Here is a 56,915-nt window from a genome sequence, read left to right on the forward strand (position 1 = left end):
GATTCCGGAGCGAGCGAGGCCATATCGGACTTCTTCTCGATATCGCCGACGCTTGCCGTTGCGGCAGGAGCGGATGGTACGCTCGCAGCTGCGGCAGGAGCCTTGTAGGGTTCCGGCTTGGCGGATGCGGTTTCCACTGCCTTGGCCGCTTCCTTTGCGGGTACGGAGGCTGTCTTGATGGCGTCGGTCGAAGCACCCGGCATGGCAAGTGTCTGGCCGACACGGATGCTTTCGGTGGAAATGCCGTTCGCGGCCTTGAGGGCTGCAACCGAAACGCCGTTTTCGCGGGCGATCTTTGCCAGGCTGTCGCCCGGCTGAACCTTGTAACCACCGGCTGGCGGCATGGGCTTGCCACCGGGAGGTGTGAGCTTGCCGTTTTCAGCCGAAACCTTGTCGCGGGCAACACTCTGCGAGGGCAGCACGGCTACCTTCTGGTCTGGACCACGCAGCGGGTTCGGCTCGTCGCCGTTGCGGTTGAGCGCAATGTCACCGGCCGCAGCCTTGGCGGCATTGCGGACCTGACCGAATTTCGGAATAAGGATCGACTGGCCAGCCTGCGCGGAAGCCGCGGTCTTCAGACCGTTAACCCGCAGCAGTTCCTTTTCGGGAACGCCGTAGCGGTTGGAGATCGTCGCGATGCTTTCACCCGGACGCAGCGTTACCGAAGAGGCGCCATCCGTATGCCAGCCGTTCTTGTCGGAACGGACGGTTGCGGTGGTGAGATTGTCGGCGACTGGAGCGGCGGCCTGCTGTGCAGGTGCTGCGAGAGACGGAGCGGCTGGTCGTTGTGCGGACGGGAAAGGCTGGGCCATCGCCTCGTTGCGGGTCGAGGGGTCGCGGCTTGCCACCGCCGTCGGGGCTGACAGCTCGGAGCGCTGCACCGGAGAGGCCGAAGCCGAACGGGCCGTCGAAGGCTGAACGCCACCGCCGTAACCGCCGGAAGACGGATAGGAGTTGGCCGCCATGTTCTGATTGGCGTAGCCGCCCTGGGGTGCCGCAGAGGCATAACCACCGTTCATGTCGCCTTGCGGGACCGGGGCCTGCGCATAAGCACCGCTGCCCTGGCGGGCTGGAATTGACGCTGTCGTCATCCGATCCGGTCCACTGGAAAAGAGGCCGCTGAACCGCGTTGCATCCGAGCTACAGCCCGTTGCGACGCTTGCCAGCAATGCCGCTGCGAACATTTTTGCGACTGATTTTCCGATTTTAGACGAATGTCTCATACGCATAACTCGATCTACACTGACGCCAACCCGCCGCATCGAGGTCGATCCGGCACAAATTTCACTTCTTGCAAGGCCCATTTCCCGATCCCGGGAAAACCATGCGTCGATGTTTATGATTAAAGCGCGTTAGTGTTACCACGCCGTTAAAACGTTAAGCCGCTCGGCGCTTTTTTGACACTTCGATAACCATGACGAAAACGGCATGTGTCATGTCGGAACAATATTATTATGGAAAATCAGTTGGTTGTGATGATTTAGAATATTCTAAGACGAAAATTAATCGCCTTCGATATTTTCATTTTGTCACAAATGCCGCGCAATATGGCTGCCAAGCGGCAGATAGGGCGTCTCGAACAGCTCTTCCTTCTCGAAGCGGCTGCCGGTCTTGGAGAAGCGCGTCATCACGCAACGCCCGTCTTCCAGAATGATCGGCGCGATCATCATACCGCCGGAGACGATCTGCTCGGCGAAAAAGCGGGGCATGGTGGTAAAGGCGGCGGTGGCGACGATGCGGTCGAAGGTGCCCTCGCCCACCAGACCGTTGCTGCCATCCGCCTGGCGGATGACGACATTGCGGATGGAAAGATCGTCCAGACAGTTCTGCGCCTGCTGCACCAGCGTCTTGTAGCGCTCCAGCGAAAAGACGCGCTCCACCCGGCGCGCGATGATCGCCGTCATGAAACCGCTGCCGGTGCCGATTTCCAGCACGCGCTGGCCCGGCTTCAATTGCAGGCGGGCCAGGATTTTCACCGCCATGTCAGCGCCTTCCATGAAGGCGCCGCAGTCGATCGGGATTGTGCGGCTGGAATAGGCATCAGCGGCGAATTGCGGCGGCACGAATCTGGAGCGCGGCGTCTGTTCGACCGCCGTCAAAAGGTCGAGGTCGGAAATCCCCTCGCCCCGCAGGCGGAGAACGAGAGCGGCAAAACCTTCCTTTTCAACCATTGCGGATTTCAATCGGCGACTCCGAATCCAAGTGCTTGCGCAACCCGATCCTTGACTGTGTAATCCGTAAGGTCAAGCTTTAGCGGCGTGACCGAAATCTTGCCGTGCTTCAAAGCGTGGATATCCGTGCCCTCGCGGAAGGTGCCGAGGCGTTCGCCAAAACGCAGCCAGTAATAGGGAAGACCGCGGCCATCCTGGCGTTCCTCCACCGTCAGGCCGAAATCGAGCTTGCCCTGCCCAGTGACGGATACACCCTGCACATCATCAGGTGCGCAATTGGGGAAATTGAGATTGAGGAAGGTGCCATCAGGCAATTCCACATTCATCAGCTTGCGCAGCAGATCCGGCGCATGGGTCTCAGTCACCTCCCACGGCACGACACGGCCTTCGGAATGGCTGAAAGCCTGGCTGAGTGCGAAGGACCGCACCCCTTGCAGCGTGCCTTCAATGGCGCCGGCAATCGTGCCGGAATAGGTGACATCGTCAGCCATATTGGCGCCGGCATTGACACCTGAGAGTACGAGATCGGGCTTTTCCGGCAGAACTTCACGGATGCCCATGATGACGCAATCGGTCGGCGTACCGCGCAGCGCGAAATGCTTGTCGGAAACCTTGCGCAGCCTCAGCGGCTCGGAGAGAGTAAGGGAGTGAGCAAGCCCGCTCTGGTCGGTCTCGGGCGCCACGATCCAGACGTCATCGGACAGCGTGCGGGCGATACGTTCCAGCACCGCCAGCCCTTCGGCGTGGATACCGTCGTCATTGGTCAGCAAAATCCGCATGTTTCTCTCTCCGCTTTTCATATCTTCAGGGACGGAGCATCCTCTCCACCGGCAGTGAGGTGTGCAGTTCTCTCAACGTCATCCTCGGGCCTGTCCCGAGGATCTAATCACGTCTAAATCAATCGACAGGTTGCAGATCCTCGGGACAGGCCCGAGGATGACGTCGGCGTAATTGGAAGATTCTCTTTCCAATAGCACGACGCTGCGCTCCCTCAGGCCGCCTTCTCGATCCGTGTCAGACCGCCCATATAGGGCAGCAGCACGTCCGGAATTGTGACAGAGCCGTCGTCGTTCAGGTAATTTTCGAGAACGGCGATCAGGCAGCGGCCGACTGCGGTGCCGGAGCCGTTCAGCGTGTGCACGAACTTCGTCGCCTTGTCGTCCTTGCCGCGATAACGCGCATTCATGCGCCGCGCCTGGAAATCGCCGCAGACGGAGCAGGACGAAATTTCGCGGTAGGTGTTCTGACCCGGCAACCACACTTCCAGATCGTAGGTCTTGCGCGCACTGAAGCCCATATCGCCGGTGCACAGCGTCATGGTGCGGAAATGCAGGCCAAGACGCTTCAGCACTTCTTCAGCGCAGGCCGTCATGCGCTCATGCTCGGCAACAGCACTTTCCGCGTCGGTGATGGAGACGAGTTCGCATTTCCAGAACTGGTGCTGGCGCAGCATGCCACGTGTGTCGCGGCCGGCAGAGCCCGCTTCCGAACGGAAGGACGGCGTAAGTGCCGTGAAGCGCAGCGGCAGCTTTTCCTGCTCGAGAATCTCGCCGGAGACAAGGTTGGTCAGCGTCACTTCCGCCGTCGGGATCAACCAGCGGCCATCAGTGGTCTTGAACAGATCCTCGGAAAACTTCGGCAATTGCCCGGTGCCGAACATCGCCTCATCGCGCACCATCAGCGGCGAAGAGACTTCCGTATAGCCATGTTCCGAGGTGTGCAGGTCGATCATGAACTGGCCGAGCGCCCGTTCCAGACGCGCCAGCTGGCTGGTCAGCACGGTGAAGCGCGAGCCGGAAAGCTTGGCCGCCCGCTCGAAATCCATGTAGCCGAGCGCTTCGCCAATCTCGAAGTGCTCCTTTGCTTCATGGTTCCAGCCGGGCTTCTGGCCGACCACGCGGGTCACCACATTGTCGTGTTCGTCCTTACCGTCAGGAACATCGTCGAAAGGCATATTGGGCAGGCGCGACAGCGCGTCGTTAAGCTCGGCGGTGACCTGGCGGTCCTCCTCCTCGGCGCGCGGCATGTTTTCCTTGATGTCGGCAACTTCCGCTTTCAGCTTTTCCGCCAGCTCCATGTTCTTCTGCGCCATGGCGGCGCCGATGTCCTTGGAAGCGGCATTGCGACGCGACTGCATGTCCTGCAGGGACTGGATGACGGACCGGCGCTTTTCGTCGAGAGCGATCAGGCTGCTTGCGGCAGGCTCTGCGCCGCGCCGTGCAAGTGCTGCATCAAAGGCTTCGGGGTTTTCGCGTATCCATTTAATGTCGTGCATCGTCGTTCCAGACCATTGTTGGTCGCTCGCGTTTTATCAGCAAAACGCCGGGCGAAAGGCCCGGCGCGAGGAAATTTGATGAGCGGGAAGACCGTGGCGAAGCGTCAGGTCTCTTCCAGCTCCGTGCTTTTGGATTCCGCAGCACGTTTCCTCTCCACGAGTCGAGCCATGTAGATGGAAATCTCGTAGAGAATGATCGCGGGCAGCGCAAGACCGATCTGGGACATGGGGTCTGGCGGCGTCAGCACGGCCGCAACCACGAAGGCCATGACAATGGCGAACTTACGCTTTTCCCGCAGCCAGTCGCTGGTCAGAATCCCGACCCGCGCCAGAAGCGTGGTGACGACAGGCAGCTGGAATACCAGGCCGAAGGACAAAACCAGCGTCATGATGAGGCTGAGATATTCCGACACCTTCGGCATCAGGGAAATCGCCACCTCGCCATCTACCGGCAATTGCTGCATGGCGAGGAAGAACCACATGACCATGGGTGTGAAGAAGAAATAGACGAGCGCCGCGCCGATGAGGAAAAGGATCGGCGACGCGATCAGGAACGGCAGGAAGGCGGCGCGCTCGTTCTTGTAAAGGCCCGGCGCCACGAATTTATAGAGCTGCGAGGCAATCACCGGAAAGGAGATCACCATGGCACCGAACATGGCAACCTTGATCTGCGTGAAGAAGAATTCCTGCGGCGCCGTGTAGATCAGCGATGATTTCGCCACATCCAGCCCCGCCCAGATGACCGCCCACTTATAGGGAATGACGAGCAGGTTGAAGAGGTGCTTGGCAACGGCAAAACAGCCGATAAAGGCGATGAAGAACGCACCGAGCGCCCAGATCAGCCGCGTGCGCAACTCCATGAGGTGCTCGATAAGCGGCTGCGGCTTATCCTCGATGTCCCCGCTCATGCTTCATCCTTTTTCGGCTTCGCAGCCTTTGTTCTTGCCGGTTTGGCCGGCTTGGCATCCGCAACGGCAACCGCCTTCTCCGCTGCCGCTTTCCTGACGGCAACCTTTTTGGCCACAGCCTTCACGGTCGGCTTCAAGACAGCAGCTTCTTCAACAGGCGCTGCGGCAGGCTTGCTGCGGGTGGTGCGTTTCGGCTTGGCGGCAACCGCTTCGGCTTCAACGGTCGCAACCGATTTCGCACGCGCCCGCTTCGGCTTTTCTTCCGCAGCAGCAACCGCAGTAACCGGCGCAGATGCAGAAGGCGTGGGAACCACCGCAGGCGCCACATCCGGAAGCTTCATCTCGGGCTCCGGCACGCTGACAAGCGGTGCCACCGGCTCACTTGTTGTAGGTGCTGCTGTCGACGACATCGCATCGGGAGCGGCTGTCGCCTTCTGGAGATCGGACTTGATCTCGTTGCCGAGCTGGCGAAGCGGGTTCATCGCATCGCGCAGCGAGTTGGTCGGGTTGAGATTGCGCACATCGGAGATCGTCTGCCGCACATCGTCCATGTCCGCCTCTTTCAAGGCCTCGTCGAACTGCGTGCGGAAATCCCCCGCCATCTTGCGAAGGCCGGCCATCGTCTTACCGAAGGCGCGGATCATGGGCGGCAAGTCCTTAGGACCGACGACCACGATCAACACGACCGCGATCACCAGAAGCTCGCTCCAACCGATATCAAACATCAAAACGCTCCCGAGACCCTAGCGCCAGTCTCAAAACAAGCAGGTTCAAGCCGCTTACTTGATCTCGTCAGCCTTGTGGTCAACAGTCTTCGCGTTGACATCGGCTGGCGGCGGAGTCTGATCTTCGTCAGCCATGCCCTTCTTGAAGCTCTTGATGCCCTTGGCGACATCGCCCATCAGTTCCGGGATCTTTCCGCGTCCGAAGAGAACGAGAACGATCACCAGCACGATCAGCCAATGCCACACACTAAAAGAACCCATAACTGAAACTCCTGAATTTCGCTTTCAGACGATGTAAGACGTTTGAAAGGCTTTTTCAAACAACAAATCGTTGCTTCAACAGGCAGTGGGCATAAAGTTTTCGTGCCTTGTCATTCGCATGAAGACGATATCAATCGTCGCCATCGCCGCCACCAGGTGCAAGCAGGCCCAACTCTTCCAGATCGAGCTGCGTGATCGGGTCTTCGTCTTCGCGCAATTCGTCGCTCATCATCGGCAAAGGCACGCCGAAATTGGAAGGAATACGGCCCGACAGCAGGCCCGCACCCTTCAGTTCCTCAAGGCCCGGCAAGTCCCGCAACTCCTCAAGGCCGAAATGGTCGAGAAACTCCACCGTGGTGCCGATCGTCACCGGCCTGCCCGGCGTACGCCTGCGGCCCCTGAAACGCACCCAACCCGCTTCCATCAGCACATCGAGCGTACCGCGCGAGGTTTGCACGCCACGGATTTCCTCGATTTCGGCGCGTGTCACCGGTTGATGATACGCCACAATCGCCAGAACCTCCAGCGCCGCACGCGAAAGCTTCTTAGGTTCCTTTTCCTCAGAATGGACAACGAAGGAGAGATCGCCGGCCGTGCGGAACGCCCATTGCCCGCCCACCTGCACCAGATTGACACCCCGCTCGCCATAAGCGGCCTTCAGCCCGTGGAGTATGGCAACGACATCCACGCCGCGCGGCAGGCGCTCGGCAATGAAGGCAACTGAAACCGGCTCGGCCGAGGCAAAGACCAGCGCTTCGGCAATGCGCTCTGCTTCCTTCAGCTGACGCTCGGAAAATACCTCGGGTTCGGCCCCAACCACATCCGCCACCCCATCTGCCACGATGGCGGCTTCGCCGGTCTCGTCGTCATGCGTCATTATCAGTCCTTTCGGCATTCGGCGCGCGGTCATCTCGCTTACTCCTGCGCATATAGATGGGCTGGAACGCGCCCTCCTGCCGGATTTGCAGCGATCCCTCGCGCACCAGCTCCAGCGAGGCGGCAAAGGCGCTGGCGATTGCCGTCACGCGCATCGCAGGGTCAGGCACATATTGCAGCAGATATTGGTCGAGCACCGTCCACTCGCCGACATCCCCGAGCAGACTGTTCAGAAGTTCCCGGGCTTCCACCAGCGACCAGACCTGCCGCTTTTCAATTGTGACCTGGGTGATGGCCTGCCTTTGCCGCAGATTGGCATAGGCGCTTAGGAGATCATAGAGGTTCGCCTCGTAAGCCGAGCGGTTGATATGCGGAATATGCTCCGGCGCGCCACGGGCGAAGATATCGCGGCCAAGCTGGGCGCGGTTGACGAGGCGTTCAGCCGCCTCCCGCATCGCCTCCAGACGTTTCAGCCGGAAGGCCAGCGTCGCGGCCATTTCTTCGCCGGAGGGGCCGTCATCCTTCGCCTGCTGCGGAATGAGAAGCTTGGACTTAAGGAAGGCAAGCCAGGCCGCCATCACCAGATAGTCGGCCGCAAGCTCGATGCGCACGCGGCGGGCTGTTTCCACGAATTGCAGATATTGCTCGGCAAGCGCCAGCACCGAAATGCGCGACAGATCGACCTTCTGCGTGCGGGCAAGGTGTAGCAACAGATCGAGCGGGCCTTCGAAACCCGCGACATCGATCACCAGCCCGGCCTCGCCCGTCAGCCGCTCCGGCGTCACATCCTGCCAGAGCTTGTCCATAGGCGTTGAAGTGCGAGACTTGTCTGCTGCCATTGTTCCATCCGCCGGGCGTCCGGCCTGTCGTCCCGAGTACCGGGCCGCCGCCCGATTGTCAGGAAACGGCCCACATGGCGTTAAATTCGGCTCTCAGTTCGGCTTCGTCGGAGGCATCAGTGGCGGGAAAACCCGCTTCCACGGCCCGCACCCGCTCCAGCGAACGGCCGGAAAGAACGGGAACCTCCTTCACGACCTCAAGCATTTCACCCATCACGCCGTTGCAATGCAAGACTATATCGCAGCCACCCGCAACAATATTCGCGGCACGCTGGCCAAGCGTGCCCTTCAGCGCATTCATGGAACTGTCGTCGGACATCAACAGACCGTCAAAGCCGATTCGCCCACGAATGATCTCCTCGATCACCTTTGGCGAGGTCGTTGCCGGACGCTCACGATCGACGGCGTTGAACACCAGATGCGCGCTCATCGCCATCAATTCACGGTTCAGCGCGCGGAACGGCACAAAATCATGGGCGTCCAGCTCGTCCAGCGGCACATCGACAACAGGCAATTCATGGTGCGAATCCACCATGCCGCGACCGTGGCCCGGCATGTGTTTCATGACAGGCAACATGCCGCCCGCCTTGAGGCCGTCAGCCGCCGCCTGCCCCATCTCCGCCACCATGGTCGCGCTATAGCCGTAGGCCCGGTTGCCAATGACGTTGCTGGCGCCTTCCACCGGCACGTCGAGCACCGGCAGGCAATCGATATTGATGCCGAATTTCATGAGATCGAAGGCGTGCAGACGCGACATCAACCACGCCGCGCGCAGGCCTTCCTCGCGGTCACGCTCGTATATTTCGCCGAGAATGCGGGCATTCGGATAGGCTTGCAAAAGCGGCGGCTTGATGCGCTGAACGCGCCCGCCTTCCTGATCGATCAGAACCGGGGCATCCGGCCGCGCGACGGCATCGCGCATTGAGGCGACGAGATCGGCAATCTGTTGCGCATCACCGATATTACGCCCGAACAGGATGAAACCCCAGGGCCGCTCATCGCGGTAAAGGGCAATCTCGTCAGCGGAAAGCGTAAGCCCGCCGCATCCGAGGATCATAGCTTTGCAATCGGTCATGATGTCACGCTCACAGAATGGGGAAATGGCCTTATACCGCAAGGCGTCGGGGATAAGTCGACAACCCCTCCGCCGTCATGCTCGGGCCTGTTCCGAGCATCTACCGACCGGTTGAAACGTTGGCAGATCCTCGGCACGGGGCCGAGGATGACGTCGAATGTGAGGAAAGCCTTTCCCCACTGCGAGGGCTGCCTTAGACGGCAGTCCCAATCTTCACGAAACCGGATCAGCCGCTATCAGCGCGCCACCAGGCAGCTGCCGCCAGCTGCGCGGAACTTTTCGCACAGCGCCACGGCCTCGTTCTTGTCACCCGCCGGGATGCGGACGCGGTAGAACGTGCCCTTGCCGGCGATCTCAGCGGCCTTGATGTCGACGCCTCGACCAGAAATAACCGAACCGAACTTGGCCGACATGTTCTGGTAGGACTTCTGGGCCTCTGCCTGGCTCGGCAGGGACGCGATCTGGATGTAATAACCACCCGAAGACGGCGCGCTCGTTGCTGCGGGCATGGCGGCGGCTGTCTGCTGCTGTGCAGCCTGCGGCTGGGCCGGAGCAGTTGCAGCAGGACGGACGTTGCCCTGATTGGTCACCGTTGCCACCACATTGGAAGGCTGTGCGGACGGACGCGCCGAAGGAACGGGCGCAGCCGACTGCGAGGCCGGTGTGGAGGAAGCGGCTGGCGTATTGGCCTGCGGGTGTTCAGGTGCAACCGGAACACGCGAAGCGGCGATGACGGCGGGAGCGCCCTCACCCGGCTTGGCTGCCTGCGGTGCAGCAAGCTCCGCGACCTTGTCTGCCTTCGGTGGCTGGGCAGCAGGCGCATCGACTTCCTGTGCAACCAGCGTACCATCAGGCTTGACGATCATGGTGCGAACCTTGCGCGGCGAAACGCCCGTCGCACCGGCACCTTCGTTCTGGCTGGCCTTTTCTTCCGGCGAAAGCAGGCGCGGATCTTCGGTCTCGCCAACCGGCGTGCCGGTGGCTTCCATGTCCGCGTCGTTTTCACCTTCCAGCGGCAGCTGTTCGGGTATCAGCGTACGCTGGACCACATCGACAGGCTTTTCGTTGCTGGAGATCAGCGCCGGCTGCTTCGGATCGGCAGCGCTACCACCGGCCACGCGGTCGTAAACCGCCTTGTCCTGATTGGGCACGACGCGGCCACCCGGATTTTCCGGCACCACCTTCATCGGGTCGTTATCGGCGGAAATGATGACCGGCGCGCCATTGGAGCCCGCACCGGACGAACCGCCTGACATCAGCGCGTAAACACCACCACCGACAAGCACCAGACCGATTGCTGCGGCAACCGGCATGATCCAGCGGCGACCGCCGCGTTCTTCTTCTTCGCGATAGGCCGCCTGATGGTCGACATAAGTATTCTCGGCATCGCGCGGCGCATTGCCACGCGAGGCGGCAGCCTCCTGCATGGAGCGGCGGAAATCTTCTTCCAGCGCACGCTCAAATTCGTCGACCTCCTCCGGACCCTGTGCCTGAGGACGCGCCTGCGGGGCAGCAGCCCGGTTTTCCGCATGTTTGTGACGGTCGAGACCACCGGCAACCGCCGGGGCAAACAGCGTTGCGAGCTCGGTGTCGATATCGAGGTCTTCTTCGTGACGACGGGCGACGGGCTTGGGTTCGAAAACGCCAACCGGCAATTCCGGCACGTCCATCTCGGTAATATTTTCCGGATGTTCTTCCGTCTCACCGATCTGCGAGGGATCGAAAGGCAGGCTTTCCAGCGTTTGTGGTGCAACCGGTTGCGGTGCGGCTGCGACCGGACGCGGCTGAACCGGAGCGGCGGCTACCGGAATTGCAGCAACCGGGGCCGGGCGCGGCTGAGGTGCTGGCTGTTCCCGCACCGGCTGCGGCGCGGCGGCAGCAACCGCTACCGAAGCGACCGGCTGCTCGCGAACGGGCTGCGGCACAGGCGCAGGTGCGACTTCCGCTGCAGCGATTTCGGAAAGGTCGAGGTCAAGATCGAGATCATCAAGCGCAAGCTCGAAATCATCGTCGTTGAAACCTGCGAAATCCCCAAAGTCGGGCTCCTGAACGGGCGGCGCTGCTACGACCGGGGCTGCCTTTACAGGGGCTGCGGCAACCGGCGCCGTGGCAACCAAAGGCGGCTCCACTCTTGCAGCCGGAACGATAGGCGCGGCCTGTGCGATTGGGGCATCCTGAACGACAGGCTCTTCGCCGCGTCCGGGAATGGAATATTTCGCAACGCCGTAGATCAGCTCGTCCATAGGCGAAAGATTTGTTTCAACCGGCTTCTCTGCAACCGAAGGCGCAAAGGTCGGTGCAGTTTCTTCCGCCTGAACGAAGACGGGCTCAGGCGCCGGAACCGGTTCGGCCTGTGGCTCGATCCGGGCTGCGGGCAGCGCTTCGGATCTCGGCTCGATTCGCTTCGGATCACCTGCCGCAACATCGCGGCGCGCGCCGAAATTGGCAAGCGGCAGACGCAGGCTGGAAAATTCCAGCGAAGAACGGCCACCATGCGAAGGCGGACGCACCGAAATCGGTGCCGGCGCTTCGGCGACGGCGATCTCTACCTCATCTGCAAGATCGAAAGCCTGCGGCTCAGGCGCATGGCTCTGATCGGAATGCGCAATATTGCTCGAAACATCGGCCGGAAGCTCAGGCATAGCGTGCCATGTGCTTTGAGCCGGCTCGACAGCCTGCGGCTCTTCCCATGCTGCCTGCTGGTAAACCACCGGCTCGGCAGGGCGCGACTGGCGCGAATGCACATCGAAAACCTCGGCAACCGCACCGGCATCGTCACGGAAATCTCCGCGGATGTCCTGCGTCGACGTCTCGACGTAATTGTGAATGTAGGCCTGATCGGCCTCGGGAAGCGGCTCCTGGCTCACCTCGGGCGCGGGACTTGCCTCGAACACGGATTCGTCCGCCGGTGCAAGCTCAGGCTCGCGGCGGGCGAAAACCGATTCGACGCGCTGCATGAAGTCGCTGGGGTGGATGCCCGCACGCACATCGTTTGCCGGGTCAAGAACGACCGGATCGGCATGCGGCGCATCGTAAACCTCGAACTCTCGAAGCAACTCGTCTTCGAGATTGAATTCGGGTTCGCGGCGGGTTGCCGCAGAGCCGGCGCGTGGCGCAGCTTCGGAACCCGCATGCGAAGGACGCTCATCGAAACCGACGATACGCGCCAGTTCTGCCAGAGGATCGTTGTCAGCGAACCCTTCAGACCGGGCGTCCCGGTTATACGCGACATTTTTTTCGACCATTACGTGTTCCACCATCTACGCATTGCAGCTCTTGCCAGCGTATTGTGAGCAAATAATGGTGATATGTTATCGCATCTCGTCAGGCGCGTCCGCTCCTAAAAGCGTAAGACCAGACTTCAAAACATTCGCGACAGCATTCACCAGCCCGAGTCTGGCAATGCTCAATTCTCGGTTTTTATCGTTAATAAAACGTAATTCCTGATGGTCTTTACCTTTGTTCCAGTGTCCATGGAAGGAACTGGCGAGATCGTAGAGGTAAAAAGCAAGCCTGTGCGGCTCGTGCGCAAGGGCTGCGGATTCGATCAGGCGCGGGTACTCAGCAAGCTTTGCAACCAGCTGCAACTCGTTGATATCGCTAATCAAAGTAACGGAAGACGCCATGTCGTCCTGCGAGAGCGCAAGACCCGGAAACGCTTCCTGCGCCTGGCGGAAGATGGACATGCAACGGGCATGCGCATATTGCACGTAAAAGACCGGATTATCCTTCGATTGTTCGGTCACTTTCGCAAAATCGAAGTCCAGCGGCTCGGAATTCTTCCGATAGAGCATCATGAATCGCACGGGATCGCGACCTACTTCGTCCACCACATCGCGCAGCGTGACGAAATCGCCTGACCGTTTCGACATCTTCACTGGCTCGCCATCGCGATAGAGCTTCACGAGCTGGCACAGAAGAACCGTCAGCTTAGACTTGCCTTCCGAGACGGCGCGCGCAACCGCTTCAAGCCGCTTCACGTAGCCGCCGTGGTCGGCGCCGAGCACATAGATCATCTCGGAAAAACCGCGATCGAACTTGTTCTTGAAATAGGCGACGTCGGCGGCGAAATAGGTGTAGGAACCATCCGACTTCATCAGCGCACGGTCCATGTCGTCGCCCACCTCGGTGGAACGGAACAGCGTCTGCTCGCGATCTTCCCAGTCTTCCGGCAACTCGCCCTTCGGCGGCGGCAGGGTGCCCTTGTAGACGTGGCCCTTGAAGGTGAGATCGTTGATGGCCGAGAGAATGGGGCCGCCATTGCCCTCATGCAGCGTGCGCTCCGAGAAGAACACGTCGTGCTTGACGTTCAGCGTCTCCAGATCCTCGCGGATCATCACCATCATTGCGGCGATCGCCTTGTCCTTGACGATAGGCAGCCACTTTTCCTCGGGCATGGCGCGCAGCTTGATGCCATATTCATCCGCCAGCGCCTGGCCGACTGGAACGAGATAGTCACCGGGGTAGAAGCCCGACGGAATGGCGCCGATATCTTCGCCAAGCGCCTCGCGGTAACGCAGGAAGACCGAACGCGCGAGCACGTCGATCTGCGAGCCGGCGTCGTTGATGTAATATTCCTTGGTCACGCCATAACCGGCAAAGGCGAGCAGGTTCGCCAGCGTGTCACCCACGACAGCACCACGGCAATGGCCGACATGCATCGGACCGGTGGGGTTGGCGGAGACATATTCGACGTTGATCTTCTGGCCCGTGCCGATCTTCGAGCGGCCGAAATCGATGCCCTGCCCGATCATGTCGGCGAGAAGACGCTGCCAGTAACCGACAGAGACCTTGAGATTGATGAAGCCGGGACCGGCGACGTTGACGCTATCGACATCGCCATCGGCCTGAAGTGCTGGCACGATGAGTTCGGCCAGCGCCCGGGGATTGGTGCCAAGCGGCTTCGCCAACACCATAGCGGCATTGGTTGCGACATCGCCATGGCTCAGATCGCGCGGGGATTCGACGGTAATTCGACTGAAATCGACCTTTTCGCGGTTCTCTTTCACGAGATCGAGAGTCTCGAGCGCGTTTTTGATCCTGGTATCGAAATCGGCAAAAATGTTCATCGTTCCAACCTGCGCGAAGGGCTTCTGTTCATGTCCGGCCATCATAACCGGGTCGGCTTCGCGATCGCCCGCTGCCCTATCGCAAATCGGGGGTGTGGTCAAACAGCCGCTGGTGGGCGCGCAGTGCATAGCTGTCGGTCATACCAGCCAGATAATCCCCCACATGGCGGGCTTTTGCGGCCTTGCTCATACCGGAAATGCTGTCCACCCAGTAGTGACTCTGCATCTCTGCCGGCACGTCCATATAACGGTGGAAAAGGTCGGTAACGATCTGCGTAGCGCCGGCGCGGATGCGCATGATTTCCGGATGCCGGTAGATATGGGCAAACAGCAGTTTCTTGATCTGCCTGTCGGTTTCAGCCATTTCCGGCGAGAAAGTCGCGACGGTAAAATCGGCGGCGCGGATATCGGCCGCACTCTTCGCTTTCAGCCGGGAAAGATTCTGCTGCGCGACCCCGATTACATCCTCGACCATATGGGTAATCTGGCGGCGCATGATTTCATTGGCGAAGCGTTCCTTGTCGAGCACGGGATATTTCGCACGTACCTCAGCCATCAGCTTGCTGAGGAAAGGCACCTCTTCCAGCATCTCGAAGCTCAGATAACCGGCACGCAGGCCGTCATCGATATCATGGGTATTATAGGCGATGTCGTCGGCAATAGCCGCCATCTGTGCTTCAAGGCTGGCATAGCTGCCGATTTCCAGATCCTGCAGCTCGCAATATTCGAGGATGGGCAGCGGAACCGGGCCCTTCACGCCCTCGCCCTCGGCATTGACCAGCGGGCCATTGTGCTTCACCAGCCCCTCCAGTGTCTCCCATGTCAGGTTGATGCCGTCATATTCGGCGTAGCGGCGCTCCAGCTTGGTGACGATGCGCAGCGACTGCGCGTTGTGATCGAAGCCGCCATAGGGCAACAACACCGCATCCAGCGCATCCTCCCCGGTATGGCCGAACGGCGTGTGGCCGAAATCATGCACCAGAGCCACGCCCTCGGCCAGATCCTCGTCCAGCTTCAGAGCACGTGCGAGTGCGCGGGCAATCTGCGCAACCTCGATCGTGTGGGTGAGCCGGGTGCGGTAATGGTCGCCGTCAGGGCTGATGAAAACCTGCGTCTTGTGTTTAAGCCGGCGAAAGGCCGTGGTGTGGACGATGCGGTCCCGGTCGCGCTGGAACTCCGAGCGCGTCAGGCTACCCTCCTCGGCAAAAAGACGCCCGCGCGTGGTCCATGGATCAGAGGCGAAAACCGCCCTCTCGCCACTTCCGAAACCCAATGCGCGCTGGTCTATAATCATTCATCCACCTGTACTGTTCTCTGGCCGGGACTTCCTTTGACCCGAAGTCCATGGCCTTTGACCATTGACCTTTTCATCCACCCTTCATACCTATCGCAAAGGTCGGCGCAAAGCATCATCGCTGCAAAGGCCGTTGCGGACATCGCTATAGACCGTTTATTTGACTGGTTTATAATGGTGGCGACAAATCTATTGCTCTCCGGTTCTTGACCCCGGCACGAGGAACGACATGGAAAACAGCGACATTACACTTTCGGAAGCCGCAGCGAAGCGAATCGCCCAGATCGTCGCAGCGGATGCGGGCAAGCAGGCTCTGCGCGTTTCGGTGGAAGGCGGCGGCTGCTCGGGCTTCTCCTACAAGTTCGATCTGGCGGAAGACCCCGCCGATGACGACATCGTGATTGCGCGCGGAGACGCCAAGGTGCTGATCGACAGCCTGTCGGTTGTCTATATGGCCGGCTCTGAAATCGACTTCGTCGACAATCTGCTCGGCCAGTCCTTCCAGATCAAGAACCCGAACGCGGTCGCAAGCTGCGGCTGCGGCACCAGCTTTTCTATTTGATGGTGATATCAAGCGCCAAGCTTGAGATCATTCACGCCTTTCTCTTCGCCCTCGTTCCTGTGCTCGTCACAGGAATCCAGCCGACGCGCGTCTGCGCGTCGAGACAACCCTTTCAGCCCAAGGACTTGGGCTGACTTGATTCCTGTGACAAGCACAGGAATGAGGGTTTGGGGACGCTGCGGTGCATCCATAGCTGTAGATCTACCCTGCCCCGGCTTCTATCCACCACATCCTCACCAGCCGTTTCCAAAAACGGTGGCAATCGCGCTTGCATCGGGTAAAAGTAACCTCACAAAAGGGAAACTCCGATGAAGATTGCCACCTGGAATATCAACGGCGTCAAGGCGCGTATCGAAAACCTCTGCCAGTGGTTGAAGGATTCATCGCCCGACATCGTTTGCCTTCAGGAAATTAAGTCAGTTGACGAAGGCTTTCCCCGCCTTGAGCTGGAAGCGCTCGGCTATCACGTCGAGACCCATGGCCAGAAGGGTTTCAACGGCGTCGCCCTTCTGTCGAAGATGAAGCCCGACGAGATCAATCGCGGCCTGCCGGGCGACGATGCCGATGAACAGGCGCGCTTCATCGAGGGCGTGTTTTCCGTTGATGGCGGTGCGATCCGGGTCTGCTCGCTCTACCTGCCGAACGGCAATCCGCCTGACGATCCGGTCAAATATCCTTACAAGCTCGCATGGATGGAGCGTCTGCGCCGCTTTGCCGAAGATCGCCTTGCGCTTGAGGAGCCGCTTATTCTGGCGGGTGACTACAACGTCATCCCCGAACCCTTCGATTGCCACGATCCGCGGGTCTGGGCGGGCGATGCGCTGTTCCTGCCCCAGACGCGCTCGGCATTCCGCAGGCTGGAAAATCTCGGCTTTACCGATGCCGCACGCGCGACGACGGATGAACCCGGACTTTATTCCTTCTGGGATTATCAGGCTGGCGCATGGCCGAAGAATAACGGCATCCGCATCGATCACCTCATGCTGTCGGCGGAAGCTGCCGACAGGCTGCAATCGGTCAGCATCGAAAAACATGTGCGGGCTTGGGAAAAACCGTCCGACCACGTACCGGTCTGCGGTTATTTCAATTTCACGCCGATCAATTGAACGGCGCTCGCCGGGTGAGTTAGAGCATTTCCAGTAAAAGTGCTCAGAAACAAAGAGTTAGAGCACGTCAAACGATTCCGTTTAAACAGGACGTGCTCTAAGTCGCCTCAGCCACAATAGACATCATTATCAGTTCGGATCGTCGATCTGCATGTTCTGCGCCATCGCGATGGCCGCGCGGCGATCGTTTTCACCCGCGAGCGAAAAAGCCTGTTCCTGAAGGGTCTGGATCCAGGTGCAATCCACCGCCGTGCACTTGTCGAGCGCGGGCCGTCATGAAGGCGAGCCCCTGCGTCGTCTGGCCTTCCTGGAAAAGCAGATTACCGAAAATCGACATGGCGCCGGCATGGCCGTGCTTGCGTGCCTGATTGAGCCACTTCTTGGCCTGCTGCACATCCGCCCGGCCGCCCTCACCCGCAAGGATCATTTCCGCCAGACGGAACTGGGCCTCAGCCACGCCAAAGGTGGAAGCAACCTGAAAATAAAGCTGGCGGGCCTGCGACAGGTCCATCTTTACCGGAGTGCCGGGAATGCCGTGGCGGTAATAATCTGCGAGCGAAAGAAGCGCGTTGACGAAGAAGCCGGTATCCTCGGAGCCCGGCTCGACACCCTGGCTCGCGATTTCGCTGTAAATCTTGAAGGCTTCGAAGTCGTTCTTGGCAACGCCATCGCCGAAGGCATACATATTGGCAAGCGCCCAGCGCGAGCCGGTATGGCCCTTTTCGGCCGCATAGCGATAGGCCTCGACGGCTTCGTCCTTGTTACCGTTCTTGTAGGCCTTGAAGCCGAACTTGAACAGGTCGAAGGGGCCGGATTCCTTGGTAACGCCTGCGTTGATGTCAAAAGCCAGCACCGGCATTGCGAGCGACGCAAGCAAAAGGCTCATGATGAGCGGCTTTAGAACATGTGCTTCACATTTCAGCATTTAGGCGAACTTCTCTCACTCTTCCCGGCATATAGCCAATACTTGCGGAATACTGCAAAGCTGAACCCCGCCGGGTCGCGATTTTTCGAACACACTGCGTCTTTCCGGCAGCACTTTCCAGCGCACTGCCGGTGGTCATATGCGGTAATTGCTCCAAATTTTCAGTGAGACAGATATAGGCATAATTTCCGGCAATATAACGGCGTTTGACCGCCTGCCGGTCAGCGCCAAACAAGAAACCCGGATCAAATTCCCGTATTACTTGCTTAAACCCTGAATCCAAACCCGTTTTCACTCTTCGCAACTCCGCAGGCCCACATCAAACGCCTGCATGTTCTTCCATCCCCGCGTCCATAAACAGAAGCCAAGCACCTTGTTTGTGGCGGGAAATGGACAGATATGCCCACATTCCAACGCGGCACCACGCTTGCAGAAAAGTGTTGCCAAATCGTCACAAAACTTTCGGGCTAGAAATTTTTATCGAGCAGGAATCATAGTCGGGAACGAAAAAAGGTCCGGTTGGTAAACCGGACCTTTCTTTTCGTTCAGGTGTGCGAATGGTGTCAGAACTTTACCTTGACGCCCGTAGAGATCGCAGCCACGAGATCGTTGCCGAAGTCGTAGCCCGCCTCGTTGCCGCAGGTGAAGCCAGCGCCGCAAGGTCCACCGTTGATGGATGAGCTACCGGAGGTCAGGAGACCGAGAGCACCGGCAACCTTGAACTCGATATTCTTGTTCGGCGAGTAGACGATCTGCGTGCCCAGCGTCCAGGTGTCGGTCTGGGTGCCGATGACAGTCGATGTACCGCGATCCCAGGTTAGGCTTACAGCACCGCTCCACTGTTCGTTGAACTTGTGACCAACGCCGCCGGAAATCGTCCAGCCATCACGATAAAACAGGTCTAGCGTGTTCAGCGTGTCAGCGCCGCTCGGAACGCAGGGAGACGTCCCTACAGCGCAGAAAGGAATGACCTGAATCTGGCTCCAGTCAGTCCACTTCACCGAACCGAAAGCAAGCCAGTCCGGCGCTATGCCGGATTGCACCTTGAGTTCGATACTGTCTGGCATGGAAACAGAGCCATAGATCGGCACGAGCTTGCCGCCGTATTTCGCGAGCGTCGGAGAGATGGACGGCGGCGTCTGCGGAACCCCTCTGACGTCGGCGAACCCGGTCAGGTCGTGATCGACGGCGCTGTTATAAACAAGGCTCGCACGGAAGGCGACCTCGGGGATTTCGTAGGCAACGCCGGCGCGCCAGCCCCAACCGTCCCCTTCCATCTCAAGTTTGCCGACGCCGCTGAAGCTGGACCAGGCCGGATTGAGGCCAAGAACAGCTGGCCCAAGAACCTGACGGTATTTATAACCGCTGATCTCCTGGTAAAAGCCGCCGCCGATAATCGAGAAGTCGCCCTTGCCAAGATCAAACTTCACACGGCATGTGGTGGCGTAGTTGTGCGACTTCACCTTGGTTTCGATATTGTAGCTCGATCCCTGCCAGATGCCGGGATTGAGATGCGCGCCCCAAGGCTGCGAATAATCGAACATGCAGTCGCCGAAATCGCCGATTGCCGCCTTGGCGCCGATGCGGGTCGACCAGAAGTTTTCAGAGTCATCTGCACTCCTTGACCAAGTCGCAGGCAGCGGACCGCTCTTCAGCGGATTGTCACGCGCATTCTCAACCTTGCGCTGAGGCGCAACGAATGTGGCGGAACTGTCGAGAACATAGTCGGACGGGTCGAACAGCAGGTCGATATTGTAGCCACCGCGCTCGAGGCCGCCCGCCAGTGAAGGCGTGACCGCCGCGATGCTGGCTACGAAACATACTGCGCCGCGAAAAAATGCAGTTTTTGCCATCTCTCTCCCCAATCAAGGCAATGTGATCATTGAGAGAGTGAAATGCTTTGTGGCAAATGACAATCTGCCGCGGCGCGGCGCGGTTGCCACCGGATGGCCATTTTTTTACGTAAGTTTTTGATGTTGGGCATCTTACATAATCATTTTAGGCTATTATTCTAATCCAATTAAAAAAAACGACACAAAACGAAACAAACTCCCAACCCGCACCGGAAATGTCGCCAAATAACCACAGTTGGACGTTTCCGAAGAAAATCGCTTATCAGGCCGTTTTTATTGATCTTTTTCGTCTTGCCGCGCGGTTTTGTGCGCCTCGCGGCTGAAATAATCGCGCTGTCACGCAGTGCATGATTCGCCATTGCAACGCAGCAATGAACTGAGCCAGACCTGACAGAACGCAAAACGCCCCGTTTCACGGGGCGTTTTGATTTTACATGCAACAGGAACCTTATCCTGCTTCGCTGACCCGCTGCAGGGCGGTTCGAAGACTTGTCAACTGAACTTCCAGTTCCGCCTTGCGCTCGCGCTCGGCGGCCACAACCTCCGGATCGGCATTGGCCACGAATTTTTCGTTCGACAGCTTCTTGTCGATCCGTTCCATCTCCGCGTCCACCTTGCCGATCGCCTTTTCGAGACGGGCCTTTTCGGCCGCGAGATCGACGAGGTTGCCGAGCGGCAGGCAGACGGTGGCCTCACCGATGATGATCTGCGCGGAGCCCTTGGGCGCCACATCGGCACCACGGATTTCATCGGCACGCGCCAGGCGCCGGATGGCGGCTGCATGGCGATCCAGCCGCGCTTCTGTCGAGGTGTTGGCACCGACCACCACCAGCGATGCGGTGGCGCCCGGCGGCACGTTCATCTCGGCACGCGTCGAGCGGATGCCGGAAACCAGATCGATCAGCCAGTTGATTTCCGCAGCCGCGGCATCGTCGCGGAATTCCGGAGTCGGCCAGTCGGTAAGGCAGAGAAGATCAGCCCGCTCCTCGCCCTCGCCCGCCGTATGCGCCCACAGCTCTTCCGTCATGAAAGGCATGAAGGGATGCAGGAGCTTGTAGATCTCATCCAGAACATAGGCCGCGCAGGCCTGCGATTCCGCCTTCGCCGCCTCATCCTCGCCGCCGAAAACGGGCTTGAGCAATTCCAGGTACCAGTCGCAGAACTGGTTCCAGACAAAACGGTAGAGGATGCCGGATGCATCGTTGAACCGGAAGTTCTCAAGAGCCGCCGTCACATCGCGCGCGGTGTTGGCAAGCTCGGTCAGGATCCACCGGTTGATCGTCAGCGATGCGGTTTCGGCCAGGAAATGCGGATCGCGCTTTACACCGTTCATTTCGGCAAAACGCGTGGCGTTCCAGAGCTTCGTGCCGAAGTTGCGATAACCGGCGATACGTGCCGGATCGAGTTTCACGTCACGACCCTGCGCCGCCATGATGGCGAGCGTGAAGCGCAGCGCATCCGCACCGTATTCGTCGATCAGTTCCAGGGGATCAATGACGTTGCCCTTGGACTTGGACATCTTCTGGCCGTTCTTGTCGCGAACCAGCGCATGGATGTAAACGGTGCTGAACGGCTCGACCGGATTGCCGGCATCGTCCTTCATGAAATGCAGACCCATCTGCATCATGCGGACGACCCAGAACGGGATGATGTCGAAACCGGTAACAAGCACGTTGGTCGGATAATAGCGCGCCAGTTCCGGCGTCTTTTCCGGCCAGCCGAGCGTCGAGAACGGCCACAGCGCCGAAGAGAACCATGTATCGAGAACGTCTTCGTCACGGGTCAGGATTTCGCCCGGCTTGAAGTTTTCAAGCTTCTCCTCGACCCAGGCCTTCCACGGACCTTCATGGGCGATATAATGCTGGATAGCGGCCTGAAGAGCCTCTTCCTCGGTCTTTTCAACGAAGACCTGCCCATCCGGGCCGTACCATGCCGGAATCTGGTGTCCCCACCACAATTGCCGCGAGATACACCAGGGCTGGATATTCTCCATCCACTGAAAATAAGTGTTTTCCCAGTTCTTAGGCACGAAATTGGTGCGGCCTTCGCGAACCGAGGCAATTGCCGGCTGAGCCAGCGTCTTGTTGTCCACCCACCACTGGTCGGTGAGGCGCGGCTCGATCGGCACGCCGCCACGGTCGCCATGCGGCACGACGTGCTTGTGCGGCTCGATCTTGTCGAGCAGGCCGGCTTCCTCGAAGATTTCGACGATGACCTTGCGGGCGAAGAAACGATCCTGCCCTTCCAGGCGATCCCATGCGCCGTGCAGCGCCGCCGGATGATTGAGGCCCTCGAGGAAATCCTCGTTCTCCTTGATGGAGATCGTGCCATCGATATTCATGACGTTGATGGCGCGCAGACCGCAACGCTTGCCAACCTCGAAATCGTTGAAGTCGTGCGCAGGCGTGATCTTGACGGCGCCAGTTCCGGCCGTCGGATCGGCATAGTCATCGGCAACGATCGGGATCTTGCGGCCAACGATCGGCAGGATGACATGCTTGCCAATGATGCCCTTGTAGCGCTCGTCTTCCGGGTTCACCGCAACACCGGTATCGCCGAGCATGGTTTCTGGCCGCGTGGTCGCAACAACGATGTAATCGCGCGTTTCGAACTCGGTGGGCTTGCCTTCCTCGTCAAATGCGATCGGGTGCTGATAGGTCACACCCTTTTCCAGCGGATAACGGAAGTGCCAAAGATTGCCCTTCACTTCCAGCTGTTCGACTTCCATGTCGGAAATCGCGGTCTGCAGCTTCGGGTCCCAGTTGACGAGGCGCTTGTCCTTGTAGATCAGGTTCTGCTTGTAAAGGGTGACGAACACCTCGAGAACGGCCTCGGACAGACCCTCATCCATAGTGAAGCGCTCACGCGACCAGTCGCAGGACGCACCGAGGCGTTTCAGCTGGTTGAAGATCAAACCGCCGGATTCGGCTTTCCATTCCCAGACCTTCTCCACGAAGGCCTCACGGCCCATTTCGCGGCGGCCCGGAAGCTGCTGTTCCATCAGCTTGCGCTCGACGACCATCTGCGTGGCGATGCCCGCATGGTCCATGCCCGGCTGCCACAACACGTCCTTGCCGCGCATGCGCTCAAAGCGGACCAGTATGTCCTGAAGCGTGTTGTTGAGCGCATGGCCCATATGCAAGGAGCCGGTCACATTCGGCGGCGGGATGACGATGGTGAAGGTTTCCGCGCCCGGTTTCGCGTTGGCGCCGGCACGAAAAGCGTTCGCCTCGTCCCAGGCTTTGGCGATCTTCGGTTCGACGGATGCGGAATCGTAGGTCTTTTCGAGCATTTCCTGACCTGAATTTTAGAGTTCTTGTGTGGATTTTTTTAAATAAGGATGGATGGTCGAGAGTCAACAGAAACCGACCCGTCAGCGACTATGACCCCATAGCGCCTTCATCTTCAACAAAAAAGCCGCCCCGGTGCCGGAGCGGCCTCTGTTTCATTATCTTGCGCATGTTACAAGATGCGGACGAACAGGGCCTAGCGGCGCGAGCCGCGCGCCACGCGTTCGATTTCCTCACGCACGAGACGCTCAACCAGGGTCGGCAGATTGTCTTCCAGCCAGTCCTGCAGCATCGGACGCAGCATTTCGGCGGCCATATCCTCGATTGAGCGTCGTTCGACGCCATCGAAAATTTCCGCAAGTTCGCTGAAGGAACGGGCGATCTGCGCACCGGCAGCCGCGGAAATGAGGTTGAGCGAAAGGCCGCCCTCTTCCTTGGGTTCGGCCAGATCGAATGACGGCATCTCGACAGCAGGTTCCTGCACCGAAATCTCGAAATGCTCCTGGGCCACAGGCGTTTCGATGGCGCCACGCAGCGTCAGCTGGTCGAAGCGGTTCTCGAAAGCTGCGCTCTCGACAGCGGCAGCAGCAGCGCGATCCTCGGCGGCAAAAGCTGCCGGCTGTTCACTGGTGCTCGCGGCAGCGGCCGCCAGCAGTGGCCGCACATCCGTCGGGCGCTGCGGCGCAGGGCGTTCAACCTGTTGCACAGCCGAAGGCTGCGGTACGCTGGAAGAATGAGCGGCCGGGGCTGCCTGCATGGGCTCACGCTGCGCCTGGGCGGCAAATGCCTGCGGCCCCATGGCAGCGTTGCGGTCGGCGGCAGCGCGAACGCGCGCGGCAACATCGGCCAGCGACATGCTTTTCTCGGCCGAGATTTCCTGCTGTTCTGGCGTCTGCTTTTCGGAGGCCGCGGAAAAATCCTGCACCGGCCTTGCGCCAAATGCCTGGTTTGCGGCGGGGGGAACGCGTGCCGGCGGGCTGATGGCCTCCGTCACGAAGGACGCTTCGCTTGCGCCATCGTCTTCGTCGTCATAGACAGGCGGCAACTGCCCGGAAAACGCGCCGGTAGGCCCGGTCTCGTTGCTTTCGATGATCCGGCGTATGGACGCCAAGATCTCTTCCATGGACGGTTCACGCGCTACGCTTGGCTGAGCCATATCAATCCCCGGTTTCCACTCTCTAGACCGCCTTGCGTCCATACGGACGCCCAAAGGGCGCTCCAACATTTTAAATCTGCACATCGTTCCTGTCGAAAATCGCTTCCGGTTTTCGGGCCGATGGCCTGAAAAGGGGTAGAAATACGCACACCCCGAATCACCCTTAGTCTAGGGCAGCATAGTCAGGAACTAAATCACTGATTCGACAAGTTTCGCCGTGATGCACAGCTTTGTGAGAATGGTCTTTTTGGGCAATTGGGTGGGCGAAGCGGGTCTGCCGGTGCGGCACCCGCAAAAACAAACGCCGGGGCGGAAAGTCCACCCCGGCGTCCAAAACAATGATCGCTTTTAAAGATCAGAAAACGAATTCGTCCGCCTTGGCAAAACCGGGCAAAGGCTTGATCGAAGCGTTGAAAGAGGTTGCAGCCGAGGTGCTGTTGCCATCGCGGCGGTAAACGGTTGCCTTGGCAGCGTTACCGTATCCGACAACGACGACAAGACGTCCGCCGTCGCGCAGCTGGTCGGTCAGTGCCGCCGGCACTTCCTCGACAGAGCCGTTGATGAAGATCAGGTCATAGGGTGCTTCGCCCGCATAACCCTTTTCGAGATCACCGGTGACAACAGCAACATTGTCATATCCGAGTGAGGCCAGCGTCTCCGTCGCCTCAGCTGCCAACGTTTCGTCGCATTCGAGCGAAACCACCGAACCGGCGAGCTGGGACAGGATGGCCGCGGTATAACCGGCGCCGCCGCCGACTTCCAGCACCACGTCTTCCTTGGTCACCGCCGCAAGCTGCAAAAGCTTCGCCAGCGGCGAGGCCTTCATAACGTAACGGGCCGGGCGACCATCCCGGGCGGCACAGATCTGCAGATCCTCGTCCACATAGGCAATCTGCCGCACACCCGCCGGCACGAAAGCTTCGCGCGCCACGCTCAAAAACGCCTTCAGCACCGAATGCGACGTCACGTCGGTCGTGCGCAACTGGCTGTCGACCATATTGGCGCGTGCGGTTTCGAAATCCATCATATCGTTATCGCCTCAATTTCGCGGATGCCGGTCGGGAAGCCTCGGCCCCAAAAGCTCAAAACGGCACGGGTCTCCCCTCGCCTTTAAACAATCTCATAATTGCCCACGCCTGCGCTTTCAAGCGCGCTGAGCCCTAAGTGCCGGAAAAAGCGAAATGGCCGGGATTTTTTAGAACGGCAAGAGCAGCCAATGACCGCAAGGTGAGCCAAAGGTTCAAAAAAACAGGTTCTATTCGGTGAATTTTTGGAGGCCTCGCCCGGAATTGAACCGGGGTACAAGGATTTGCAGGCTCGAGGGCGGGTATTCGCGTGGTTTCGGGACTCACTATACGAATTGTTTTAACTACATAAATATGCTTTTTGATCCTTTGTACATTCGGGAAAATGATGCTAAAAATGTAGTCCCGGGGACTCTGTTAAGGTATCAGGAATGGCATCCTTCAAACTGACTTTCGATTCTGTTGATGCGCTTGCGGTCGATGGAAAAGACCGCCTCTACTTCGATGAGATCGTCAGCGGGTTTGGGGTTAGGATCACACCTGCCGGTACCAAGATTTTCGTAGCGCAACGCAGGCTGGGTGGTAAACCAGTGCGCGTCTCCTTGGGGACGCATCCTGAAATGTCGGCAACAAGGGCCAGGGCCGCCGCCCGCGATGCGCTCAACAAGATGGGCGGCGGCGTAGATCCACGCAAGGAAGCAAAGCAGGCAACGAGACAGGACGATGACGGATTCGACCAAGTTGTGGAACGGTGGCTCGAAGAACATGTCCGCCCCAAGTTGAAGCCATTGACTATCCGGGACTATGAGAAGATCGCTAACGAGTTGAAAGTCCGCTTCGAGGGCCGTACGTTTACTTCCATCACTAAAGATGATGCGCGCAAGCTTCATGCTGACAAGGCTGAGACGCCCCGCCGAGCAAATTATACGCTCCAGCTATTGTCGGCAGTTCTGGCGTACGGAGAACGCCCCGGTCTAACGGCGGGGATTAAACGCTATCGGGAGGGCGTGAAGGAGAGGATACTAAGCAATAACGAGATGGAGCGAGTGTTCAACGCAATTGCTAGGATCGAGGCGGAAAAGAAGCTTTCTGTTCATGCCTGCGGCGCACTGAAATTTGCCATTTTGACTGGAGCGCGGCCGGCAGAGATCCGGTCGATCGAGTGGAGCTTTCTCGATCATGAACGCAAGCGCGTCGTACTTCCTGACAGTAAGGCGAATCGGCAGCGCGTCCTTTACTGCTCGAGCCTCGCATGGTCAGTGCTCACTGCGATGCCCCGTTTTGGTAAGTTCGTTTTCGCCGGCGAGGCAAAAGATACAAGCTACCAAAATCTCACACGGGCCTGGATCAAGGTACGGAAAGAGGCCAAGGTACCAGACGTTCGCCTTTACGACTGCCGTCACTCGTTTGCGTCGCAGGCTGCGCTCGCGGGTCATAACCTGCCGATGATCGGCGCATTGCTCGGTCATTCGGTCCCAGCAACTACGGCAAGGTATGTGCATCTCGTCGGAGACCCAGCATCATCAGCCGCACAGGACGTCGGTGATCGCATCACCGCGGCGCTCGCTAGAGGAGCCGAAACAAAGGGCGCAACGTCTCTGGTTAAGCGGAAAGGCGCCAAGTGAGCCTGTTTAGTTACAATCTAGATCAGCGTGCCGCCATTCTCGAATCTCTCCCGGGGCCAATCTGTTTCGGGACTTATGTGGCGACTGACGATGAAGTGGTTGCTGTCCTCGCGGCGCGAGCGGCCGAGTATATACAGCGCGCGCGGATGTCGACTGTTGAGGGCATTCGAGAAAAGCTTGATGCGCTAGAAGTGGTCAAGGAACTTTTCAGCGAACCCGTCGACCTCACCCATAGGGAACGGATCGCCAACGAGATCGACCGCTGGAATGCAGAACTCGACCTTATCAACCGCCCCAAAGAACACCGCGCACGGCTGCGATTTATTGTCGAGGCCTTCGAAGTCTTTGCGCATGCAGAAGGTTCGTTTTCCCCGCTTGTGAGCACAATTGCCCTTTCGGAGAGCGGTAGCCCAGCGGCTCGTTTCTTCGAGTCTGCGATCGCCCCAGTTTGTCGCGCTGCTGGCGAGGGCCTGAAGATGCGAGCAGCAATAAACGCTTTCAAGGTTTTTCGTGATGAAATCCGTGCGGCAGAAATCGATCTGATCCGCAGCGAAGTCGAGTGTGCAGCGAGAGCCGGAAAAACCTGATAGTCGCTGCATAGGTTCGTTCCGCACTTTCGCGTATTTTCCGAGCATCGAAAACGACTGAAGCGGAGATAAGCGAAGTGGAAAAGATTGAGCAAGTCGACGTGCTGGACGACCTCATCGACGAAACAGAGGCTGCCCGGCTGATCCATCAGACGCCACGCACGCTTACAGTCTGGCGCGGCGAAAAGAAGGGGCCTGCTTTCGTCAAGCTTGGCCGCCGGGTCTTCTATCGAAAATCGGATATTCGAGCCTTTGTGGTAGCCCAGACCGTCAAACCAGAAGCAAGCCGATGAGGACGCCCTCTCTGAAGCGCCTTCGTGGGCAGGCGGAAAGGCTTGGCCTCAGAATTGAGCGATCAAGCGCCAAGGTCCGCCACATCCACAACGTAGGGCGTTACCGGCTCGTAAGAATTGAAAATGAGAGTGTTGTTGCTGGGGCGCGGTGGGAGTTGGAGCTGACCGACATTCGCGACGAGCTTCGCCGCGCTGGCGGAAAACGATAGAGCTCAGTAGGTCTCGATAAAAAGCCCGCCTGTTGGCAGCAGGCGGGTCAATGCTTCGTCTTCAATGTCACATGAATAATCAGACGAAGCCCCTGAAAAGTCAACATTTATGGGGATTTTAATGTCGAGGGAGTTCTCAAAAGTGAGCCCTGCAATCTGGCGTTCCCGGCGTTTCCGCAACCTCGAAAGCGATGCCCGCCTCGCCCATATTTATTTTCTCGCCTGCGACCACCAAAGCAGCGCTGGTTGTTTCCGGCTACCGGATGCCTACGCGGCGGCGGATCTTTCATGGGATGTTGAGCGATACCGGACAGCACTCGAACAGGTGGTGACTGCCGGCCCTGATAGCTCACGATGAAGCGACGGAAGAGGTTTTCGTAAAAGGCTGGTTCCGCTTCTCTCCACCCATGAATGACAAGCACGCGCAGGGTACTGAGCGCCTGATATCCAATATCGAAAGCGACACCCTTAGATCGATCGTTGAAGCGGAATTCGATGAGGCGAACAGGTCACGTCGATTGTCTGCCCAGAAAGGACGAGCTGCCGCGCAGGATCGCTATGCATAGCGTCTCGAAACAGTATCGCGACGCTATCGATATAAGAGACAGAGACAGAGACAGAGAACCAGACCGAAAAGAAGAAAAAGACCAGACACAGACGCAGACGGTGAGGAAGACGCGGTCGGTGAAACATGTGCCGCGCCACCATCGTAGCCATAGCGATGGTTCAGTAGAGTTGAGGATAGATTCATGACCACCATAGAAACAACAATCAGCATCCGTCCAATCGTGGTTACGTCGCAGACGTTCACCGACGGCGTGGCGATGTTCGAGACCGCCACCCAGCATCGCGCATGGGGGATTTTCGTCAGCGGCCCGGACATGAACGTCGCCGGCACGGCACCAAACCGCCAGGCTGCTATCGATGCGGCAACGGAGCTCGCCATGCAGCAGGGGTGGAAGGTCCTCCACATTGCGCCGGAGGCAGAGGAGATGGTGCCAGGGGAGACGCTGCAATGATCTCTGTCCACGTCGCAAAATTGGTGCAGCGTGTCCTACGCACCGATCAGTTCACGGTAACTGCACCTGATAACGCAACGCGCTTCGTCGTCATCGAAGGCGACTGGCGACACCGAGCCACGCCGATCGGTGACTTCGATTGCTTCGAACATGCGATGCTCGTTGCAGAGGTCGAGGCCCGTAAACGCGGCTGTGAGGCCGTCGACTGCACACTTGACGAGGCTGGCGCGTGACGCCCTTGCCCACCCCGCGGTTAGGTTCTTCCGGGCGGGTGGGCAGGGACCGCGGGTGCACGGCAGCGCAGCCTTTGAGCGATTTTAGCTCAAAAATTTCTTCGATTCGGATTCGTTTTAAGGAGACAAAAATGGCGAATATTCCCGATGTGGTGACAACGGTGCAAATGGCAGCAGTACTCGGCATTCATGAAAGGACGCTGCAGAAGCTTGTCAAGGATGGATGGATTGAGGGCAAGATCGGCCACGACCGTTGGGACATGAAAAAAACGGTCCAGTACTATGCTACATATGTCCGACTGGCCGCAATTAGTGGCAAGCAGTGATCGAGGATGTGGGAGTCGGTACTAATACCCAAGATAGCCAAAGACGGCGCGCTTGATTGCCTCTTCAACCACCGCGCCGCCAACATCCAGTCCTCTCCTACCCGTCGCCCTAGCGGCTTTTCCAATCCACTCAAGGGTTTTTTTGCCGACGCTTTTAGGTTTTTCCTGATCGACGGTGAGCAGCTGGTCCTCTGTCAGGGCGGTGTCTAGCTCTGCAAGCTGATCTTGCTCTACGCCAAGTGCGCGAAGTGAATCTCGCAAGCTGTTGATGTCGCCCGCGACCACTGTGGCGGATTTAAATTCGGCAACGGCTCCGAGCACATTGTTCCCCCCCATGATCGTAACGTTGTAGATACGATCGACTGTGGTCGGCGGGATTTGGGCGAGTGACGTCTCTCCTTCGCCTGGAGATGCTGCTTCTATTTCGAGCATGAAGGTGAGCAGTCTAGTTCGGACGGTGTCCACAAGACCGGTGATAACCGACCCCGGTATTTCTAGCCACGCACGATTCAGGGCGAGATCCTCGAAGAATTTTTCCTGGTACATGATCACCAGATCAGCGGGCCACTGGATCGCTGAAGTTTTCGCCGGATCGTTACGTTCGTACGATGCAATCGGCTGACGTAGGCGGATATCTCTTGCCCAGTGACGATGCTCTGGCTTTAGAATGCTGCTTGCCAAAGGCTGATCATTGATTTGTTGCCCGAAACCGCCAATGAAAAGACCTTTGGCTGTTCCGACTGCCTTCCGGTAGTCTGGTAACTCTTCATCCAAAGAGTAACCATTGAGCTCTTTTTCGACCCATCCCCGCACCCGTTCATTTTTAATTCGATATGTAAGGACGAGTGTTCTGCGAAGGACGTCGCTGATTGGGTCTTTCGTCTCACTGAGGCTTTTGATTATTCCTTCAATCAATCGATGAATCCCCCATTTCGATTGCAGGCATAGTACTCGAGTCCTGCAATCGATAATGGATAATTACCAACCATTCACCGAAATTATGCTTCCCCGTAGTTCACGTTTGAAAACGAGGTCTGCGCCTCTCGATTCAGTTTCTGATCAAGGCCTGAAGTTAGCGTCGCCACCAGCGTCTGCGCCGCCTCAGTTGCCGCGCGCTTCACGTCTGCCGCTGACGAGCCGTTGAAGGTCAATTGGATCGGTGCATGCACCACGATCCCGCCGCCACTGTCGAGCGCATGGTTCGGGGTGATGCCACCGCTGCGACCTGGCGTGAATATCTCAGGGCCTTGTTCGCCGACCAGATAAGATTTGCCCCCAGAAACAGGTCCACCTCTTGCCCTTGCTCCCGAGATCGGCGTGGCAGGATCCCCAACGGCACCTGTGTTGCCGCGGTTACTGACGCCCCACCGTGACAGCGTTGCTTTTAGCGCATCCGTCTTGGCCTGCGCTGCGTCGATGCTGCTCGAGTCGATCTGTGGCTTCACCTGCAGCTGGTCGAACGACCTGATACGGTTCTCGAGCATGTCGAGATCCTGCTGGAGGGGTTGGATCAGCGTGTTTGCCATCTCCGGAATTCTGGAGTTGGCGCGGATCTCAGCGATTTTCCGTCTCTTCTCATCCGCCTGCGCGCGCAGATCTGCGGCGTCATCCTGATCCTTCGGCATCCAGTGCTTGCCGCCGGCAATGGTCCCGAGCTCTCGCCCACCTTTGCCGAGATAGCTGCCGATCTCCCATCCTGCGATAGCCGCGCCGAGCGGCCCAAGGAAACGGGCACCGGTTCTGGCAACACCCCATGCAGCCCCAGCACCGCGTCCCGTTGCGGCTGCGCTTCCTCCGAACATCCGTCCATATAGCGCCCTTGCACCGAGATATGTTGCGGTGGCACCAGCTCCAGCGGCGACAGCAGGACCGGCCACGCTGGCAGCTTTGGCCGCCTCTGGATGATCCTTCTGCCACCGCTCAAGAGCGCCGGACACCTCAGATATGCCGCCAGCCATGCTGTGTAAGATCGAGCCAGCGGATTGCATCGCGGGATTAGTGAGTACCGCGCCGAAATTGGTAAGCGAAGTCCCCAGCTCGTTAAGTGACGCTACTGGATTCTGACCAATACTGTTTGCCGCATCGAGCCCCTGCGAACGGTTCATCATTTCCACGCCGCGAGCGGTTATCAGTTCGTTTCCGATCGCATGTGCCAGGAAGTCGGTGACGGTTGACCTGAATCCGCTCTTCGCGAGGCTGTCAGCGACAAGACCATGAATGGCGCGCTCCTCAATCACATGGGAGTCCCCTGTGGGGTCAGCTTTCTGAAGGGTCTCCATTCTAGCCTTAATCTTTTCCGGGTCGAGCACGCCCGCCTGCTTCAACGCTGGCATCAATACCTGCTGCGCCCAAGTCGTCGGATCTGTCGACAGTACATCTGCCCCTTTGATTTCGCCTTCGATGTAGAATTTGCCGCCCTCACCAGATTTAATCTGATCCGGACTGATAAGGCCCGCGTTGGAAAGCCAATTAGCCCCCTGCTTGGTCATTCGACCGCCAACCAGAGTGGACATGACCTGTGCCGCCTCGTTGCCGAGCCGAGATGCATTGCCTTGCGCAAGTCGGGCGACAGTCGATCCGTAAAACGCTGGATCGCTCATAGAGAAGTTCGCGGACTTGGCGTTGGCGACGAAATCGCGGAATGCGTCTGATGTTACGCCAGTTCCGAAAACCTGCTTTCCCCGGACGTATGCGTTGAGCACGTCCTCTATTGCGTTCGGATCGCCAGCGCGGCCGGAGCCCTCCACCGTCAGCGCGAGATTGCGAACGTCCTGCTCAGACAGTTCATATCCGCTCGCCTGCAAGGCGGCCCGCGCCTTGGCAATTGCAAGCGAGTCGCGCTCCATTTTCTCGAAATCAATCGGTGCATTCGGATTTCCGGTACCTGCCAGCGACCGAAATTCGACGTAATCGTGCAGGGACTGCTCCTGCGACGTGGAGGGAAACCGCGCAGTGACCTTTGCCGCGATAGCGCGAGCACGCTGCACTTCGCCAGGATTGTTCGACGTGGCAAGAATGCGGGTCGCCGCTGCCTCTTGGCCTGCGCCGGCCTGCACCGCGCGCTTGGCGCCGCCGGTCACCATCGTTCCCCCGGCGGCGGCCGCGGCCTCATACGCGGGCGAGCCGCCCCCTGGAGGACGCTGGCCGGGTGGCTGGCGTGGCGGTGGCGGCTGGCGCGGAGGCTTGGGTCTGCGAGCCTCCGCATCGAGGCGGCGCATTTCACGGATCGTTTTGGCAATCTCACCACGGATGGACTGCTGCGAGCTGGAAATACCGCGTCGGCCGGCGATGCCGTAGGACTGGAGCGCGCGTTCAGCGCCCCGTACGGCATTACCTTGCTCGCGGAACGCCTGACTGGTCGCTTTCAGCTGGACCTTTGCAGACTCCAGCTCGGACTTCATCTTCGCCGTCGGCTTGGTCGCATCCTTCAGCGCTTGCTCGAGACGGGTGACGTTCGAACGCGCCGCCGCCATCTGCGTGCTGAGGTTTTTGAACCCACGCCGCTGCGCGGTGAAGTCTTCGATGGAGCCCGCCTTCTTCTGAAGGTGCTCCAGTTGCTTGACCATCCGCCTGATCTCTGGAGTACCGCCACGGCCGAACCGGGCCAGAGCGCCGTCAACGCCTTTGAGAGAGTTCGCGGCGTTTTTAGAGGGGCCGCTGACCGAGTCGATCATCTGGAGACGGAGGGTTGCTGTGCGTGTTGTCATGGTCGAACCTATCAAATCCTGTTAAGTATTTTCGATATCGATAAATTTCTATCATGAATCATTGTTTACTGATATGTTCCCGTTGCGTTCTCAAGGGAGACTTAAATGACAATCCGCCAGGCTGACCTTGCTCGCGAGCTGGCCACTTCCGAAATGACCATATCGCGGCTCCTGCGTGGCCTCTACCGAGACAGCCAGGAGCTCACCGAGCTGGATTGCGTCAAGGTGTTCGCCACCGTGGAATTGCAGCGGCATGGGCTTTCCCGATCGGTCGCACTGGAACTGGTCAACGATCTAGGGAGCGAATTTCGTTATGTCGCTCAGCACAGCAAAAACCGTTGCTGGGCCGTGATGATCAAGAATGGAAATCAAAGCTTTCCGATGCCAGCGGTCTCACCGGCTCACCTCGACTCGATTTTGTCCGTTCGTCCCATGTCCCGGGTTATCGCACTCCACCACATCGCCTCGCAGGCATCCGAACGTCTGGCGTCGTTGAAGGCAGCGAAGGAGGCAGCCAATGCCTGAGATCATTGACGCCATGCAGACGCGTGCGGACCGAAAGCTCTCCTCGTTTAACGCTGATGCTCGCACGGTTGACATTGTTCTGGCGACGGAGTCGGAGGTGAAGCGCCGCTCATGGGAGGATGGCCTTTACATCGAGGTTCTCTCTGTCACCCGGACTGCGATCGATGCTGGCCGTCTGGACGCGCTTCCGCTGCTCGACCAGCATGATGCTTATTCGGGCCTCGCTGCCCGTCTTGGTTCCGTTCTGGCCGGTAGCCTACGCATCGAAGGCGGCAGCGCGATCGTAACCGCCAAAATCTCACGCAACGCTGGAGGCGAGGCGCTATTTCGTGACCTTGAAGATGGCCACGTACTTGGGGCCAGTGTTGGCTATCGCATTGACGCATTTGAGAAAAAAGACGCGCCGTCCGGCGGTCTTCCCACTATCCGCGCAACCCGCTGGACACCGCTCGAGCTGTCTATTGTCAGCATCCCGGCAGATCCTGCTGCAACGACGCGCGCCCACGAAACCGAAAGGACCACAGAAATGCCCCAGCAGCCCAGCGAGAACCAACAGCAGCAGCGGCAAGCGCCGACGAACATCATTCACGAGCGCACGCGGGTAAAGGAACTGCGCGGACTGGCGAAAATGGCAGAGGTCGAAGACACCTTGCTAGAACGCGCGATCGACGAAGGAATGACGGTGGAACAGTTCCGCAATGCTGTGCTGGAGCAGATGGTCGCGCGCGAAGAGCAGTCCCCGACCTTCCCGCATTCGCCAACTCACATGGATTCCCGCATGGATGCCCAGGAAACCACACGCCGGATGGTAGCGAATGCCATCCTTCACCGGCATGGTCTGACAGAAAAGCTTGAGGACGGCGCACGCCAGTTCCGCGAAATGACCCCCGTGGATCTCGCACGCGAACTTCTCCGGCAGCGTGGGGAGAATGCCTATGGAGGTTCATCGAGCATCATTCAGCGAGCATTGCACACCAACAGTGATTTCCCGGCGATTCTCGGTGACGTCGCACGCCAAACGATCATGGCCTCCTATCGCAGACCTAACAACACGTTCCAATTGATCGCGCACAAAAACGTTGTGACTGATCTCCGCGAGGTGAAGGTGATCGATATCGGTGGCGCGCCGGATCTGAAGTTGGTTCTTGAGGGTGGTGAATACACCAGCGGCACCATTAGCGAAGCTGCCGAAGGCTTCACCATGGCTAAGTATGGCAGGAAGTTCGGAGTCACCGAGGAGCTGCTCATCAACGACCAGCTCGGCGGCGTAATGAAGGCAGTTGCAGAGTGGGGACGAAAGGCCGCCAAGCTTGAGGGGGACCTCGTGTGGGCCGCCATTATCAATAACCTGCTCAAGTTGAAGGATGGTAAGCCGATCTTCGACCCCGCGCATAACAACGTGGCGGCAACCGGAACCGCACTCACCAAAGAGAACCTCATCAAGGCACGCCTGGCATTCCGGCGACAGAAAGACATTGACGGCGAGCCAACGGACATCTCGCCGAAATACCTCTTCACCGGGTCGGCCCTTGAAATCGATGCGCAGTCACTGATTGCTGCCGCACACGTGCCTACCACCGTCACCGATGCGATCCCGCAGGCAATCAAGTCGATGGTGCCGATCTATGAGCCGCGCCTCGACAAGATCCCGACGAACGCGTGGTTCCTGTTCGCTGGCGAGGAGGACACACTTGGTCGAGGACTACAGTACGCTTATCTCGCCGGCCATGAAGCCCCAAGCATTACAGAGCGCATCGGCTTCGACGTCGACGGATTCGAGTTCAAAATAAAGCAGTACTTCGGGGTGGGAGTGACGGACTACCGGTTCGCCTACCAGAACCCGGGTGTCGCTCCGCTGTAACTGAATTGCCCGGGAGGCCTTGCGGCTACGCGCCCCGGGCATGGCGCCGGTGATCGCCTGTAATCACCCCAGGCCAATGGTGGTCCCCCTCCCGAGCAAATACGGGAGGGGTTTCTTATTCAGCCAGCGAGGTACTTCCGATGGCACTTTTCGACAGATTGGACCGTATGACATCCGCCCAATGCGATCGCATGTTCGCAGTGAGGGCCGTTATCGACGGCATACAGGCCACGCCCAATGGCCGGCCGCAACCGGACCCGGAGCGCCGTGAGATCCATGTGCGAGGCATATTCGACGAGGTGCCGGCATTCGCGCCGATCGAACAGGGCAAGCGCGACGGAGTCGGCAACGATCTCCGCACGCTGGTGCACGGTGCCGATTTCCAACTCAGCGTAGACGTGCGGCGATATCCGGCGGCAGCCAGCGCCAGGCAGGGCGATTTGCTGGTGCTGGACGATGCCCGCAGGTTCCGGATTTCCAGCGTGCGACCGGACGGGTTATCGCGATCGGTCTTTGTGCTGACGAAGCTTTGACCGGGCGGCGCGGGCGCGGACCTCGTCCATTTGGGAACCGCTCGACCTCAACGCCGCGAGCTCTTTTTCGAGGCGGTCATAAATCGGCAGGACATTTATGCCGTTTTCCCCAAGTAGGACGATAATCTCGGCCAGCTTGTCGAGCGCCCGCTCAACCCGTTCGATCGTAATAGGTTGGGTCATTTCAATCTCACTGTAGGTTGGCTTCGGTCCGATATTCGTCCGGCGTCATACGGACGTGATAGGCGAGATAGGCAACAGCAAAAGACTGCTCCGAGGCTTCATCATCCGTCGCGGGTTTCCAGCGCGTGATTGCACATGCAATAAGTCGTAGGCGCCTTGCTAGGCGATCATATTCCGCCTCGAGGATTTCATCCGCGCTTTCGTCGGTCGTGACGCGTGGCATGTTCATCACCCCTTCAAGGGTGTCCATTTGACGTGTCCATGCTATTGCGAGCGTGTGAAGTTGGTCGACGTGCATCGACTGAAGCTTTTGTTCAAATTCTACATTGCCGGTAATATCCGCGATCATCGCAGCTCTCCTTGGTTGGCTGGATGATTCGTAGCGCAAAACCCTCGTACGAGGGGTACGAACTGCAATAAAATTTAAGTACATTATGTACTGTAAATGGGGGGCGGATTAAGAACCAAATCCGCCCTAAGTTTTTAACTTATTTGCAAATCGCCCACGGTAAATCCATCTACCGCTTTCACCTTGCCGCGCCACAGCATTCCGTTGTTGGGGATTGGCGCTCCGCTGGATTGATATACCCGCGCGTTGCGAAGGTGGATATATGTTGGCTTAACAGAAAGAATGTCTATTTCTGATCCAGACTCGGGATAGACCGCCGACCACTGTCCAAAGTTCTTAGCGAGCGTCTCCGCGAGTTCAGCGGATGGTCCTTTGGCGGTGCGAAAGCTTGAAGATAGTTCTTCAATGTATTTACGACCGCTGATCACCGAACCAGAGATCAAACTTCCGCTGACGGAGAGCGTCACACCGACCTCAAGGCCATATGCTTCGGCGTGAGCAATTACCCACGCCAACATCCAATCGTGCCCCGCAGCTTGGTCCAGAAAGTTATTATCGCTGCTTTCGTCGCCGGACGAATCATCGCCAGTCTCACTGTTGACGTTTTCATTTTCATTGACTGAATCTGTCATGGGTCGCTCCTTATCGATATCAGAACGTGTGACAGAGTGAATTGCGCGTTACAAGAGTTGCGCAAATTTGATCCACTTAAAATATCAAACGACGAAATAGAGTCCCCGGCGAGTCACCAGAGGCTTCGCGCAGCCACAAATTATAGAAGCGAACTTGTGGCTTAGTCTTTGAAAAGACTAATGGAGGCCTCGCCCGGAATTGAACCGGGGTACAAGGATTTGCAGTCCTCTGCGTCACCACTCCGCCACGAGGCCTCACACGCTCATGAATTTGAGCGATGGCGGGCATTTAGAACGAATCCATTATGCGCGCAAGAGGGTTCGTTCCGAATGTGCTGTTTTTTCCAGTCCGATGGACAAAGGGCAATCGCCCATGTCCTAAGCCCTTCGGATTCCGTCATTTTTTGTATCTCACTCATATTCCAGAAGAAACAATGCCCGCAGCCGGCGCTTTGCGCGGGTGCGGGCAGTCGCTGCATCTTCAATGCGGATCGATCAGATGCGACCCAGCAGAACAAGAATTAGGACGATGACCAGAACCAGTCCGAGGCCACCCGAGGGACCATAACCGTAATTGTGGTAACCCCAGCTTGGCAAAGCACCGATCAGGAAAAGAATGATGAGGATAACGAGAATGGTGCCGATCATGTTTAGCCCTCCATGAATAAATTGTCTGCGCTGTATTTAATGACCAAACACGCAAAAAGTTCCGTTTCCTCCATCCGCTTGTGGCGTAGGCCGGGGAATCCATCTCCAGCCGATTCAACGGGTTAAACGTCATTTGCGGACAACGCGGCGGGGTCGTGCGCGCGCATGGCGGCAAAGATTGGCTACGCACCACGCTCCGGCCCCGGGTGATCGACCATGGTAGCGATTTATTCGAGGTAATTTCTCGGTCTATGTATATCGCGTGCCGTTCGTCATACTAAATCAAGTCACCCGTTCCCTGAAACTGGCGGGGGACTGGGAGACCTGGTATCACTGGCAGTGCGCCAGGTCTCACCTGTTTCCTTCTTCTCCGGCGATCTTCCCGCAGCACGCAAACCGTTCCCCAAACAGGCACACGGACATTTTACCTGCGGCGCTGCACGCCACGCTTGCCTTGCCTCTTTCTCTCCGGTTAGACCCCGGATCGGGAGGGAGAAATGAGAATCATATGTCCGGTTTTGCGAACCTCATCCCGCTTTTCATCTTCGGCCTGCTCGTCTACGCTTTCTTTCGCTGGGTCGCGCGCGACACTCAAAATCCGAGACGCAAGTAGCAGGTGCAAATAGCTCTGCCCTTTATCACCGGCGGGGAACCGTTGCGCCTCCATATCGTTTTCGCAGACGCACTTCGGAGGACAGGATGAAAACGCTCGTATCATTGGCCGCAATCGCGCTTACGCTTGCGGGCTGCACGACCTCAGGCCCCGCCGCTTATGTCGAACCGATCCCCGGCAGCATCACCTATAAGGGCCAGCCGCGCACCAAGCTGACGAAATCGCCGATCGGCAGTACCTTCAGCCACGAGTTCCGCATCGACGGCAGCACAAGGGCGGTGGAAACCTATCGCATTGCGCCCGATCGCTCGCTCGAACTCATAGACCGCCGCATCATTCGCGATTGGCTGTTCGGACGCGACGACTGACCGCACCGCGAGCCAACCGAAACCAATTGCGCATCCTGCCCGCTTGGTTTAGAGCCGGGCACGATAACCAATACGGATGAGCGATGAACACGCGCTGGCAAAAACCCGTCCTGATCGCGTTCGAAACGCCGGGCGACTATACGAGCATCGAGACCACGCAGGCGGCGTCCTGGGCCATGATCGAGGATTGGCCGATAGAGGACGGCGATGCGTTGGACGCGGCGTTGCTGGTCTGCGCCGCCGTCGATGCCGGCAGGAAAAAGCCGGAGGATGCGCGCAAGGCCTTCATCGCCGCCGCAATCGAGGCTGGCCTCGACATCAAGGCCTGACGGCATCAAGAGACCCATGGTCGAGAGTTAAAATGGCGTCCTGAGGCGAAACAAGTCAGGACAACCGGTTTAAAGGGTAAAAACAGATGGAAGCTTCTGGAAACATGAAAAAAGCCCTGTTCATATTTCTCCTCTCCTGCCTCGCCATCGGCCTTCTCGGCCACCTCGTGGTCGCCTTCGTCGTTACCGGCTGAAGCATCGATGTCCACTCCGTCTTATGGCGGAGCGGCAGGTCATTAAAATTTCCTAAATTTCATTCTGCTGTTATGGAACCGCGATAAATCTTTTCCGTTCTCTCTTCGATCAACAAGGAGGATTGAAATGCGTGACGGATTGAATGGTTTTCTCGAAATTTCCATGCTCGGCGTCGTGATTGCAAGCTGCCTTTTCATGGTCAACCTGCCGATCTGACCCGCCTTAAAAATCATTCCCTGCGGTACCGGCGACGTCAGATGCCGGAATAAGATAATGCGGCCTCTCGGGCCGCATTTCTTTTTCCAGCAATGCAGGCTCAAGCGGAAAGCTTGGCGGCCAGCTTGGCGACATGTGCGCCCTGATAGCGTGCAGCTTCCAGTTCAATCGCAGAGGGCTGACGCGAGCCGTCGCCATCGGTGATGGTGGAGGCGCCATAAGGCGAGCCGCCCTTGATTTCATCGACGCCCATCTGGCCCTGGAAAGCATAGGGCAGACCGACAACGGCCATGCCGTGGTGCAGGAAGGTGGGGAGGAAACCAAGGATCGTTGATTCCTGACCGCCGTGCTGCGTGGCCGACGAGGTGAAGGCAGAGCCGACTTTGCCGACAAGCTTGCCGCCGAACCACAGACCGCCGGTCTGGTCCCAGAAATTGCGCATCTGCGAGGCAACCGTGCCGAAACGCGTGCCGGCACCGACGATGATGGCATCGTATTCGGCCAGTTCATCAACGGTCGCGATGGGGGCAGCCTGATCGAGCTTGAAGTGCGAGGATTTGGCGACTTCCTCAGGAACCAGTTCCGGAACGCGCTTGACGACAACTTCCGCGCCGGCAGACTTCACGCCTTCGGCAACGGCATATGCCATCGTCTCGATATGGCCGTAAGATGAATAATAAAGCACCAGAACTTTTGTCATTTTCTTTGTATCCTTAGGGTTAATCGTCTCAGGCGTACCAGCAAGAAGCCTTTTTAAGAACGCGATGATCATTAGTGGTGACCAGTTACAAGCATGTGATGCAAAGGTAGCCGAGAGGCCGGTCCCACGCCAGCGGTGCATCCGCATACGCACTGTTCGCAATCAGTGAACGAAACGCCGGAACGTCAACCTTTCATAGATAGACATTTTTTCAAAACCGCTTTGCATTCACCGGGCGGCGGACTAACGTCGGACAAAACAGCTGACGAGTACCCCCATGTCCAATCCCTCCCCCACCCCATCCGTCGTGACCGCCGCCATGCTCGCCATCGGCGACGAATTGCTGTCGGGACGTACCAAGGACAAGAATATCGGGCACCTCGCGGATGTGCTCACCATGTCCGGAATAGACCTGAAGGAAGTGCGCATCGTCGCCGACGAGGAGCACGCAATCGTCGAGGCGCTGAATGCGCTGCGCGCCCGCTATGATTATGTCTTCACCTCCGGCGGCATCGGCCCGACCCATGACGACATCACCGCTGATGCGGTATCCGTGGCTTTCGGCCTGCCCTGCGAGCACGATGCCGAGGCTTTGCGGATATTGGGTGACATGTACCGTGTGCGCGAGATGGAATTCACCGAAGCGCGCAAGCGCATGGCCCGCATGCCAAGGGGGGCAAACCACATCGCCAATCCCGTTTCGGTCGCCCCCGGCTTCGTCATCGGAAACGTCCACGTCATGGCCGGCGTTCCGCAGGTGTTTCAGGCCATGCTGGACAATGTCATGCCAACGCTGCGCACCGGCGCGAAAGTCATGTCGCAGTCGGTGCGCTCTCCCTATGGCGAAGGTGACATCGGCACGCCGCTGACCGCAATCCAGAAGGCGCACCCCGAAACCAGCATCGGCTCCTACCCGAAATATGACGGACAACGCTTTTCGACTGAGATCGTCGTGCGCGCCCGTGATGCCACCGTCCTGAAAGCGGCGGCGGATGCAGTGGCGGCGATGATCGAAACCATTGGTCAGGAAAAAACACTGTCGGCCAGCAAGGGCGATGCAACCGCCTGAGATGGAAACGGATTGACCAAAATCAAGGTGGCACCCGGCAAAGGCAGCCACTCTCCCAAAAATGACGCGTCACCGAGGAGCTAAAAAAATGGGTTACAAAACGATACTGGCAGTGATCGACAATGTGGAGAACACGCAAAAGCTCGGCGATTTCGTGGTAAGTCTTGCCAACCAGTTTTCCTCGCATGTGATTGGCCTGCATATGGAAACGCTGGCCGCCGTTCCGCTCGTCGCGCCGATGGAAATTCCCGACCCCGCCACCGTTCAGGTGCTTCAGGACGTGGCGCACAAGGAAACCACGGATGTTGGAAACCTCTTCGAACACACGCTGTCTGCCAATGGCATCTCGCATGAGTGGCGCAGCTTCATAACCTCGGTGGGCTACGCCTCGTCATCGGCAATCGATAGCGCGCGCTGCGCCGATCTCATCGTCGCCCGCCAGAGCAACTCCTCCGCACTCTCCGACAGCCGCTCGGATATAGACGGCTTTCTGCATGAAAGCGGCCGCCCGGTTCTTCTCGTTCCGCATGTGCTGACGGTTGCCAAACCGGTCAAGCGCGTACTGATCGCCTGGAACGGCTCCCGCGAGGCGACACGCGCCACCTTCGATGCCCTGCCCTTCCTGATTGCGGCCGAGAGCGTCGAGATCTTCTCCGTCGATCAGGCCGAGAGCGAAACGCAATCGTCTGGACTTGCCGGCACCGAACTGGCCGCAACACTCGCCCGCCACGGCGTCAACGTCACGGTAACCTCGCAGGAAAAAATCGCCGGCATCTCGCCGCAGGCGGCTATCGAAAACCGGCTGTCAGACCACAGCATCGACCTTCTGGTCATGGGCGCCTACGGCCATTCCCGCTGGTGGGAATTGCTGTTCGGCGGCGTGACACGCACGCTGCTCGATTCCATGACGGCGATGACGCTTTTGTCGCGTTAAACACCGGTAGCCGTGGATGAAGCCGCAAGAGCCTGCGCGCAATGCTTGCCTTTTTGCAGGTCTTGCGGCTATTAGCCAAAGCCATCGACAATTTTGACCAGATGGTAGACGACATGTCCCTTCCCGATAAAGCCTTTCCCGTAACCTGGGATCAGTTTCACCGCGACGCCCGCGCGCTTGCGTGGCGTCTTGCCGGCCTTGGCCGGGAGTTCCGGGCGATCGTCTGTATCACCCGCGGCGGTCTCGTTCCGGCGGCGATCATTTCCCGCGAGTTGAACATCCGCCTGATCGATACGGTCTGCATCGCCACCCGCCACGATTACGTCAACCAGGGCGACACGGTTCTCCTGAAGGGCGTGGCGCCGGAACTGATGTCCGACGGCGGCGAAGGCGTGCTCGTCGTCGACGATCTGACCGACACCGGCAAGACCGCACTGGAAGTACGCGAAATGTTGCCGAAGGCGCATTTTGCCTGCGTTTACGCCAAGCCGAAGGGCGTGCCGACCATTGACACCTTCGTCACCGAGGTCAGCCAGGACACCTGGATCTATTTTCCCTGGGACATGGGCTTCACCTATCAGGAGCCTATCGCCAAGGGATCGCGCGGCTGATCGTTTGTCGCAACCCAAAACCAAGCCTGAAAAGCCGTCCCTTCGGGACGGTTTTTTTGTGTGGAAATGCTTTTTTGGTAACGGCAAAAAAACACGGAAAAACCGCAGTGTCGCCTTTATGCCGCACCCCGGAAATGCGGGGTTTTCGCTTTCCGCTGCGGAAACCAGCCTCGCGCAAGCTTCAAAGTCTCGCGCCAAGTCACTGATTTTTTTGAACGCTTTTGCTATCCCCGTTTTCCACAGGCGCTGCACACAATATCTTGTGGTTAAAAAACGGTTTCAATCTACGGCTTGACGAATCTATGCCGCAGGAGGAAAGTGACAGTTATGTTGCGGCGGCAACGGACCGGAAAGTAACGAGGCCGGTTCCTTTCAATCTCAGTTCGCAAGTCCAGAAGGGGCGTCCCGACCATCAGGGGGCGGTTCGCCGGTGGATTTTGCGTGCCTTGCGGATACCGCCAAAAACATGACGCGGGGACTGGCGGCAGGAAGCTGTTGATACTATATTTAGTACTCACATGACTCTTGCAGCCGAATAAGCCACGAGATACAGGGATCACATCCAAGGATGAACATCCCTTACAGATCGGCAACAACCGGCTGCGCGCATAGTTCGCACGGCTGGAACGAATTTTTGCGCCCTTTGCCGGGCGCCCAATGGACGAGGACACGAAACCATGCGCATCGAACGCCGCTTCACGAAGCCCGGCCAATCGTCTTATGCGGAAATCGAATTCCGCAAGGCCGTCAGTGAAATCAAGAACCCGGATGGTTCCATCGTGTTCCGTCTGGCGGATATCGACGTTCCCGCGCAGTTCAGCCAGGTTGCGACCGACGTTCTGGCGCAGAAATATTTCCGCAAGGCCGGCGTGCCGAAGGTGCTTAAGAAGGTTGAGGAAAACGATGTTCCTTCCTTCCTGTGGCGTTCGGTTGCCGATGAGAAGGCCATGAAAGACCTCCCCGAGGGTGAGCGTTATGGCTCCGAAACCGATGCGCGTCAGGTTTTCGACCGCCTGGCCGGCACCTGGACCTACTGGGGCTGGAAGGGCAAATATTTCTCCACCGAGGAAGACGCACTCGCCTTCCGCGACGAGCTTGCCTATATGCTGGCGACCCAGCGTGTGGCCCCCAACAGCCCGCAATGGTTCAACACCGGCCTGCACTGGGCCTATGGCATCGACGGTCCGGGTCAGGGCCACTTCTACGTCGACCCCTTCACCGGCAAGCTGACCAAGTCCAAGTCCTCTTACGAACATCCGCAGCCGCATGCCTGCTTCATCCAGTCTGTCGAAGACGATCTGGTCAACGAAGGCGGCATCATGGACCTGTGGGTGCGTGAGGCGCGCCTGTTCAAATACGGTTCCGGTACCGGCTCCAACTTCTCCTACCTGCGCGGCGAAGGCGAAAAGCTTTCCGGCGGCGGCAAGTCCTCCGGCCTGATGAGCTTCCTCAAGATCGGCGACCGCGCAGCCGGCGCAATCAAGTCCGGCGGCACCACCCGCCGTGCGGCCAAGATGGTCGTCGTTGATGCCGACCATCCCGATATCGAAGCCTATATCGACTGGAAGGTGAACGAGGAGCAGAAGGTTGCCGCTCTCGTCACCGGCTCCAAGATCGTTGCCAAGCACCTCAAGGCAATCATGAAGGCCTGCGTCAATTGCGAGGCAGATAACGGCGATTGCTTCGACCCGGCCAAGAACCCTGCCCTGAAGCGCGAAATCCGCGCTGCCAAGAAGGACATGGTGCCGGAAAACTACGTCAAGCGCGTCATCCAGTTCGCGCAGCAGGGTTACAAGGACATCCAGTTCAAGACCTACGACACGGATTGGGATTCCGAAGCCTACCTCACGGTTTCAGGCCAGAATTCCAACAACTCCGTATCGCTGAAGGATGACTTCCTGCGCGCTGTTGAAAACGACGGTGACTGGAACCTGACCGCCCGCAAGGACGGCAAGGTCATGAAGACGCTGAAGGCCCGCGACCTCTGGGAAAAGATTTCCCACGCCGCCTGGGCATCGGCCGATCCTGGCCTGCACTTCAACACCACCATGAACGACTGGCACACCTCGCCGGCCGAGGGCCCGATCCGTGCTTCCAACCCGTGCTCGGAATATATGTTCCTCGACGACACGGCCTGCAACCTTGCCTCGCTGAACCTGCTTCAGTTCAAGGATCAGGCAACGAAGCGCATCGACATCGCCGATTACGAACATGCGGTTCGCCTGTGGACCGTCGTTCTCGAAGTCTCGGTCATGATGGCGCAGTTCCCCTCGCGCCAGATTGCCGAACGCTCCTACGAATACCGCACGCTCGGCCTCGGCTACGCCAATATCGGCGGCCTGCTGATGTCCTCGGGCATTCCCTATGACAGCGACGAAGGCCGCGCCATCGCCGGTGCGCTGACCGCCATCATGACCGGCGTTTCCTATGCCACCTCGGCTGAAATGGCCGGCGAGCTTGGCCCCTTCCCGGGCTTTGCGCCGAACCGCGACAACATGCTGCGCGTCATCCGCAACCACCGCCGCGCCGCCCATGGCCTTTCCTACGGTTATGAAGGCCTGTCGGTGAACCCGGTTGCCCTCATCCATTCCGATTGCACGGATCAGGACCTTGTCGCCCACGCCACGGCCGCCTGGGACAAGGCGCTGGAGCTTGGCGAAAAGCACGGCTACCGCAACGCCCAGACCACCGTCATCGCGCCGACAGGCACGATCGGCCTCGTGATGGATTGCGACACGACCGGCATCGAACCGGACTTCGCGCTGGTGAAATTCAAGAAGCTTGCCGGCGGCGGCTACTTCAAGATCATCAACCGCGCCGTGCCGGAATCCCTGCGTTCGCTCGGTTATTCGGAAAGCCAGATCGCCGAAATCGAAGCCTATGCCGTTGGCCACGGCAATCTCAACCAGGCACCTGCCGTCAACGCCTCGACGCTGCGCGCCAAGGGCTTTACCGATGAGAAGATCGAAGCCGTCAACGGCGCGCTGAAAAGCGCCTTCGACATCAAGTTCGTCTTCAACCAGTGGACGCTGGGCGCCGATTTCCTCAAGGGCACGCTCAAGGTTTCCGACGAGCAGTTGTCCGACATGAGCTTCAACCTTCTGGAGCACCTCGGCTTCAGCAAAAAGGACATCGAAGCGGCCAACGTGCATGTCTGCGGTGCGATGACGCTGGAAGGCGCACCGTTCCTCAAGAACGAGCACCTGCCGGTGTTCGATTGCGCCAACCCCTGCGGCAAGATCGGCAAGCGTTATCTCTCGGTCGAATCGCACATCCGCATGATGGCGGCAGCACAGCCGTTCATTTCGGGTGCGATCTCCAAGACGATCAACATGCCGAATGATGCAACCGTGGAAGATTGCGGCGCAGCCTACATGCTGTCCTGGAAGCTGGCGCTGAAGGCCAACGCCCTTTACCGCGATGGCTCCAAGCTTTCCCAGCCGCTCAATGCTTCGCTGGTGGAAGATGAGGACGACGAAGACTTCGTTGAAGAACTGATCCAGCAGCCGCTCGCCCAGCAGGCCGTGACGATCACCGAAAAGATCGTCGAGCGCGTCATCGAGCGGGTATCGCGTGAGCGTGAAAAGCTGCCGAACCGCCGTCAGGGTTACACCCAGAAGGCAACGGTCGGCGGTCACAAGGTCTATCTGCGCACCGGTGAATTCGGTGACGGCCGCATCGGCGAAATCTTCATCGACATGCACAAGGAAGGCGCTGCCTTCCGTGCGATGATGAACAACTTCGCCATCGCGATTTCGCTCGGCCTGCAATATGGCGTGCCGCTGGAAGAATATGTGGAGGCCTTCACCTTCACCAAGTTCGAACCGGCCGGCATGGTACAGGGCAACGACGCGATCAAGAACGCCACGTCGATCCTCGACTACGTGTTCCGCGAACTCGCCGTCTCCTATCTCGGCCGCCACGATCTCGCCCATGTCGATACGTCGGATTTCTCCAATACCGCACTCGGCAAGGGCATCCAGGAAGGCAAGACCAATCTGCTCTCCACCGGCTGGACACGCGGTTACAAGCCGACGCTGGTTTCCAACAACGAAGGCGAACGCGCCGCTTCCGAACCCAAGGGCTCGGCAACGGCAGCCCCCGCCCGCGCCTCGGCCAACGTCACTTCCTTTGCAGGCTCAGCCGCTCGCAAGCTGGAACCGGCAGTCGCGATCTCCACCTCGGAAATCGTCTCCTTCAAACGCGATTATGAAGAGCGCGCCAAGGAACTGGCGGAAGAGATTGCCGAAGAGGTAATCGACGACGTGGTCCAGGAAGCCAAACAGACCGCCACCGCCCTCTTCTCCGACAAGGCCGCCGCCGACGCGGCATCGGCCAAGGCGGAAGCCAAGAAGAAGGAAAACGAACGCCGCATGCGCTCGATCGCGCAAGGCTACACGGGCAACATGTGCTCGGAATGCCAGAACTTCACGATGGTGCGCAATGGCACTTGCGAGAAGTGCGATACTTGCGGTGCGACGAGCGGTTGCTCTTAAGAAATACATGGATAAGTGGTGAATCCACTTTCCAGTCTTGGAAGGTGAAGTGAATATGTCCCGCAGTGATTAAGGTTCACTGCGGGACTTTTTATTGGAGGCATATATGCGCTGCCCACATTGCAATATTAATTTCCATGAAAATTGGGTTCCTGGCAGCTTTAGCCGCAACGGTTATGTTACAAACTGGTCCTACGAAACGGCTGTATGTCCAAGCTGCAAAAAATTGACTATTGTTATCGAAAGCCCATCCGGTAACGCACGGATGGTTGAACCGATGAGTCCCAACCGCGGCTCAATTTCGCAATTTGTTCCAGATGACATTACTCGAGATTACCTAGAAGCGTGCGATGTTCTTCCCATTAGCGCCAAAGCTTCAGCAGCTCTTTCCCGTAGATGCCTGCAAAACATTCTAAACAGCCTAGGTTACAAGGCGAAGGATTTAGCAAAACAGATCGACGCATTAATTAATGAGACGGATCCCAAAAAAGCGTTACCGATTGGATTACACGAAACGGTCGATGCTATACGTAATTTTGGAAACTTCTCAGCTCATCCAATAGATGAAAAAACAACCTTGCAAGTGATTGATGTTGAGGCAGAAGAAGCCGAATGGTGCCTTGAAATATTAGAAGAGCTGTTCGAACACTTTTACGAACGTCCCGCAATCGCAGCTCAGAAAAAAGCCGCGTTGGACGCAAAATTGGCAGCAGCAGGAAAGCCACCATCGAAGTAGCAGTCAACACATTCGACGCGCGCAGAGCGCAAGGAATATGACGACAATGGCTGGTAAAACCGATCAAACCGACTGGGCGCGTCTTCACGCAATGACCGACGAAGAAGCGGAAACCAACGCGCTTGCTGCCCCCGACAATCCACCGCTTTCCGCCGAACAGCTCGCCTCCGCCTCGAGAATGCCCCGCATCAAGATAATCCGCCGGGCGCTGAAACTGACGCAGGAAGAGTTTTCCGCCCGTTATCATATTCCGCTTGGCACCTTGCGTGATTGGGAACAGGGCCGCAGCGAGCCGGATCAACCGGCCCGCGCCTATCTGAAAGTCATCGCCGTCGATCACGAGGGAACGGCGGCCGCACTTCAAAAAGGCGCGGCCTGACGCGCCTCACCCCACAAAATCAAACAGTAGCTTCACATTCAGCGCCGCAATTACCACTGCGATAAACCATGCAAACGCCGAGAGCCATCGCGGGGCGCACAGTTCGCCCATCTTGGCCTTGTCGGCGGTGAACATCACGAGCGGAAAGACGGCGAAGGAGAGTTGCAGGCTTAACACCACCTGCGTCAGGATCAGCAGCTGGCCCGTGCCGCTGTCACCATAAAAGATGGTGACGCCGGCGGCGGGAACGATGGCGATGCCGCGGGTGATGAGGCGGCGCAGCCAGGGGGCAAGCCGCATCTTGAGGAAACCTTCCATCACGATCTGGCCCGCAAGCGTTGCCGTGACGGTGGAATTGATGCCGCAGCACAGAAGCGCCACCCCGAATAGTGTCGGCGCAATCGCAAGGCCGAGCAGCGGCGCAAGCAGACTATGCGCCTCTCCGAGTTCGGCAACGTTCGTCTGCCCCGCCTTGTTGAAGGTCGCCGCCGCGAGAATGAGGATCGAGGCGTTGATGAGCAGGGCGAACATCAGCGCGATGGTGGAATCGAGCGTCGCGAATTTCAGCGCCTCGCGTTTTTCGGCAATCGTGGGGCCGATTTCGCGGGTCTGTACGATACCCGAATGCAGATAGAGATTATGCGGCATGACGGTGGCGCCCAGAATGCCGAGCGCCAGATACAGCATGTCGGGGTTGGTGACGATCTCAGTCGTCGGCGCAAACCCAAGGATCACCTGCCCCCAGTCGGGATCGGCGAGCGCCACCTGAATGGCGAAACACACGGCGATGACGCCGAGAAGCGTGATGACGAGCGCCTCCACCCAGCGAAAGCCAAGCCTTTGCAGATAAAGGATCAGGAACACGTCAAGCGCCGTGATGAGGACGCCGAGTTCGAGCGGAATGCCGAAAATCAGGTTGAGACCGATCGCCGTACCGATGACCTCAGCGATATCAGTCGCGATGATTGCGATTTCGGCCAGCAGCCAGAGGACCATCGCCACCGGTTTCGGATAGGCATCGCGACAGGCCTGAGCCAGATCGCGCCCTGAAGCGATCGCCAGACGGGCACAAAGCGCCTGTAGAACGACGGCCATGATGTTCGATATCAACGCCACCGTCAGCAGCGTGTAACCGAACTTGGAGCCACCGGCGAGCGACGTTGCCCAGTTGCCGGGGTCCATGTAACCGACCGCGACGAGATATCCGGGTCCGAAGAACGCCATCGCCCGGCGAAACGTACCGGCATTCGGGCTTATCTTGATCGAGCTGTGAACGTCGGACAGCGAGAGATCGTCGCCATTCCGCCGCCATCCAAAGACAGGCTTGTCCATCTTGCGAACTTTCAAATGGAAATTGAATTTATGCAATTGCAAATCATTCGCATAAAGGGTGTGGACTGGCAAGCGGAGTTTCGAAGCTGTGTGCCGGCGCGAGACGCCGCAGTAACATTCGGCCTGAACGCAACCACCGGCGCAACAAGCAATGATTTGGTGAAATGAGACCCCTCCTCCGTCATTCCAGCCTTGAGCCGGAAGCCAGCCAGCCCAAGTCTTTGGTCTGAAAAGACTCCTCTCCGCGGCGTAGTAACCAGTGAACAACGGGGACCCACGGCCAATCCTACCTCGAAACCTCACGGCGTTGTCATCGCCTCTGCCCCGCCGTTGCGGAACAGCCGCGTGCATGCCCGCGTTTATCTTTCACGAAGCAACGATAGTCCGGGGAAGTTCATGCGAGACGGCAATAAATTCAGCGTGGCGAACCAGCCTAACCGGTGGCCGAAATATATCATGGCGCAGCGAAGGCCGCGCGACTGGCTGATGACCATCAGCGGCGTGGTGCTGCTGGTCATCGTCGCCGCCACTGTCGCCATGGGTTATCTCGTCACCAGCCATCCCGGCAAGCCAGAGCCGAATACCTGCATCATCGAGGAAAACGCAGCGGAGAACGGCTGATATGCGGCGCAAGATGCGCCGCTTAACTCAGACCCTGAAGATGCCCGCTGAACTGCGCCTCATGCAGGCGGCTATAATGGCCCTTGGCGGCCAGAAGCTCGGCATGGGCGCCGGTCTCGGCAATGCCCGTCTGGTCCACCACGACGATGCGGGACGCATCGCGGATCGTTGCCAGCCGGTGGGCGATGACGAGCGTTGTGCGGCCCTTGGCAAGCTCCGTCAGCGATTGCTGAATGGCCCGCTCGGTCTCCGTGTCGAGCGCCGAGGTTGCCTCGTCGAGAATGAGGATAGGCGGATTTTTGAGGAACATGCGGGCAATGGCAAGACGCTGTTTCTGACCACCGGAAAGTTTCACGCCACGCTCGCCGATGACGGTGTCGAGCCCCATCGGCATCGCTTCGATGACGCCATCGAGCCGGGCACGCCGCGCCGCATCCATGATCTCGACATCGGAAGCGCCGAGCCGGCCATATTCGATATTCTCGCGGATCGTGCCGCCGAACAGGAACACATCCTGCTGCACGATGCCGATCTGGTTGCGCAGCGAGGCAAGCTTCATCTTGCGGATATCGATGCCGTCAATGGTGATCGAACCGCTGGTGACATCATAAAAGCGCGGCAGCAGCGAGCAAAGCGTCGTTTTGCCCGCCCCCGACGGCCCCACGAAGGCCACAGTCTCGCCCGCATTGATCTTCAGGTCGATATTGTCGAGAACCTGCTTGCCCTCGGCATAACTGAAACCGACATGGCGATATTCAATGGCGCCGGAAAGCGCCGGTGCCTCGATCGCATCCGGTGCATCGATGATATCCGGCGCCGTGTCCAGAAGCTCGGTAAAGCGGCGAAAACCGGCAATGCCCTTCGGATAGGTCTCGATCACCGAGTTGATCTTCTCCACCGGGCGGAAAAACACGCCGACCAGCAGCAGGAAGCCAACGAAACCGCCTTCCGTCAGGCCGCCATGCAGAACGAACCAGGCGCCGCAGATCATCACGATCATCTGCGTCAGCCGCATGCTCATGTAGCTGAGCGAAGTGCTGGCCGCCATGATCTTGTAGGCATCGAGCTTCGTGCGGCGGTATTTCTGGTTGTCCTTCTCAAACAGCGCGCGTTCGTGGTCCTCATTGGCAAAGGCCTGCACCACCCGCATGCCACCGACGTTTTCCTCGATACGGGCGTTGAAATCGCCTACCCGACCATAGAGCGCGCGAAAATTCTGCGTCATGCGGCCACCGTAACGGCTGGTCACCCAGGCGGTGACAGGCACGACGGCGGCGGTGACAAGCGCCAGCGGCACATTGACCGACAGCATCAGCAGGAATGCGCCGATGAAGGTCATGATGGCGATGAACAGATCCTCGGGGCCGTGATGGGCCACCTCACCGATCTCTTCCAGGTCCTTCGTCAGCCGGCCAACCAGATGACCGGTCTTCTGGTTGTCGAAATAGCGGAAGGAGAGCTTCTGCAGGTGGTCGAAAGCCAGCCGCCGCATGTCGGTCTCGATATTGATGCCAAGCATATGTCCCCAGTAGGTGACGGTCGCCATCAGTCCCGTATTCAGGACATAGATGACGAGCAGCCCGACCGATGCGGCGAGGATGATGCCCCATTCGCCACCCGGCAGCAGCACGTCAACGAAGGCTTTCACCGCCATCGGAAAACCGAGCTCTAGCACGCCCGACAGCACCGCACAGGAAAAATCGAGAATGAACAGACCGCGATAGGGACGGTAATAGGCGAAGAAACGGCGCAGCATGGCATGACCTGAAGAGCGGGCGCGGCAAGCGGAGGCCGCAATAAAAACGGAGTTCAATTGTCATATTTCAATGCGCACGCCAAGACCGATGTTCTATTTTTACCAAAATCGTTCAATAGGCTGAGCGATAAACACACAACGGTAATGTGATCCGGTTATATTGCACTTATATGTATTGGTGTGACAGAGTGAATGCACCCTTCGGGGAGAATGCGAGAAAGAGCCTGCCGTGAGTAATATTGACAGCCGTAAGCCCAGTGGCGAACCGAGATGGCTTGGTCCGGCCAGCCCGACGCGGATCGCCCTGATCCCGCCAATATCGGCTGCGCGCTGGCTGCTGGTTCTCGTCGCCCTTGCTGGCATCTACTTCTTCCACGGCTTTCTCGTTCCGGTTCTGGCCGCCCTTGTCATCGGCTTCGCCAGCTGGCCGGTCTATACGCGGCTTCTGCGGCAGGTGGGCGGCAACACCACGCTCGGCGCCTCCATCGCCATCATCCTCATCCTCACCTTCCTCGTGGTGCCGATCTTCATCGCCGCTTCCTATACGGCCAGCGAAATCCGCGAATGGTTCGGCTGGGCGGTGCATGTCAACAAGGTGGGCGCCCCCGTGCCAGACTGGATCGCGGCGCTGCCCGGCGTAGGCTCCTGGCTCGGCGAGCAATGGGTGAAATATATCGGCACACCGGGTGCGATCGGCGAAGTGATCCAGCTCGTCAGCGGTGCCAATATCGGCAATATCTACCGGGCGATCCTCGCCGCGGGCAACGGCGCGTTCCACCTCGTACTGACCCTGCTGTTCATGTTGATCGCGCTGTTCTTTGTCTATCGAAACGGTGCAGGCTTCTCCCATCAGGTCGATCTTGTGGGAGAACGCATCCTTCCGACGCGGTGGGAGCGCATTTCCCGCGTCGTGCCCGCCACCATCAGCTCCACCGTCACCGGCATGACATTGATCGCCATCGGCGAAGGCATAATCCTCGGCATCGCCTACTGGATTGCCGGCGTCCCCTCGCCCGTTACACTCGGCGTGCTCACCGGTGTCATGGCGCTCATCCCGGGCGGCGCGCCGCTCTCTTTCACCCTCGTATCGATCTATCTGGTCGCCAGCGGCTCTCCCGCTTATGGCCTGGGGCTATTCATCTGGGGCTCTGTCGAGCTTTTCATCGTCGACAAGACCATCCGTCCGAAACTCGTCGGCGGCCCGATCAAGCTGCCTTTCCTGCCGACCTTTTTCGGCCTTGTCGGCGGCGTCAAGACCATGGGTTTCCTTGGCCTCTTCATCGGCCCGGTGCTTATGGCGCTGCTGGTGGCAATCTGGCGGGAATGGGTGCGTGAAGTGGAAATCTCCGCTGGCGCCACCGTCGACGTTCCGCCGGCCTCTACAGCTGAAAATGACCCACTCGACGACATCGTTGTGCGTGAAGAGGACAGCAACGAAACGACGGCGTTCCGAAAAGCGGCGTTTTGATCGCAAAAGCTTGCGGTGAAGGGCGCTTGCTTTAGCGCGGCTCAGCTTGGCGAAAAGTCCTTAAACCCACCTTCGTCATGCTCGGGCATGTCCCGAGCATCTGCGACCGATTGATTTCACGATACGTGGTTAGATACTCAGCACAAGGCCGAGGATGACGTAGAGTATGCGGCAAGGCGTGCCGGCAAACTCAGGCCTTTGCCCTAAAGCGCCTTCTCCATGAACAGGCTGAGCGGGTCCGGCTTATAGGGCGCAAACGCCTCAATCTCGACAAACCCCGCCTTGCGGTAAAGACCGATCGCTTCCGGCTGGCTGATGCCGGTTTCAAGCCGGATGGCGGTGAGCCCAAGCTCGGCGCCGCGCGCAATGAGCGTATCCATGATCAGCTTGCCGATCCGCAATCCCCTCGCCTCCGGATCGACGAACATGCGCTTGACCTCCGCCGTGCCGTCACCCGCCTCCACCAGCGCGCCGCAGCCAACGACGCGGCCATCATGTCGCGCCACGAAAAAGGAGACATTGTCCTTTTCCAGCTGGCCGATATCGACCAGATGATTGCTTTCGGCGGGATAAAGCGACGCCATATAGACGTTAGACAGATCGATAAGGCGCAGAACCGCTTCCTGCCGGGGTGTTTCAAGCTTGATTTCGGGGGCCAATGCGATGCCTGCTTTCTCTCAAAAAAATGCGTATTTCGTCGTAATGTCACTGCAATCGGGATAGATGAGTTTCTAGAGCATAATTCCCGACAGAGGCAACACACACCATGAAAACAGCCCTCGTTCTCATGACCTTCCTAGGCTGTGACGACACCGCCACCGATTGCCATTACCTCGCCACCTCGCAGCAGCGCTGGACGAGCATCGAACTATGCGACGCCGTGTCGGAGAAAGAGCTGGAACGTTTCGCAAATGCGTCCTACCCGGTCGTGGTGGCCGTGTGCCAGACACCCGGCGAGCAGACGCCCCAGACTGCGGGCAACGCGCCCGCAACGCAGCCTCCCGCTGCCACGGCCCCGGCCGGAACAGAGGAGCCACCGGCACAGGTCACGCAAAAGGAAGAAGAGAGCCTGACAAAACAGGCGATCAGCCGCGTCAGCCGCATCCTGCCTTCCACCGAAGGCGTGAAGCACCTGCTCGGAACGCCGGTCAGAATGGTGGAAAACAGCTATTCGTGGATTGCCAAGCGGTTCGAGAAGTAAGCCTCAGGCCGCCTCGACCGTCAGCGCTTCCGCATAGTGCCGCGCTTTCTGCCGTTCCTCGGCAATGGTCAGTTTACGCACGGCGTGCAAGAGTTCGAACAGCGTTTCGGAACCGTCGACGTTGCGGAAATGCGCAAGCAGTTCGGCCGACACAGAGGCTGCGGCCTGCGACAGATGCGATCGGGCGGCGCGGCGCCACATCAGCGTCGCCTCCATGAAGACATCCACGACATCGCCCAAAAGACCGACGGACTGGAACAGCGCCTTCAGCGCGTGCGGTCGTCCGGTCGCCAGAATGGCGCGCACCTTGCGGTCATCGAGACCTGAGAGATTGACCATCGCCGCCGTGAAAAACTCCAGCCTGCCCGAACAGACGGCATGGATGAGAAGCGCCGGTGTCAGTTCCAGCCTTTGCCGCAGATGCTCCACCAGCGCCGGCAACTCCGGCGACGAAACATTGGCGGCGATTAGGATGGTGGCGGAATCTTCCGCTTCGCGGAAAATACTGTCGGCGCGGTTGCGCGCGATCAGGGCATGAACCAGCGCCGAACCTGCCAGGGCCTCGCTGACGCGCGCCATCAGAAGATGGCGGGTATCGGCGGGCAGCACCTCTCGGCACAGTAGCAGGTCGCGTATGTCGGCGTTGCAGCCATGTCGCTCGGCAATGCGACGCAGCGAAAACGGTGTGATGAAGGCGTCATCGTTCTCAAGAAGAATGATTGTTTCCGGCAGATCACCGACTTCGGCAAGTGCTGCGCAGACACCGCGCGGCAGGCCCCGCCTTGCCGCGATGAAGGCGCGCGTCAGGCTTTCGCCGCGCCCGGCAAGATCGACCAGATCGGCCTCGCTGAGAACCGGCGAGCGGGCGATCACGGTGCAGGCAATCTCCGGCTGGTCTTCGGCAAGCGAAACGAGAATGGCGCGCGGGGCATCGGGATCATCCGCCAGCGCCTCGGCAAGTGCCAGCCGCACGCGCGGAGAAGGGTCGTCAAGAAGATAGGTCATCGCCATATAGGCGGCGTCACGGTTCTCCCGCACCATGTCTGAATGCAGATAGGCACGGCCAAGCGCATTGGCGGCCTTCGCCCGCTCGGTCGATCCAGCCTTTTCAGACCAGCGAAGAAATGCCTGTACGATCACCTGAGCCTCGAAACACATTCGCAACAATGGACGACGGCATCATTGCCGCCGCCATGTATAAAACTCTAGGCGCAAATAGTTTACGTTTGGTTCACCATAAAATTTAACAGTTGCCGGCAAAGAAGTTCTATGGCGCAGTAGACGGACGCTTTAACTGAAACACGTCGCTGCCGCCGTCGCAGTAATCCATGTAACCCATTCGGGCCACGGGACGTGCCAGTCCCATATCGATGCGACCATCGCGAATGATCTCATCGTCGATGTGAATTGCCATGACCTGCCCGATCACCATCCACGAGTCCGCCGGCGTGCCGTCGATGTCCTTCAGCTGGATGATCTCGGTCACGCGGCATTCCAGAACGGCCAGCGCCTCCCCCACGAAAGGCGCATCCACCACCCGCCCGTCAACGGCAGTCAGACCGGCAAGCCGGAACTCATCGACATCATAGTTCACCGGCGCGGAAGACGCGTTCATCCGGTCGACCAGGTGGCGGCTGACGAGGTTGGCGGTGAAGACACCGGTCTCCTCGACATTGCGAAGGCTGTCCTTGCGCCCGCTGGAGGAAAACATCACCAGCTTCGGCCGGTCCGAAATCGCGTTGAAAAACGAA

General features: G+C 58.6%; 54 protein-coding genes, 1 tRNA gene and 1 pseudogene (2 of these 56 only partly in view). 25 read left to right on the forward strand and 31 right to left on the reverse strand.

The window, feature by feature from the left end; translation table 11 throughout:
• The 13 genes from CRO62_RS25905 to CRO62_RS25965 all read right to left on the reverse strand — a co-directional run.
• Positions 1–1,184 carry the 5' portion of a peptidoglycan DD-metalloendopeptidase family protein gene (locus tag CRO62_RS25905; RefSeq protein WP_179784632.1) on the reverse strand. The gene continues 382 nt to the left of window position 1, outside the view, so only the first 1,184 of its 1,566 coding nucleotides appear in the window; the start codon lies at positions 1,182–1,184; the stop codon falls past the left edge of the window.
• A gap of 345 nt (positions 1,185–1,529) precedes the next feature.
• Positions 1,530–2,171, reverse strand: a complete 642-nt coding sequence (locus CRO62_RS25910; protein ID WP_029658770.1) for a protein-L-isoaspartate(D-aspartate) O-methyltransferase — start codon at positions 2,169–2,171, stop codon at positions 1,530–1,532.
• A gap of 8 nt (positions 2,172–2,179) precedes the next feature.
• Positions 2,180–2,950: a 5'/3'-nucleotidase SurE gene (surE, locus tag CRO62_RS25915; protein WP_003515592.1), complete on the reverse strand. Its 771-nt coding sequence runs from the start codon at positions 2,948–2,950 to the stop codon at positions 2,180–2,182.
• 212 nt (positions 2,951–3,162) lie between these two features.
• Positions 3,163–4,446, reverse strand: a complete 1,284-nt coding sequence (gene serS, locus CRO62_RS25920) for a serine--tRNA ligase (protein WP_065687302.1) — start codon at positions 4,444–4,446, stop codon at positions 3,163–3,165.
• 104 nt (positions 4,447–4,550) lie between these two features.
• The gene (tatC, locus tag CRO62_RS25925) at positions 4,551–5,354 is read right to left on the reverse strand and encodes a twin-arginine translocase subunit TatC (protein ID WP_097102778.1); all 804 of its coding nucleotides are present in this window, start codon (positions 5,352–5,354) and stop codon (positions 4,551–4,553) included.
• Positions 5,351–6,079, reverse strand: coding sequence for a Sec-independent protein translocase protein TatB (tatB, locus tag CRO62_RS25930; protein WP_097102780.1), 729 nt, complete (start codon positions 6,077–6,079; stop codon positions 5,351–5,353). Before tatB ends, tatC begins: the two co-directional genes overlap by 4 nt.
• A gap of 54 nt (positions 6,080–6,133) precedes the next feature.
• Positions 6,134–6,340: a twin-arginine translocase TatA/TatE family subunit gene (locus CRO62_RS25935; RefSeq protein ID WP_003515599.1), complete on the reverse strand. Its 207-nt coding sequence runs from the start codon at positions 6,338–6,340 to the stop codon at positions 6,134–6,136.
• A 130-nt stretch (positions 6,341–6,470) separates the two neighbouring features.
• On the reverse strand, positions 6,471–7,217 hold the full coding sequence (gene scpB / locus CRO62_RS25940; RefSeq protein WP_097102782.1) for an SMC-Scp complex subunit ScpB: 747 nt from the start codon (positions 7,215–7,217) through the stop codon (positions 6,471–6,473).
• Positions 7,207–8,055, reverse strand: coding sequence for a segregation and condensation protein A (locus CRO62_RS25945; RefSeq protein WP_097102784.1), 849 nt, complete (start codon positions 8,053–8,055; stop codon positions 7,207–7,209). Before CRO62_RS25945 ends, scpB begins: the two co-directional genes overlap by 11 nt.
• Before the next feature lie 58 nt (positions 8,056–8,113).
• Positions 8,114–9,130: a beta-N-acetylhexosaminidase gene (gene nagZ / locus CRO62_RS25950; RefSeq protein WP_097102786.1), complete on the reverse strand. Its 1,017-nt coding sequence runs from the start codon at positions 9,128–9,130 to the stop codon at positions 8,114–8,116.
• A gap of 236 nt (positions 9,131–9,366) precedes the next feature.
• Positions 9,367–12,375 carry an SPOR domain-containing protein gene (locus CRO62_RS25955; RefSeq protein WP_097102788.1) on the reverse strand — a complete coding sequence of 1,003 codons (3,009 nt, stop codon included), beginning with the start codon at positions 12,373–12,375 and terminating at the stop codon, positions 9,367–9,369.
• A gap of 66 nt (positions 12,376–12,441) precedes the next feature.
• Positions 12,442–14,199, reverse strand: coding sequence for an arginine--tRNA ligase (argS, locus tag CRO62_RS25960; RefSeq protein ID WP_097103335.1), 1,758 nt, complete (start codon positions 14,197–14,199; stop codon positions 12,442–12,444).
• A 76-nt stretch (positions 14,200–14,275) separates the two neighbouring features.
• Positions 14,276–15,493: a deoxyguanosinetriphosphate triphosphohydrolase gene (locus CRO62_RS25965; RefSeq protein ID WP_097102790.1), complete on the reverse strand. Its 1,218-nt coding sequence runs from the start codon at positions 15,491–15,493 to the stop codon at positions 14,276–14,278.
• 229 nt (positions 15,494–15,722) lie between these two features.
• Between CRO62_RS25965 and erpA the strand changes: the two genes are divergently transcribed.
• Together erpA and xth are read left to right on the forward strand one after the other, a co-directional pair.
• Positions 15,723–16,055, forward strand: coding sequence for an iron-sulfur cluster insertion protein ErpA (gene erpA / locus CRO62_RS25970; RefSeq protein WP_003515615.1), 333 nt, complete (start codon positions 15,723–15,725; stop codon positions 16,053–16,055).
• Between the two features lie 308 nt (positions 16,056–16,363).
• Positions 16,364–17,161: an exodeoxyribonuclease III gene (xth, locus tag CRO62_RS25980; RefSeq protein WP_097102794.1), complete on the forward strand. Its 798-nt coding sequence runs from the start codon at positions 16,364–16,366 to the stop codon at positions 17,159–17,161.
• A gap of 129 nt (positions 17,162–17,290) precedes the next feature.
• On the opposite strand, the pseudogene exoR reads toward xth, so the two are convergent.
• The 6 genes and pseudogenes from exoR to CRO62_RS26010 form a co-directional block, all read right to left on the reverse strand.
• A pseudogene (gene exoR / locus CRO62_RS25985) lies at positions 17,291–18,086 on the reverse strand (exopolysaccharide production regulator ExoR).
• The gene (locus tag CRO62_RS25990; RefSeq protein ID WP_233283652.1) at positions 18,073–18,381 is read right to left on the reverse strand and encodes a hypothetical protein; all 309 of its coding nucleotides are present in this window, start codon (positions 18,379–18,381) and stop codon (positions 18,073–18,075) included. The pseudogene exoR and the gene CRO62_RS25990 overlap by 14 nt, the downstream one beginning before the upstream one ends.
• 268 nt (positions 18,382–18,649) lie before the next feature.
• Positions 18,650–19,939: an outer membrane protein transport protein gene (locus tag CRO62_RS25995; RefSeq protein WP_003515621.1), complete on the reverse strand. Its 1,290-nt coding sequence runs from the start codon at positions 19,937–19,939 to the stop codon at positions 18,650–18,652.
• 448 nt (positions 19,940–20,387) lie between these two features.
• Positions 20,388–23,231 (reverse strand): valine--tRNA ligase, encoded by a 2,844-nt coding sequence (locus CRO62_RS26000; RefSeq protein ID WP_019566150.1) that lies wholly within the window; start codon positions 23,229–23,231, stop codon positions 20,388–20,390.
• Positions 23,232–23,425: 194 nt separating this feature from the next.
• A complete protein-coding gene (gene popZ, locus CRO62_RS26005) occupies positions 23,426–24,385 on the reverse strand; it encodes a cell division protein PopZ (protein ID WP_097102796.1) in 960 nt (319 codons plus the stop codon).
• Positions 24,386–24,740: 355 nt separating this feature from the next.
• Positions 24,741–25,412, reverse strand: a complete 672-nt coding sequence (locus CRO62_RS26010) for a protein-L-isoaspartate O-methyltransferase family protein (RefSeq protein WP_097102798.1) — start codon at positions 25,410–25,412, stop codon at positions 24,741–24,743.
• Positions 25,413–25,841: 429 nt separating this feature from the next.
• Here CRO62_RS26010 and CRO62_RS26015 point away from each other — a divergent pair, with 429 nt between their 5' ends.
• From CRO62_RS26015 to CRO62_RS26040, 8 genes are all read left to right on the forward strand, one after another.
• A complete protein-coding gene (locus CRO62_RS26015) occupies positions 25,842–27,035 on the forward strand; it encodes an integrase (RefSeq protein ID WP_097102800.1) in 1,194 nt (397 codons plus the stop codon).
• Positions 27,032–27,622 (forward strand): hypothetical protein, encoded by a 591-nt coding sequence (locus CRO62_RS26020; protein ID WP_097102802.1) that lies wholly within the window; start codon positions 27,032–27,034, stop codon positions 27,620–27,622. The genes CRO62_RS26015 and CRO62_RS26020 overlap by 4 nt, the downstream gene beginning before the upstream one ends.
• A 77-nt stretch (positions 27,623–27,699) precedes the next feature.
• On the forward strand, positions 27,700–27,915 hold the full coding sequence (locus tag CRO62_RS26025) for a helix-turn-helix transcriptional regulator (protein ID WP_210201861.1): 216 nt from the start codon (positions 27,700–27,702) through the stop codon (positions 27,913–27,915).
• Complete coding sequence (locus CRO62_RS27090; protein ID WP_143539411.1) at positions 27,912–28,124, forward strand: hypothetical protein; 213 nt, start codon at positions 27,912–27,914, stop codon at positions 28,122–28,124. The genes CRO62_RS26025 and CRO62_RS27090 overlap by 4 nt, the downstream gene beginning before the upstream one ends.
• A 142-nt stretch (positions 28,125–28,266) precedes the next feature.
• Positions 28,267–28,482 carry a hypothetical protein gene (locus CRO62_RS27095; RefSeq protein ID WP_143539412.1) on the forward strand — a complete coding sequence of 72 codons (216 nt, stop codon included), beginning with the start codon at positions 28,267–28,269 and terminating at the stop codon, positions 28,480–28,482.
• A gap of 391 nt (positions 28,483–28,873) precedes the next feature.
• Positions 28,874–29,143, forward strand: a complete 270-nt coding sequence (locus CRO62_RS26030; RefSeq protein WP_097102804.1) for a hypothetical protein — start codon at positions 28,874–28,876, stop codon at positions 29,141–29,143.
• The gene (locus CRO62_RS26035) at positions 29,140–29,376 is read left to right on the forward strand and encodes a hypothetical protein (protein ID WP_097102806.1); all 237 of its coding nucleotides are present in this window, start codon (positions 29,140–29,142) and stop codon (positions 29,374–29,376) included. The genes CRO62_RS26030 and CRO62_RS26035 overlap by 4 nt, the downstream gene beginning before the upstream one ends.
• Positions 29,377–29,507: 131 nt before the next feature.
• Positions 29,508–29,702 (forward strand): type IV toxin-antitoxin system AbiEi family antitoxin domain-containing protein, encoded by a 195-nt coding sequence (locus CRO62_RS26040; protein WP_097102808.1) that lies wholly within the window; start codon positions 29,508–29,510, stop codon positions 29,700–29,702.
• A 21-nt stretch (positions 29,703–29,723) separates the two neighbouring features.
• On the opposite strand, the gene CRO62_RS26045 is transcribed toward CRO62_RS26040, so the two are convergent.
• Entirely contained in the window at positions 29,724–30,617 is an 894-nt protein-coding gene (locus CRO62_RS26045) for a hypothetical protein (RefSeq protein ID WP_097102810.1), read from the reverse strand.
• Positions 30,618–30,700: 83 nt separating this feature from the next.
• A complete protein-coding gene (locus CRO62_RS27375) occupies positions 30,701–33,409 on the reverse strand; it encodes a hypothetical protein (protein WP_097102812.1) in 2,709 nt (902 codons plus the stop codon).
• Between the two features lie 105 nt (positions 33,410–33,514).
• On the opposite strand from CRO62_RS27375, the gene CRO62_RS26055 reads away from it, so the two are divergent.
• The 3 genes from CRO62_RS26055 to CRO62_RS26065 all read left to right on the forward strand — a co-directional run bounded on the left by CRO62_RS26055 (position 33,515) and on the right by CRO62_RS26065 (position 36,328).
• Positions 33,515–33,934: a hypothetical protein gene (locus CRO62_RS26055; protein WP_097102814.1), complete on the forward strand. Its 420-nt coding sequence runs from the start codon at positions 33,515–33,517 to the stop codon at positions 33,932–33,934.
• Positions 33,927–35,795, forward strand: a complete 1,869-nt coding sequence (locus tag CRO62_RS26060; RefSeq protein ID WP_097102816.1) for a prohead protease/major capsid protein fusion protein — start codon at positions 33,927–33,929, stop codon at positions 35,793–35,795. The genes CRO62_RS26055 and CRO62_RS26060 overlap by 8 nt, the downstream gene beginning before the upstream one ends.
• 140 nt (positions 35,796–35,935) lie before the next feature.
• Positions 35,936–36,328, forward strand: a complete 393-nt coding sequence (locus tag CRO62_RS26065; RefSeq protein WP_097102818.1) for a hypothetical protein — start codon at positions 35,936–35,938, stop codon at positions 36,326–36,328.
• A gap of 190 nt (positions 36,329–36,518) precedes the next feature.
• Here CRO62_RS26065 and CRO62_RS26070 read toward each other — a convergent pair whose 3' ends face one another.
• The 4 genes from CRO62_RS26070 to CRO62_RS26085 form a co-directional block, all read right to left on the reverse strand.
• Entirely contained in the window at positions 36,519–36,860 is a 342-nt protein-coding gene (locus CRO62_RS26070; RefSeq protein ID WP_097102820.1) for a hypothetical protein, read from the reverse strand.
• A 134-nt stretch (positions 36,861–36,994) separates the two neighbouring features.
• Positions 36,995–37,492 (reverse strand): gas vesicle accessory protein GvpU, encoded by a 498-nt coding sequence (gvpU, locus tag CRO62_RS26075; RefSeq protein WP_097102822.1) that lies wholly within the window; start codon positions 37,490–37,492, stop codon positions 36,995–36,997.
• 181 nt (positions 37,493–37,673) lie between these two features.
• Positions 37,674–37,747, reverse strand: a tRNA-Cys gene (locus CRO62_RS26080).
• A 240-nt stretch (positions 37,748–37,987) separates the two neighbouring features.
• A complete protein-coding gene (locus tag CRO62_RS26085) occupies positions 37,988–38,140 on the reverse strand; it encodes a DUF3309 family protein (RefSeq protein WP_097102824.1) in 153 nt (50 codons plus the stop codon).
• 699 nt (positions 38,141–38,839) lie between these two features.
• On the opposite strand from CRO62_RS26085, the gene CRO62_RS26090 reads away from it, so the two are divergent.
• On the forward strand, positions 38,840–39,121 hold the full coding sequence (locus CRO62_RS26090; protein ID WP_003515633.1) for a hypothetical protein: 282 nt from the start codon (positions 38,840–38,842) through the stop codon (positions 39,119–39,121).
• 83 nt (positions 39,122–39,204) lie between these two features.
• Complete coding sequence (locus tag CRO62_RS26095; protein WP_003515635.1) at positions 39,205–39,450, forward strand: DUF982 domain-containing protein; 246 nt, start codon at positions 39,205–39,207, stop codon at positions 39,448–39,450.
• A 511-nt stretch (positions 39,451–39,961) separates the two neighbouring features.
• Here the strand turns inward: CRO62_RS26095 and wrbA are convergent.
• Positions 39,962–40,561: an NAD(P)H:quinone oxidoreductase type IV gene (gene wrbA, locus CRO62_RS26110; protein ID WP_019566148.1), complete on the reverse strand. Its 600-nt coding sequence runs from the start codon at positions 40,559–40,561 to the stop codon at positions 39,962–39,964.
• Positions 40,562–40,838: 277 nt separating this feature from the next.
• Between wrbA and CRO62_RS26115 the strand changes: the two genes are divergently transcribed.
• From CRO62_RS26115 to CRO62_RS26145, 6 genes are all read left to right on the forward strand, one after another.
• Positions 40,839–41,630, forward strand: a complete 792-nt coding sequence (locus CRO62_RS26115; protein ID WP_097102826.1) for a competence/damage-inducible protein A — start codon at positions 40,839–40,841, stop codon at positions 41,628–41,630.
• 88 nt (positions 41,631–41,718) lie between these two features.
• The gene (locus CRO62_RS26120) at positions 41,719–42,564 is read left to right on the forward strand and encodes a universal stress protein (protein ID WP_097102829.1); all 846 of its coding nucleotides are present in this window, start codon (positions 41,719–41,721) and stop codon (positions 42,562–42,564) included.
• 113 nt (positions 42,565–42,677) lie between these two features.
• Positions 42,678–43,175 carry a xanthine phosphoribosyltransferase gene (gene gpt / locus CRO62_RS26125; RefSeq protein ID WP_003515641.1) on the forward strand — a complete coding sequence of 166 codons (498 nt, stop codon included), beginning with the start codon at positions 42,678–42,680 and terminating at the stop codon, positions 43,173–43,175.
• A 677-nt stretch (positions 43,176–43,852) separates the two neighbouring features.
• The gene (locus CRO62_RS26135; RefSeq protein WP_097102833.1) at positions 43,853–47,671 is read left to right on the forward strand and encodes a vitamin B12-dependent ribonucleotide reductase; all 3,819 of its coding nucleotides are present in this window, start codon (positions 43,853–43,855) and stop codon (positions 47,669–47,671) included.
• Positions 47,672–47,777: 106 nt separating this feature from the next.
• Positions 47,778–48,407, forward strand: coding sequence for a DUF4145 domain-containing protein (locus CRO62_RS26140; protein ID WP_210201862.1), 630 nt, complete (start codon positions 47,778–47,780; stop codon positions 48,405–48,407).
• Positions 48,408–48,453: 46 nt separating this feature from the next.
• Positions 48,454–48,786, forward strand: coding sequence for a helix-turn-helix domain-containing protein (locus CRO62_RS26145; RefSeq protein WP_179784633.1), 333 nt, complete (start codon positions 48,454–48,456; stop codon positions 48,784–48,786).
• Between the two features lie 6 nt (positions 48,787–48,792).
• Here CRO62_RS26145 and CRO62_RS26150 read toward each other — a convergent pair whose 3' ends face one another.
• Positions 48,793–50,118 (reverse strand): Nramp family divalent metal transporter, encoded by a 1,326-nt coding sequence (locus CRO62_RS26150; protein WP_097102837.1) that lies wholly within the window; start codon positions 50,116–50,118, stop codon positions 48,793–48,795.
• Between the two features lie 15 nt (positions 50,119–50,133).
• Here CRO62_RS26150 and CRO62_RS27315 point away from each other — a divergent pair, with 15 nt between their 5' ends.
• Together CRO62_RS27315 and CRO62_RS26155 are read left to right on the forward strand one after the other, a co-directional pair.
• Complete coding sequence (locus CRO62_RS27315; protein WP_174001878.1) at positions 50,134–50,286, forward strand: hypothetical protein; 153 nt, start codon at positions 50,134–50,136, stop codon at positions 50,284–50,286.
• A gap of 228 nt (positions 50,287–50,514) precedes the next feature.
• Positions 50,515–50,739, forward strand: a complete 225-nt coding sequence (locus CRO62_RS26155) for a hypothetical protein (RefSeq protein ID WP_097103345.1) — start codon at positions 50,515–50,517, stop codon at positions 50,737–50,739.
• 22 nt (positions 50,740–50,761) lie between these two features.
• Here CRO62_RS26155 and CRO62_RS26160 read toward each other — a convergent pair whose 3' ends face one another.
• The gene (locus CRO62_RS26160) at positions 50,762–52,495 is read right to left on the reverse strand and encodes an ABC transporter ATP-binding protein (protein ID WP_097103347.1); all 1,734 of its coding nucleotides are present in this window, start codon (positions 52,493–52,495) and stop codon (positions 50,762–50,764) included.
• A 229-nt stretch (positions 52,496–52,724) separates the two neighbouring features.
• On the opposite strand from CRO62_RS26160, the gene CRO62_RS26165 reads away from it, so the two are divergent.
• Complete coding sequence (locus tag CRO62_RS26165) at positions 52,725–53,963, forward strand: AI-2E family transporter (protein ID WP_097102839.1); 1,239 nt, start codon at positions 52,725–52,727, stop codon at positions 53,961–53,963.
• Between the two features lie 203 nt (positions 53,964–54,166).
• Here the strand turns inward: CRO62_RS26165 and CRO62_RS26170 are convergent, their stop codons facing one another.
• Complete coding sequence (locus CRO62_RS26170; protein ID WP_097102841.1) at positions 54,167–54,622, reverse strand: GNAT family N-acetyltransferase; 456 nt, start codon at positions 54,620–54,622, stop codon at positions 54,167–54,169.
• A gap of 107 nt (positions 54,623–54,729) precedes the next feature.
• Here CRO62_RS26170 and CRO62_RS26175 point away from each other — a divergent pair, with 107 nt between their 5' ends.
• The gene (locus tag CRO62_RS26175; RefSeq protein WP_003515657.1) at positions 54,730–55,164 is read left to right on the forward strand and encodes a hypothetical protein; all 435 of its coding nucleotides are present in this window, start codon (positions 54,730–54,732) and stop codon (positions 55,162–55,164) included.
• A 3-nt stretch (positions 55,165–55,167) separates the two neighbouring features.
• On the opposite strand, the gene CRO62_RS26180 is transcribed toward CRO62_RS26175, so the two are convergent.
• Both CRO62_RS26180 and CRO62_RS26185 read right to left on the reverse strand, forming a co-directional pair.
• Positions 55,168–56,322 (reverse strand): DUF2336 domain-containing protein, encoded by a 1,155-nt coding sequence (locus CRO62_RS26180; RefSeq protein ID WP_097102843.1) that lies wholly within the window; start codon positions 56,320–56,322, stop codon positions 55,168–55,170.
• Between the two features lie 109 nt (positions 56,323–56,431).
• Positions 56,432–56,915, reverse strand: partial view of a flavin reductase family protein gene (locus tag CRO62_RS26185; protein WP_097103349.1) — the 3' portion only. The gene runs 128 nt beyond the window's last position; only the last 484 of its 612 coding nucleotides appear in the window; its start codon lies beyond the right edge, outside the window; it ends in the stop codon at positions 56,432–56,434.

This window comes from Rhizobium sp. AN6A (assembly GCF_900215635.1).
In the GTDB taxonomy this organism is placed as follows: Bacteria; Pseudomonadota; Alphaproteobacteria; order Rhizobiales; family Rhizobiaceae; genus Agrobacterium; species Agrobacterium tumefaciens.

Coding starts and splice junctions, on each gene's coding strand:
- CRO62_RS26040 (WP_097102808.1), top strand. CDS start 29,508: ATGGCGAATATTCCCGATGTGGTGACAACGGTGCAAATGGCAGCAGTA.
- CRO62_RS26115 (WP_097102826.1), top strand. CDS start 40,839: ATGTCCAATCCCTCCCCCACCCCATCCGTCGTGACCGCCGCCATGCTC.
- CRO62_RS26070 (WP_097102820.1), bottom strand. CDS start 36,860: ATGATCGCGGATATTACCGGCAATGTAGAATTTGAACAAAAGCTTCAG.
- gpt (WP_003515641.1), top strand. CDS start 42,678: ATGTCCCTTCCCGATAAAGCCTTTCCCGTAACCTGGGATCAGTTTCAC.
- CRO62_RS26030 (WP_097102804.1), top strand. CDS start 28,874: ATGACCACCATAGAAACAACAATCAGCATCCGTCCAATCGTGGTTACG.
- CRO62_RS26010 (WP_097102798.1), bottom strand. CDS start 25,412: ATGATGGATTTCGAAACCGCACGCGCCAATATGGTCGACAGCCAGTTG.
- xth (WP_097102794.1), top strand. CDS start 16,364: ATGAAGATTGCCACCTGGAATATCAACGGCGTCAAGGCGCGTATCGAA.
- CRO62_RS26065 (WP_097102818.1), top strand. CDS start 35,936: ATGGCACTTTTCGACAGATTGGACCGTATGACATCCGCCCAATGCGAT.
- CRO62_RS27090 (WP_143539411.1), top strand. CDS start 27,912: ATGAGGACGCCCTCTCTGAAGCGCCTTCGTGGGCAGGCGGAAAGGCTT.
- wrbA (WP_019566148.1), bottom strand. CDS start 40,561: ATGACAAAAGTTCTGGTGCTTTATTATTCATCTTACGGCCATATCGAG.
- erpA (WP_003515615.1), top strand. CDS start 15,723: ATGGAAAACAGCGACATTACACTTTCGGAAGCCGCAGCGAAGCGAATC.
- CRO62_RS26095 (WP_003515635.1), top strand. CDS start 39,205: ATGAACACGCGCTGGCAAAAACCCGTCCTGATCGCGTTCGAAACGCCG.
- CRO62_RS26160 (WP_097103347.1), bottom strand. CDS start 52,495: ATGCTGCGCCGTTTCTTCGCCTATTACCGTCCCTATCGCGGTCTGTTC.
- CRO62_RS26035 (WP_097102806.1), top strand. CDS start 29,140: ATGATCTCTGTCCACGTCGCAAAATTGGTGCAGCGTGTCCTACGCACC.
- CRO62_RS26060 (WP_097102816.1), top strand. CDS start 33,927: ATGCCTGAGATCATTGACGCCATGCAGACGCGTGCGGACCGAAAGCTC.
- gvpU (WP_097102822.1), bottom strand. CDS start 37,492: ATGACAGATTCAGTCAATGAAAATGAAAACGTCAACAGTGAGACTGGC.
- CRO62_RS26055 (WP_097102814.1), top strand. CDS start 33,515: ATGACAATCCGCCAGGCTGACCTTGCTCGCGAGCTGGCCACTTCCGAA.
- CRO62_RS25935 (WP_003515599.1), bottom strand. CDS start 6,340: ATGGGTTCTTTTAGTGTGTGGCATTGGCTGATCGTGCTGGTGATCGTT.
- CRO62_RS26150 (WP_097102837.1), bottom strand. CDS start 50,118: ATGGACAAGCCTGTCTTTGGATGGCGGCGGAATGGCGACGATCTCTCG.
- serS (WP_065687302.1), bottom strand. CDS start 4,446: ATGCACGACATTAAATGGATACGCGAAAACCCCGAAGCCTTTGATGCA.
- popZ (WP_097102796.1), bottom strand. CDS start 24,385: ATGGCTCAGCCAAGCGTAGCGCGTGAACCGTCCATGGAAGAGATCTTG.
- CRO62_RS26085 (WP_097102824.1), bottom strand. CDS start 38,140: ATGATCGGCACCATTCTCGTTATCCTCATCATTCTTTTCCTGATCGGT.
- CRO62_RS26145 (WP_179784633.1), top strand. CDS start 48,454: ATGGCTGGTAAAACCGATCAAACCGACTGGGCGCGTCTTCACGCAATG.
- CRO62_RS26180 (WP_097102843.1), bottom strand. CDS start 56,322: ATGTGTTTCGAGGCTCAGGTGATCGTACAGGCATTTCTTCGCTGGTCT.
- CRO62_RS26140 (WP_210201862.1), top strand. CDS start 47,778: ATGCGCTGCCCACATTGCAATATTAATTTCCATGAAAATTGGGTTCCT.
- CRO62_RS27375 (WP_097102812.1), bottom strand. CDS start 33,409: ATGACAACACGCACAGCAACCCTCCGTCTCCAGATGATCGACTCGGTC.
- CRO62_RS26120 (WP_097102829.1), top strand. CDS start 41,719: ATGGGTTACAAAACGATACTGGCAGTGATCGACAATGTGGAGAACACG.
- CRO62_RS26015 (WP_097102800.1), top strand. CDS start 25,842: ATGGCATCCTTCAAACTGACTTTCGATTCTGTTGATGCGCTTGCGGTC.
- CRO62_RS25955 (WP_097102788.1), bottom strand. CDS start 12,375: ATGGTCGAAAAAAATGTCGCGTATAACCGGGACGCCCGGTCTGAAGGG.
- surE (WP_003515592.1), bottom strand. CDS start 2,950: ATGCGGATTTTGCTGACCAATGACGACGGTATCCACGCCGAAGGGCTG.
- CRO62_RS26155 (WP_097103345.1), top strand. CDS start 50,515: ATGCGAGACGGCAATAAATTCAGCGTGGCGAACCAGCCTAACCGGTGG.
- tatC (WP_097102778.1), bottom strand. CDS start 5,354: ATGAGCGGGGACATCGAGGATAAGCCGCAGCCGCTTATCGAGCACCTC.
- argS (WP_097103335.1), bottom strand. CDS start 14,199: ATGAACATTTTTGCCGATTTCGATACCAGGATCAAAAACGCGCTCGAG.
- nagZ (WP_097102786.1), bottom strand. CDS start 9,130: ATGACCGATTGCAAAGCTATGATCCTCGGATGCGGCGGGCTTACGCTT.
- CRO62_RS25965 (WP_097102790.1), bottom strand. CDS start 15,493: ATGATTATAGACCAGCGCGCATTGGGTTTCGGAAGTGGCGAGAGGGCG.
- CRO62_RS27315 (WP_174001878.1), top strand. CDS start 50,134: ATGGAAATTGAATTTATGCAATTGCAAATCATTCGCATAAAGGGTGTG.
- CRO62_RS25995 (WP_003515621.1), bottom strand. CDS start 19,939: ATGGCAAAAACTGCATTTTTTCGCGGCGCAGTATGTTTCGTAGCCAGC.
- tatB (WP_097102780.1), bottom strand. CDS start 6,079: ATGTTTGATATCGGTTGGAGCGAGCTTCTGGTGATCGCGGTCGTGTTG.
- CRO62_RS26000 (WP_019566150.1), bottom strand. CDS start 23,231: ATGCTCGAAAAGACCTACGATTCCGCATCCGTCGAACCGAAGATCGCC.
- CRO62_RS26135 (WP_097102833.1), top strand. CDS start 43,853: ATGCGCATCGAACGCCGCTTCACGAAGCCCGGCCAATCGTCTTATGCG.
- CRO62_RS26090 (WP_003515633.1), top strand. CDS start 38,840: ATGAAAACGCTCGTATCATTGGCCGCAATCGCGCTTACGCTTGCGGGC.
- CRO62_RS26175 (WP_003515657.1), top strand. CDS start 54,730: ATGAAAACAGCCCTCGTTCTCATGACCTTCCTAGGCTGTGACGACACC.
- CRO62_RS25945 (WP_097102784.1), bottom strand. CDS start 8,055: ATGGCAGCAGACAAGTCTCGCACTTCAACGCCTATGGACAAGCTCTGG.
- scpB (WP_097102782.1), bottom strand. CDS start 7,217: ATGACGCATGACGACGAGACCGGCGAAGCCGCCATCGTGGCAGATGGG.
- CRO62_RS25910 (WP_029658770.1), bottom strand. CDS start 2,171: ATGGTTGAAAAGGAAGGTTTTGCCGCTCTCGTTCTCCGCCTGCGGGGC.